Source organism: Eikenella sp. NML120348 (assembly GCF_001648435.1).
Taxonomy (GTDB): domain Bacteria; phylum Pseudomonadota; class Gammaproteobacteria; order Burkholderiales; family Neisseriaceae; genus Eikenella; species Eikenella exigua.
Map to the genome: position 1 here is coordinate 451857 of NZ_LXSP01000001.1, position 57134 is coordinate 508990.

Annotated in this window: 54 protein-coding genes, 1 tRNA gene and 2 pseudogenes (2 of these 57 cut by a window edge); 32 read left to right on the forward strand and 25 right to left on the reverse strand. The window is 54.8% G+C overall.

From position 1 onward, the window contains the following. The 3 genes from tldD to bfr (A7P99_RS02125) form a co-directional block, all read left to right on the forward strand. Positions 1-907, forward strand: partial view of a metalloprotease TldD gene (gene tldD / locus A7P99_RS02115; RefSeq protein WP_067527954.1) — the 3' portion only. The gene continues 545 nt to the left of window position 1, outside the view; the window shows 907 of its 1452 coding nt (coding positions 546-1452); its start codon lies beyond the left edge, outside the window; its stop codon occupies positions 905-907. Positions 908-1466: 559 nt separating this feature from the next. Beyond that, positions 1467-1931, forward strand: a complete 465-nt coding sequence (gene bfr / locus A7P99_RS02120; protein ID WP_067446978.1) for a bacterioferritin — start codon at positions 1467-1469, stop codon at positions 1929-1931. Positions 1932-1948: 17 nt separating this feature from the next. After that, complete coding sequence (gene bfr, locus A7P99_RS02125) at positions 1949-2413, forward strand: bacterioferritin (protein WP_067446980.1); 465 nt, start codon at positions 1949-1951, stop codon at positions 2411-2413. A 247-nt stretch (positions 2414-2660) separates the two neighbouring features. On the opposite strand, the gene A7P99_RS02130 is transcribed toward bfr (A7P99_RS02125), so the two are convergent. Next, positions 2661-4817 carry an AsmA family protein gene (locus tag A7P99_RS02130; RefSeq protein ID WP_067686351.1) on the reverse strand — a complete coding sequence of 719 codons (2157 nt, stop codon included), beginning with the start codon at positions 4815-4817 and terminating at the stop codon, positions 2661-2663. 239 nt (positions 4818-5056) lie between these two features. Here A7P99_RS02130 and queA point away from each other — a divergent pair, with 239 nt between their 5' ends. Next, positions 5057-6088 (forward strand): tRNA preQ1(34) S-adenosylmethionine ribosyltransferase-isomerase QueA, encoded by a 1032-nt coding sequence (gene queA / locus A7P99_RS02135; protein ID WP_067447369.1) that lies wholly within the window; start codon positions 5057-5059, stop codon positions 6086-6088. Between the two features lie 348 nt (positions 6089-6436). Here the strand turns inward: queA and rpiA are convergent, their stop codons facing one another. From rpiA to A7P99_RS02160, 5 genes are all read right to left on the reverse strand, one after another. Further along, entirely contained in the window at positions 6437-7105 is a 669-nt protein-coding gene (gene rpiA, locus A7P99_RS02140; protein ID WP_067446983.1) for a ribose-5-phosphate isomerase RpiA, read from the reverse strand. A gap of 119 nt (positions 7106-7224) precedes the next feature. Then, positions 7225-7863, reverse strand: a complete 639-nt coding sequence (locus A7P99_RS02145; protein WP_067446985.1) for a hypothetical protein — start codon at positions 7861-7863, stop codon at positions 7225-7227. Positions 7864-8030: 167 nt separating this feature from the next. After that, positions 8031-8516 (reverse strand): 2-C-methyl-D-erythritol 2,4-cyclodiphosphate synthase, encoded by a 486-nt coding sequence (gene ispF, locus A7P99_RS02150; protein WP_067446987.1) that lies wholly within the window; start codon positions 8514-8516, stop codon positions 8031-8033. A gap of 67 nt (positions 8517-8583) precedes the next feature. Further along, complete coding sequence (gene ribA / locus A7P99_RS02155; protein ID WP_067446989.1) at positions 8584-9174, reverse strand: GTP cyclohydrolase II; 591 nt, start codon at positions 9172-9174, stop codon at positions 8584-8586. Between the two features lie 51 nt (positions 9175-9225). Next, positions 9226-9879 (reverse strand): GAF domain-containing protein, encoded by a 654-nt coding sequence (locus tag A7P99_RS02160; protein WP_067686357.1) that lies wholly within the window; start codon positions 9877-9879, stop codon positions 9226-9228. A 155-nt stretch (positions 9880-10034) separates the two neighbouring features. Between A7P99_RS02160 and A7P99_RS02165 the strand changes: the two genes are divergently transcribed. Continuing rightward, a complete protein-coding gene (locus A7P99_RS02165) occupies positions 10035-10901 on the forward strand; it encodes an ATP-binding protein (RefSeq protein WP_067686359.1) in 867 nt (288 codons plus the stop codon). A 96-nt stretch (positions 10902-10997) separates the two neighbouring features. Here A7P99_RS02165 and A7P99_RS02170 read toward each other — a convergent pair whose 3' ends face one another. The 6 genes from A7P99_RS02170 to A7P99_RS02195 all read right to left on the reverse strand — a co-directional run bounded on the left by A7P99_RS02170 (position 10998) and on the right by A7P99_RS02195 (position 16196). Further along, on the reverse strand, positions 10998-11657 hold the full coding sequence (locus A7P99_RS02170) for an HAD family phosphatase (protein WP_067686360.1): 660 nt from the start codon (positions 11655-11657) through the stop codon (positions 10998-11000). 4 nt (positions 11658-11661) lie between these two features. Then, positions 11662-12321 (reverse strand): DnaA regulatory inactivator Hda, encoded by a 660-nt coding sequence (gene hda / locus A7P99_RS02175; protein ID WP_067686361.1) that lies wholly within the window; start codon positions 12319-12321, stop codon positions 11662-11664. Between the two features lie 57 nt (positions 12322-12378). Continuing rightward, positions 12379-13785 carry a glutamate--tRNA ligase gene (gene gltX / locus A7P99_RS02180; RefSeq protein WP_067686363.1) on the reverse strand — a complete coding sequence of 469 codons (1407 nt, stop codon included), beginning with the start codon at positions 13783-13785 and terminating at the stop codon, positions 12379-12381. Positions 13786-13999: 214 nt separating this feature from the next. Beyond that, positions 14000-15154, reverse strand: a complete 1155-nt coding sequence (locus A7P99_RS02185) for a PLP-dependent aspartate aminotransferase family protein (RefSeq protein ID WP_067447003.1) — start codon at positions 15152-15154, stop codon at positions 14000-14002. Between the two features lie 199 nt (positions 15155-15353). Beyond that, positions 15354-15444 (reverse strand) — tRNA-Ser (locus tag A7P99_RS02190). Positions 15445-15503: 59 nt separating this feature from the next. After that, positions 15504-16196 carry a class I SAM-dependent methyltransferase gene (locus A7P99_RS02195; protein WP_067447005.1) on the reverse strand — a complete coding sequence of 231 codons (693 nt, stop codon included), beginning with the start codon at positions 16194-16196 and terminating at the stop codon, positions 15504-15506. A gap of 239 nt (positions 16197-16435) precedes the next feature. Here A7P99_RS02195 and A7P99_RS02200 point away from each other — a divergent pair, with 239 nt between their 5' ends. Further along, on the forward strand, positions 16436-18679 hold the full coding sequence (locus A7P99_RS02200) for a LysM peptidoglycan-binding domain-containing protein (RefSeq protein WP_067686364.1): 2244 nt from the start codon (positions 16436-16438) through the stop codon (positions 18677-18679). Positions 18680-18779: 100 nt separating this feature from the next. Further along, positions 18780-19412 (forward strand): endonuclease III, encoded by a 633-nt coding sequence (nth, locus tag A7P99_RS02205; RefSeq protein ID WP_067438840.1) that lies wholly within the window; start codon positions 18780-18782, stop codon positions 19410-19412. Positions 19413-19561: 149 nt separating this feature from the next. On the opposite strand, the gene A7P99_RS02210 is transcribed toward nth, so the two are convergent. Beyond that, the gene (locus A7P99_RS02210; protein WP_067447009.1) at positions 19562-20449 is read right to left on the reverse strand and encodes a DUF535 family protein; all 888 of its coding nucleotides are present in this window, start codon (positions 20447-20449) and stop codon (positions 19562-19564) included. A 208-nt stretch (positions 20450-20657) separates the two neighbouring features. Between A7P99_RS02210 and tadA the strand changes: the two genes are divergently transcribed. After that, positions 20658-21422 (forward strand): tRNA adenosine(34) deaminase TadA, encoded by a 765-nt coding sequence (gene tadA / locus A7P99_RS02215; protein ID WP_082881517.1) that lies wholly within the window; start codon positions 20658-20660, stop codon positions 21420-21422. A gap of 316 nt (positions 21423-21738) precedes the next feature. Here tadA and A7P99_RS02220 read toward each other — a convergent pair. The 6 genes and pseudogenes from A7P99_RS02220 to clpX form a co-directional block, all read right to left on the reverse strand. Beyond that, a pseudogene (locus A7P99_RS02220) lies at positions 21739-22314 on the reverse strand (sulfite exporter TauE/SafE family protein). A 244-nt stretch (positions 22315-22558) separates the two neighbouring features. Beyond that, positions 22559-23194, reverse strand: a complete 636-nt coding sequence (gene upp, locus A7P99_RS02225; RefSeq protein ID WP_067438834.1) for a uracil phosphoribosyltransferase — start codon at positions 23192-23194, stop codon at positions 22559-22561. Between the two features lie 206 nt (positions 23195-23400). Then, positions 23401-24471: a zinc-dependent alcohol dehydrogenase family protein gene (locus A7P99_RS02230; protein WP_197476510.1), complete on the reverse strand. Its 1071-nt coding sequence runs from the start codon at positions 24469-24471 to the stop codon at positions 23401-23403. Between the two features lie 457 nt (positions 24472-24928). Beyond that, positions 24929-25783, reverse strand: a complete 855-nt coding sequence (gene tsf / locus A7P99_RS02235) for a translation elongation factor Ts (protein WP_067686367.1) — start codon at positions 25781-25783, stop codon at positions 24929-24931. Positions 25784-25913: 130 nt separating this feature from the next. Then, on the reverse strand, positions 25914-26657 hold the full coding sequence (gene rpsB / locus A7P99_RS02240; protein WP_067447015.1) for a 30S ribosomal protein S2: 744 nt from the start codon (positions 26655-26657) through the stop codon (positions 25914-25916). Positions 26658-27103: 446 nt separating this feature from the next. After that, a complete protein-coding gene (gene clpX, locus A7P99_RS02245) occupies positions 27104-28354 on the reverse strand; it encodes an ATP-dependent Clp protease ATP-binding subunit ClpX (protein WP_067447017.1) in 1251 nt (416 codons plus the stop codon). A 305-nt stretch (positions 28355-28659) separates the two neighbouring features. On the opposite strand from clpX, the gene A7P99_RS02250 reads away from it, so the two are divergent. After that, positions 28660-29604, forward strand: coding sequence for a serine hydrolase (locus A7P99_RS02250; RefSeq protein WP_067447019.1), 945 nt, complete (start codon positions 28660-28662; stop codon positions 29602-29604). A gap of 164 nt (positions 29605-29768) precedes the next feature. Here A7P99_RS02250 and bioH read toward each other — a convergent pair whose 3' ends face one another. Beyond that, positions 29769-30515 (reverse strand): pimeloyl-ACP methyl ester esterase BioH, encoded by a 747-nt coding sequence (gene bioH / locus A7P99_RS02255; RefSeq protein ID WP_067447022.1) that lies wholly within the window; start codon positions 30513-30515, stop codon positions 29769-29771. On the opposite strand from bioH, the gene A7P99_RS02260 reads away from it, so the two are divergent. The 15 genes from A7P99_RS02260 to A7P99_RS02330 all read left to right on the forward strand — a co-directional run bounded on the left by A7P99_RS02260 (position 30516) and on the right by A7P99_RS02330 (position 46630). Next, positions 30516-31271, forward strand: coding sequence for a ComF family protein (locus A7P99_RS02260; RefSeq protein WP_067447024.1), 756 nt, complete (start codon positions 30516-30518; stop codon positions 31269-31271). A gap of 110 nt (positions 31272-31381) precedes the next feature. Next, positions 31382-31846 (forward strand): tRNA (uridine(34)/cytosine(34)/5-carboxymethylaminomethyluridine(34)-2'-O)-methyltransferase TrmL, encoded by a 465-nt coding sequence (gene trmL / locus A7P99_RS02265; protein WP_067447373.1) that lies wholly within the window; start codon positions 31382-31384, stop codon positions 31844-31846. Between the two features lie 39 nt (positions 31847-31885). After that, positions 31886-32692: a septal ring lytic transglycosylase RlpA family protein gene (locus A7P99_RS02270; protein ID WP_082881518.1), complete on the forward strand. Its 807-nt coding sequence runs from the start codon at positions 31886-31888 to the stop codon at positions 32690-32692. 189 nt (positions 32693-32881) lie between these two features. Continuing rightward, on the forward strand, positions 32882-33154 hold the full coding sequence (locus A7P99_RS02275) for a type B 50S ribosomal protein L31 (protein ID WP_023886569.1): 273 nt from the start codon (positions 32882-32884) through the stop codon (positions 33152-33154). A 1-nt stretch (position 33155) separates the two neighbouring features. Beyond that, entirely contained in the window at positions 33156-33281 is a 126-nt protein-coding gene (gene ykgO / locus A7P99_RS02280; protein WP_067447026.1) for a type B 50S ribosomal protein L36, read from the forward strand. A 324-nt stretch (positions 33282-33605) separates the two neighbouring features. Further along, positions 33606-34298, forward strand: a complete 693-nt coding sequence (locus A7P99_RS02285) for a DUF502 domain-containing protein (RefSeq protein ID WP_067447028.1) — start codon at positions 33606-33608, stop codon at positions 34296-34298. 103 nt (positions 34299-34401) lie between these two features. After that, a complete protein-coding gene (aspS, locus tag A7P99_RS02290; protein ID WP_067527738.1) occupies positions 34402-36210 on the forward strand; it encodes an aspartate--tRNA ligase in 1809 nt (602 codons plus the stop codon). 221 nt (positions 36211-36431) lie between these two features. Further along, the gene (gene nrdR / locus A7P99_RS02295; RefSeq protein ID WP_035580086.1) at positions 36432-36893 is read left to right on the forward strand and encodes a transcriptional regulator NrdR; all 462 of its coding nucleotides are present in this window, start codon (positions 36432-36434) and stop codon (positions 36891-36893) included. 90 nt (positions 36894-36983) lie between these two features. Then, positions 36984-37580, forward strand: coding sequence for a hypothetical protein (locus A7P99_RS02300; RefSeq protein ID WP_067527740.1), 597 nt, complete (start codon positions 36984-36986; stop codon positions 37578-37580). 314 nt (positions 37581-37894) lie between these two features. Further along, a complete protein-coding gene (locus tag A7P99_RS02305) occupies positions 37895-38653 on the forward strand; it encodes a TatD family hydrolase (protein WP_067447034.1) in 759 nt (252 codons plus the stop codon). A gap of 419 nt (positions 38654-39072) precedes the next feature. Further along, positions 39073-40410, forward strand: coding sequence for an NADP-specific glutamate dehydrogenase (gene gdhA / locus A7P99_RS02310; protein ID WP_067447036.1), 1338 nt, complete (start codon positions 39073-39075; stop codon positions 40408-40410). A gap of 384 nt (positions 40411-40794) precedes the next feature. Next, on the forward strand, positions 40795-43074 hold the full coding sequence (nrdA, locus tag A7P99_RS02315) for a class 1a ribonucleoside-diphosphate reductase subunit alpha (RefSeq protein WP_067447038.1): 2280 nt from the start codon (positions 40795-40797) through the stop codon (positions 43072-43074). Between the two features lie 112 nt (positions 43075-43186). Continuing rightward, positions 43187-44398 carry a nuclease-related domain-containing protein gene (locus A7P99_RS02320; RefSeq protein WP_067447040.1) on the forward strand — a complete coding sequence of 404 codons (1212 nt, stop codon included), beginning with the start codon at positions 43187-43189 and terminating at the stop codon, positions 44396-44398. A gap of 92 nt (positions 44399-44490) precedes the next feature. Then, on the forward strand, positions 44491-45624 hold the full coding sequence (gene nrdB, locus A7P99_RS02325) for a class Ia ribonucleoside-diphosphate reductase subunit beta (protein ID WP_067447042.1): 1134 nt from the start codon (positions 44491-44493) through the stop codon (positions 45622-45624). A gap of 142 nt (positions 45625-45766) precedes the next feature. Further along, positions 45767-46630, forward strand: coding sequence for an RnfABCDGE type electron transport complex subunit B (locus A7P99_RS02330; protein ID WP_067447044.1), 864 nt, complete (start codon positions 45767-45769; stop codon positions 46628-46630). Between the two features lie 285 nt (positions 46631-46915). On the opposite strand, the gene A7P99_RS02335 is transcribed toward A7P99_RS02330, so the two are convergent. From A7P99_RS02335 to A7P99_RS02345, 3 genes are all read right to left on the reverse strand, one after another. Continuing rightward, a complete protein-coding gene (locus A7P99_RS02335; RefSeq protein WP_082880654.1) occupies positions 46916-47425 on the reverse strand; it encodes a cytochrome b in 510 nt (169 codons plus the stop codon). Positions 47426-47637: 212 nt separating this feature from the next. Next, complete coding sequence (locus A7P99_RS02340; protein ID WP_067527742.1) at positions 47638-47832, reverse strand: cyanate hydratase; 195 nt, start codon at positions 47830-47832, stop codon at positions 47638-47640. A gap of 76 nt (positions 47833-47908) precedes the next feature. Continuing rightward, positions 47909-48769, reverse strand: coding sequence for a phosphoribosylaminoimidazolesuccinocarboxamide synthase (locus A7P99_RS02345; protein WP_067447048.1), 861 nt, complete (start codon positions 48767-48769; stop codon positions 47909-47911). Positions 48770-49016: 247 nt separating this feature from the next. Between A7P99_RS02345 and A7P99_RS02350 the strand changes: the two genes are divergently transcribed. The 6 genes and pseudogenes from A7P99_RS02350 (at position 49017) to rnhA (ending at position 55489) form a co-directional block, all read left to right on the forward strand. Continuing rightward, positions 49017-49346 (forward strand): FKBP-type peptidyl-prolyl cis-trans isomerase, encoded by a 330-nt coding sequence (locus tag A7P99_RS02350; protein ID WP_023886583.1) that lies wholly within the window; start codon positions 49017-49019, stop codon positions 49344-49346. Between the two features lie 153 nt (positions 49347-49499). Then, a pseudogene (gene sdhB, locus A7P99_RS02355) lies at positions 49500-49665 on the forward strand (succinate dehydrogenase iron-sulfur subunit); the annotation flags it as partial. 142 nt (positions 49666-49807) lie between these two features. Continuing rightward, positions 49808-50035: a succinate dehydrogenase assembly factor 2 gene (locus A7P99_RS02360; RefSeq protein WP_067447053.1), complete on the forward strand. Its 228-nt coding sequence runs from the start codon at positions 49808-49810 to the stop codon at positions 50033-50035. Positions 50036-50800: 765 nt separating this feature from the next. After that, positions 50801-53614, forward strand: coding sequence for a 2-oxoglutarate dehydrogenase E1 component (locus tag A7P99_RS02365; protein WP_067447055.1), 2814 nt, complete (start codon positions 50801-50803; stop codon positions 53612-53614). 96 nt (positions 53615-53710) lie between these two features. Beyond that, a complete protein-coding gene (gene odhB, locus A7P99_RS02370) occupies positions 53711-54904 on the forward strand; it encodes a 2-oxoglutarate dehydrogenase complex dihydrolipoyllysine-residue succinyltransferase (protein WP_067686369.1) in 1194 nt (397 codons plus the stop codon). Positions 54905-55036: 132 nt separating this feature from the next. Continuing rightward, the gene (gene rnhA / locus A7P99_RS02375; protein ID WP_067447059.1) at positions 55037-55489 is read left to right on the forward strand and encodes a ribonuclease HI; all 453 of its coding nucleotides are present in this window, start codon (positions 55037-55039) and stop codon (positions 55487-55489) included. Between the two features lie 102 nt (positions 55490-55591). Here rnhA and A7P99_RS10545 read toward each other — a convergent pair whose 3' ends face one another. After that, on the reverse strand, positions 55592-55720 hold the full coding sequence (locus A7P99_RS10545) for a hypothetical protein (protein WP_255361742.1): 129 nt from the start codon (positions 55718-55720) through the stop codon (positions 55592-55594). On the opposite strand from A7P99_RS10545, the gene greA reads away from it, so the two are divergent. Together greA and A7P99_RS02385 are read left to right on the forward strand one after the other, a co-directional pair. Beyond that, positions 55719-56195, forward strand: coding sequence for a transcription elongation factor GreA (gene greA, locus A7P99_RS02380; protein ID WP_067447378.1), 477 nt, complete (start codon positions 55719-55721; stop codon positions 56193-56195). The genes A7P99_RS10545 and greA overlap by 2 nt on opposite strands. A gap of 11 nt (positions 56196-56206) precedes the next feature. Next, on the forward strand, positions 56207-56818 hold the full coding sequence (locus A7P99_RS02385; RefSeq protein WP_067686372.1) for a hypothetical protein: 612 nt from the start codon (positions 56207-56209) through the stop codon (positions 56816-56818). Positions 56819-56976: 158 nt separating this feature from the next. Here A7P99_RS02385 and radC read toward each other — a convergent pair whose 3' ends face one another. After that, a protein-coding gene (radC, locus tag A7P99_RS02390) for a DNA repair protein RadC (protein WP_067447380.1) crosses the window boundary here: on the reverse strand, positions 56977-57134 show its end. It continues 544 nt past the right edge of the window; only the last 158 of its 702 coding nucleotides appear in the window; its start codon lies beyond the right edge, outside the window; its stop codon occupies positions 56977-56979.

The following is a 57134-nucleotide window of genomic DNA, read 5'->3' on the forward strand; positions in this document are numbered from 1 at the left end:
TATCCGCCCGCTGGTGCGCTTAAGCATCACCGTGGTGGCCAAGCGGGGCGAGCGGCGCGAAGTGGGCAGCTTTGGCGGCGGCGGGCGGCACGGGCTGGATTATTTCAGCGAAGAGCGGCTGCGCAGTTATGTGGAGGCGGCGGTAAAACAGGCTTTGGTGAACCTGGAATCGCGCCCCGCGCCCGCCGGCAGCATGACCGTGGTGCTCGGCAGCGGTTGGCCGGGCGTGCTGCTGCACGAAGCCGTGGGGCACGGGCTGGAAGGCGATTTCAACCGCAAAGGCACCAGCGCGTTTGCCGGCCGTTTGGGAGAACGCGTGGCAGCCAAAGGCGTAACCGTGGTGGACCAAGGCAATATCGAGCAACGGCGCGGCTCACTCAATCTGGACGACGAAGGCAATGCTACCCGACAAACCGTGCTGATTGAAGACGGCATCCTGGCCGGCTACCTGCAAGACGAAACCAACGCCCGGCTGATGGGCATGGCGGTAACCGGCAACGGCCGCCGCGAAAGCTACGCCGCCGCACCGATGCCGCGCATGACCAACACTTTCATGCAAAACGGCAACCGCGAGCCGGAAGAAATCATCGCCTCAATCGAAAAAGGCCTGTATGCCGTGAACTTCGGCGGCGGGCAGGTGGACATTACCAGCGGCAAATTCGTGTTCAGCGCCTCCGAAGCGTGGTGGGTGGAAAACGGCAAGCTGCAATACCCTGTTAAAGGTGCCACCATCATCGGTAGCGGGCCGGAAGTGCTCAAACACGTGAGCATGATCGGCAACGACATGGCGCTCGACAGCGGCATCGGCGTGTGCGGTAAGGAAGGCCAGAGCGTGCCTGTGGGTGTGGGGCAGCCCACGCTGCGTATCGATGCCGGCTTAACTGTTGGTGGCAGCGAAACCGCTTGATAGACTTGTCGGCAAAGGCTACCTGAAAGGGGTTTCAGGTAGCCTTTGTTGTATCTTGCTTTTGTACTGTTAGTGCATCATCGCTTGGTATGAAGATGTATTTAATCCAAGTTTCAAAATCAAAAGGCTACCTGAAAACTGTTTTCCTCGCAGGAACCCATTTTCAGGTAGCCTTTACCAATACAGAAGGCAAGACCAGCAAATAGCCCGTTGTGCCTAATGAAATAGCAATAGTTATCATATATGTACAAGCCAATGTTTCTAATGAAATTCCTAAAAAACACACTATTAAGTGCAAAGAAAAGTAAATATTTTATCCATTGATAATCATTGGCAGATTCAGTTGGCTAAACTAAGCTGCCTAACCATTTTATTTTCCTGAAATTTTCTGCTGCATACTGAAAAGAAATCGCTTACTTTTCAGGATAATTATTCGCATTAATAAGCGCAATATGAGAATTTTTGCAACAAGCTGCGTATAATCCACCAGGTTGAAACGACAGCATATATTACCGCTGCCATTACACGCATCATTCCATTTATCCACAGGAGTAAAACAATGCAAGGCAACAAAGAAGTTATCGACTACATGAACCAACTCTTGGCCGGTGAGCTCGCCGCCCGCGACCAATATTTCATCCACTCCCGCATGTACGACGAATGGGGATACACCAAGCTCTTCGCCCGTATCGGCCATGAAATGGAAGACGAAACCGAGCACGCTGCCGATTTCATCCGCCGTATCCTCATGATCGGCGGCACTCCGCAGATGGTGCCTGCTCCCGTGCGCATCGGCCGCAACGTGCGCGAAATGCTGCAATTCGATTTGGATACCGAATACGAAGTACGCGAAAACCTCAAACGCGGCATCAAACTGTGCGAAGAAAAACAAGACTACGTAACCCGTGATTTGCTGATCAACCAGCTCAAAGACACCGAAGAAGATCACGCCCACTGGCTCGAACAGCAGCTGCGCCTCATCGACCTGCTCGGCGAGCAGAACTACCTGCAAAGCCAGCTGTAATACGGAAAGGAAAACGTATGAAAGGCGATCGCGAAGTTATCCGCCAGCTCAATAAAAACCTGGGCATCCTGCTTATCACCATCAATCAGTATTTCCTGCATGCCCGCATTCTGAAAAACTGGGGTTTGGAAAAGCTGGGCGGTTATTTCCACAAACAATCCATCACCGATATGAAAGCAGCCGATGCCCTGATTGAGCGTATCCTCCTGCTGGAAGGTCTGCCCAACCTGCAAGAGCTCGGCAAACTGCTGATTGGCGAAAACACCGAAGAAATCATCCAATGCGACCGGCAAAAAGAGCAAGACAAACACCAGGCACTGGTGGAAGCCATTGCCGTATGCGAAGAAAAGCAGGACTACGTTTCCCGTCAGCTTTTGGAAAAACAGAAAGACGAAAACGAAGAACGTCTCGACTGGCTGGAAACCCAGCTCGATCTGATGGAAAGTTTGGGTTTGCAAAACTACCTGCAACTCAGGGCGTAAGGGGATTAAAACACCAAGCCACTGCCAAACTAGGCAAGACCCTTTCCAAATAGCAACAGCCTGTGCGCTTCAGCAGCAGGCTGTTTTGTGCAATTCAATTCGCTTCCAGTAAAAGGCTACCTGAAAAATTGCGCCGCAGGTTTTAACTTCGTTAAAGCTTATGCTTTCAGGTAGCCTTTGTTTGGCTGGTTGAGGCCACCTGAAAATTGTTGCCAACAAGCAGGCGGCCTGGAGATACGCACGACAGCTATTGCTGTTGATTTTCAGGCAGTTTCTGTATCCACTGCCATTGCTGTTGCAGTACATTTTGCAGGGCACGTTGTTTTTGTTCGGGGCTTTGCAGGTTGCCAGTGATGCGTTGGTAGTCGAGGGCAAAGTTGGGGCGGCTGATGCTGCCGTTGATTTTTAACGGCAGCCAGAGATCTTGGCCGACACTGGCGAGCACGGCGTAGTTGAGTGTGGTGGCTCGAATGTCGAAGCTGCCTTGGCCGCTGAGGTTGAGGCTGTCGCTTTGCAGGCTGAGGCTGGGCGTGGTGCCCATACCGTTTTCTACACTGGCTTCGATGCTGAAATGGCGGAAGGGGGTATTGCTCTCGGCGTTATAGCGGATCAGGTTTTGGGCGGGTAGGTTGTCGGGCTTGTTGAGGATTTTGCCAAGGTTGATGCCTTGCCACGCACCATTGTCGAGCACGATTTTGCCTTGTCCGGCAAGGGTGGTGTGCCATTCGCTGCGTTTGAGGCCTTCTGCACCCAGGTGGAAGGATGCGTTACCGCGCCCGCTGAGGTGGTTGAAGCGAAAGGCATCTTGCAGCAGGGGTTTGATTTGGATGTTGTTGAACCGGATGGCGGCTTCCCATTTGGGGCGGCTGCCGTGGTGCAACACGGCACTGCCTTCGGCATTGCCATCGTACATCTGCATTTTGATGGTTTGGGCTTCAAGTTTTTCAGCGTCTAGGTGCAGGGTGCTGTGGAAATTTTGGATTTGCAGGCCGGAGCCTTCAAGCATGCCGATATCGAGGGTAAGCCGAATTTGGCGGTGGTGCAGGGCTCGCGGCCAGTATTGCAGCCACAAAGGGGCTGCGGTGTTTTCGGCGGCAGGGGCAGGGCGTTTGGTTTCGAGATAGCTGCTGAGTGAAAGTTTACTCAGATTGATAGCCGCTTCGATGTTGTGGCCTTGATCGCTGAAACTGCCGGAAATTTTCAGGTAGCCCTCATTGTTGTCGAGGCGGCCCTGCAGTTCAGCTTTCCAACTTTCGCTGTTACCGGCGGCTTGGCCATGCCATTGACCGGAGAGATAGGGCATGCTGCCGGGTGCGGCGTTGTGGCGGGTGCTGAGGTAGAGGTTGTCGATTTGAAAATGTCCGGGCTGTGCTTGGAGGCGGCCGTTGGCGCTGTAGCCGCTGCTGCCTTGCTCGTATTCCACTGCACCACTGAGTTGGAAACCAGCGATTGCTAAGGTGCGGTTTTGATAGGAAACTTTGTTGATGCTGCCGCTGCCGCTATGCCGCACGGTTTCAGCCGAGGATTGACCATTTTCTGAGTCGACGTTGAAGACAATGTGGGTTTCAGGCAAAACGACGCTGTCGGGGGAGAATTGCCAGTTGCGGGTATTGCCATCAATATTAAGCGACCAGGCAGGAACTTGGATACTGAGCCGGCCGTCTTTGGTATTGAGACGGCTTTGCTCGGCGGTATAGTCGGCATTGCCTTGCCAGGCGGCGGTGAAGGGCTGGCCGTTGGGCAGGAAGCCGGCAAGATTGGCTTGTAGTTGTTCAAAGTGGCTGCCGCTATAGGCGCCAGAGGCCTGTATCCTGTATTCCTGCGGGGCAAACAGGCTGGCAGAGAGGCTGAAGTTCTCATCGGCACGATCGATAAAGCCGGATACTTGACGCATGGTTTGTTTTTGTTCGCCGTATTGCAGGCGCAGGGAACAATCATCAAGTTCGATATGGCGGGGCAGGGTGCTGCTTGCTGCTTGGTTAGCAGTGAACCCAGCCACTTCCCATTGCCCGCTTTCCAGCCGACGCGCGCTGATGCTGGCGCGTTGCAGGTGCAGACTGTGGATAGACACATCGCCCCACAAAGCCGACCAATTAAATGAAAGCTGCACGGCCTCGGCATTCAGCGTTTGGCCGTTTTCCTGCGTGCGGCTCAATCCCACTTGGTGCAGCACCACATAAGGATAGGGGAACCAGCCGCGTTCGATTTGACGGCCATCAAAATTCAGCTGCTGGCCTTGTGCGGCAAGCATTTGGTTGGCAGTTTGGCGGATGCGGGCTTCACTGAGCAATCGGCTCAAACCGAATGATGCACCCAGCCACAATACCAACAAAACCAGGCCGAAAAGCAGCGCTTTCAGCCAGAGTTTGCTCCAAATTTTGCCGGAATACAGCTGTTTTCTCATCGAAATACCGTACGCAATAGGAAATCAAACAAAAGGTAGCTGCTTTATGCCCGTCTGGCAAGGGTTTTAGCCGATTTTTTCAGAGGTGGCGAAGGGTAATCTGAAAATATCGGTTTAAAACGCTTGCCGATTTTTTCAGGTAGCCTCTGCCGATATAAGGCTACCTGAAAATGCAACCCCCAAACACCCAAGCAAAATGGTTATATAATGCCCGCTTTTCTCCGCCTGCCTACCGCACCATGCAGCTTGCCGATTTCGATTTCCACCTACCTGAACACCTAATTGCCCAGCAGCCGCCCAAACAGCGTGGCAGCAGCCGACTGCTCGATGCCCGCCCCGGCCTCCCCCTATGCGACCGCCTGTTTGCCGAGCTGCCAAACCTGCTCGAAGCCGGCGATTTACTCGTGTTCAACAACACCAAAGTAATGAAAGCCCGCCTGTTCGGGCACAAAGCTAGCGGCGGTCGCATTGAAGCCCTAATTGAACGCGTATTGGACGAACACTGCGCCCTGGCGCACATCCGCTCCTCCAAGTCGCCCAAGCCCGGCAACCTGCTGGAACTTGACGGCGGCATTCGGGCGCAAATGGAAGAACGCGAAGGCGAGCTTTTTAAGCTACGGTTTTCAGGTAGCCTCAACGTATACCAAATCCTCGAACAAACCGGTCGCCTGCCGCTGCCACCCTATATTGAGCGCGCCGCCGATGCAGCCGACGACGAACACTACCAAACCGTTTACGCCAAACATCAAGGCGCCGTTGCCGCCCCCACCGCCGGCCTGCACTTCACCCCCGAATTGTTGGATCAACTGCAGGCAAACGGCATCCGTCGTGCCGAAATTACCCTACATGTGGGCGCCGGTACCTTCCAGCCTGTGCGCAGCGAAAATATTGCCGAACATAAAATGCATAAAGAGTGGTACAGCATCCCCGCTGAAACCGTTGAAGCCATTGCGGAAACCAAAGCAAACGGCAAGCGCGTATGGGCAGTCGGCACCACCTCCATGCGCAGCCTGGAAGCCGCCGCCCAAAGCGGCCGCCTGCAAGCAGGCGAGGGCGATACCGATATTTTCATCACCCCGGGCTACCGTTTTCAGGTAGCCGACGGCCTGATTACCAACTTCCATCTGCCCAAATCCACCCTGCTGATGCTGGTGAGCGCCTTTTCTGGCGTCGAGCACATCCGCGCCGCCTACCGCCATGCCATCGAGCAACAATACCGCTTTTTTAGCTACGGCGATGCCATGCTGCTCACCCGATCAGAAGCTTCCTAAAAACGCATTTATGGACAACCAAAGCAATAAACAAATACCGAAGCTATATACCAATATAATAATTTTACATAATATATATTATGTGAACTTTAATATTATTCATTTTAATAAAGTAGAACTTTTCATGTTTAAACAACGGATAAAACTGGCTACAAATACACAATCTCGCCACTTAAGTTTTATGTTTTCAGGTAGCCTGGTGAACGCTTAAGGCTACCTGAAATATGGAAATATCCAATGGAGTGCGGGCATTTATCTCGGCCAAGGAATAGGTTTGCGCTCCAAACTGAAGGCTGCCATGTTCAAGTAGCCTGTCCTGTGCCGCACGACCAGGCCAAACGGCTACAATCAGCCGCCGATTTTGATCACTTCTGCGCCTTCCTCCCGGCCGATAATCAGTACGTGGGCGGGATGGCGGGCGAACAGGCCGTTTTCGACAATGCCGGGGATGCGGTTGAGTTCGTCTTCCAGTTTGAGCGGCTCGTTGATGGGCATATTGTGCACATCGATGATTTTGTGGCCGCTGTCGGTGGTGAAATTCAAGCGCAACTGCGGGCTGCCGCCGTATTTGAGCAGCTGGCGCGATACCAGAGAGCGGGCGGCGGGGATGATTTCGATCGGCAGCGGGAATTTGCCCAGCCGGGAAACGTATTTGCTCTCGTCTACGATGCAGACGAATTTTTCGGCGGCGCTGGCCACGATTTTTTCGGCCAACAGCGCGCCGCCGCCGCCTTTAATCATTTGCAGGCTGTGGTTGACTTCGTCGGCGCCGTCGATATACACGGGCAGCTCGGTGGCTTCGGTGAGCGGCACTTCAGGAATGCCGTGTTGTTTTAAGAGTTCGCTGGTGGCTTTGGAGGTGGAAACGGCACCTTTGATGCGGATGCCGCTATTGGCCAGCTCTTCGATGAAAAAGTTTACGGTGCTGCCGGTGCCGATGCCGATGTAGGCATTTTCGGGCACGAATTCGAGGGCTTTTTGGGCGGCGGTGCGTTTGAGTTGGTCTTGGGCGGACATAGTGTTCTCCTGTTAGCGTGATTGGTGGGCTTGGCTTCGTTTCAGGTAGCCTTATTCTACTATGCGGGCGGGAGTTTGGGTATGCGGCCGCCCTGCCCTTTTGCTTTGGCGGACGGGGTTTAGAACTTTGCCCAGCCGGCAAAATCTTTTTTAATTTCCCAGCCTTTTTTCGTCAGCTCGGCGGCATGGGTGGGGAATAAATCCATGATGCAGTCTTGCCATACGTCGGAAAGGCTCTCCTTGTAGGGGTAGGCGTATTGCGTTTGTTTCCGCAGGCGCAAACCGGCTTGCAGCAGCGCGCTGAGGCGGTTGAGCAATTCGTGCACAATAGTTTCGCCCAGTTCGTCGAAATAATCTTGGCGAAAGCTGAGCAGCAGGCCGCTCTGCGGCAGGCCGCCGTAGCTGGCGTCATGCAGCATCAGGGTAAGCGCCGGTGTGGTGTCTTGCTTGGAACAGGTAACGGGGCTGGGGAAATTGGCAAAGAAGTAGGGAAATTCAAAGGCTTCCGGCTGGGTGCTGAGATAGTAGTTATCGGCAAGTTTCTGCAATTTTTCCGCGCGCCACGATAAGCGGCCGAGTTTGACTTCCCCGTTGCCTTCATACTGACTGGCACCGATGCGCGGTATTCCTTTGATTTTACCTGAGAAGGGGTTGATTTCGTTGATGAAGGCGGGCCAGAAGGCGCGGTTTTCAAGGTGTTGCTTGATGCCGAGCGGGGCGAGGAGGATGAAGTTTTGGTGGAGATTGGTGAATTTCATCGTGCGGCCTTTCCGGCTGGTGGCAGAGAGGCTACCTGAAAAAGGAAGGAGGGGAAAATCCGGTTTCAGGTAGCCTGATGGAGCTTGAGGCTACCTGAAAAACGGACGACTTGGCAAATCCGTGCCTCTGCCGCTCGTTTTTTGTTTTTATACGCGGGATTCGGGTTTTATCCGACGGCCTTTTCCAGCAGCACCACGGCTTGGGCTTCGATGCCTTCCATGCGGCCGAGGTAGCCGAGTTTTTCGTTGGTTTTGCCTTTGATATTGACGCAGTTTTCAGCTAATCCTAAGTCGGCGGCAATATTGGCGCGCATGGCGGCGATATGGGGGCGCAGTTTGGGCTGCTGGGCGATGATGGTGCTGTCCACGTTCACTACGCGCCAGCCTTGGGCTTGCACGGCGGCGTAGGCTTGGCGCAGCAGGGCGCGGCTGTCGGCGTCTTTATGTTCGGCGGCGGTGTCGGGGAAGTGGGTGCCGATATCGCCCAAGGCGGCGGCACCGAGCAGGGCATCGGTGATGGCGTGCAGCAGGGCGTCGGCGTCGGAGTGGCCGAGCAGGCCTTTTTCAAAGGGGATGGTTACGCCGCCGAGAATGAGCGGGCGGCCGGGCACGAGCTGGTGGACGTCGTAGCCTTGTCCGATGCGGAGGGTCATGGAAGTTGCCTTTGTTGGGTGGATTTTAGGTTTCAGGTAGCCTTGGAGCGGGAGGCTACCTGAAAAATCAGTTGTCGATCAAATGGCCGAGTTTGGCGGCTTTGGTTTGCAGGTAGCCTGTGTTCTCGCTGTTTTGTCCCACCAAAAGTGGCACACGTTCGGTGATTTTAATGCCGCTTTGCTCCATCTTGCTGATTTTATCGGGATTATTGGTAAGCAGGCGGATGGAGTGAACGCCGAGGTGCTGGTAGATGGCTTGGGCCAGGCTGAAATCGCGGGCGTCTACGGGCAGGCCGAGGGCGAGGTTGGCTTCTACGGTATCGAGGCCTTGGTCTTGCAACGCATAGGCGCGGATTTTATTGATGAGGCCGATGCCGCGCCCTTCTTGGCGCAGATACACAATCACGCCGCGTCCTTCGCGCTGCACGGCCTGCATGGCGGCTTGCAGCTGGGGGCCGCAGTCGCATTTTTGTGAAAACAGGGCGTCGCCGGTAAGGCATTCGGAATGGATGCGGGAGAGTACGGGCTCGCCGTTGGCGATATCGCCCATGCTCAGGGCGATGTGTTCTTGGCCGCTCGGCTCTTCGAAGCCGTGCATGGTGAAGATGCCGTATTCGGTGGGCAGGCGGCAGGAGGCGATGAATTTTAGCGGGGTCATGGTGCTTGTTTGGTGTGTGTGGAGTGCTTGTTTTTAACTTTCAGGTAGCCTTTATTCGACGGCGTCTTCCGGCTGCAACAAAGCGGCGAGCGGTTCGGTCAAGGCAAGAGCCAGGCCGACCCAGATGCTTTGGGCGGCTTCATCGAAGGCGGCGGTGTGGCCATGCTCAAGATACACCACGCCGAGCACACGGCCGTTTTCGGCGCATACCGGCACGGCCAGCTGGCTGCCGGGTCGGTGTCGGCTGCCGGCGAGGTCGCCGTTTTGCAGCCATTGGGCGACGTCGTCTATTTGGTTTAGCCAGCCGGTTTGTGCGCTGCGCGTGGCCAGGTGGGCGGTGTGCGCGGCTTCTAAGTCTTGCTCTACGGAGAGCAGCTTTTCCAACGGCTCGCCTTGTGCCACCAGGTGCAACAGGCTGCCCGGCGTGTGCAGCAGATACACGGCGGCACTGCGGCATGGACTGGCGGTATAGGCGGAATCGAGCGCCATAAAGATTTGGCGCAGCCGGGCGTGATGCACCTCGTTACGCGGCAGATGCTGCTCTAATGCGCCGTCGGCTCCGCGATACCACAGGATTTCCGGCTCAATCTCCGCCCTGCCCGCTGCCATCACGCTACTGGCAGTGAGCATGGCGATCTGCACCGCCTCTGCCGGCAGTTTCAGGCCTTGGGTGCGCAGGTAGTCTTGAATCAATGCGGTGCTCATGGCGGCTTTCCTGAAAAATGGGCAATGATACTGCCAGAGCGGGCAAATGACAATTTCCATTGCCATAGCAACCAGCTATCGCCGCCCTGTCTCTTGTGCCGTGCTGCCATTTTCAGGTAGCCTTCCCTCCTTTGATAACCCGCCGCCAACCCGCCATGAAACTCAAACCCTTCCTCACCCAGGCTGCCTCCGTACTGCGCCGCCTCGACCAAATCCTGCCGCCCGAACAGCGCGAACCCGATTGGCAAGCCATCGCCTTCCGCTGGCAGAAACACGGCAACGGCGGCTTGCTCACCGCCCTGCCCCGCCCGCACACCTTTCCCCTCGCCCGCCTGTGTGCCATCAGTCCGCAAACCCAGCGCCTGGTGCGCAACACCGAGCAATTCCTCGCCGGCCGCCCGGCCAACAACGCCCTGCTCACCGGCGCTCGCGGCACGGGCAAATCCTCGCTGATTAAAGCCCTGCTGCACGAATACGCCGAGCGCGGCCTGCGCCTGATTGAAGTGGACAAACACGACCTGGCCGGCCTGCCCGCCCTGCTCGACTTGCTCGCCCCACGCAGCGAAAAATTCATCGTTTTCTGCGACGATCTCTCCTTTGAAGACGGCGAAGACGGCTACAAAGCCCTCAAAACCGCGCTGGATGGTGGCCTCTCCCACCGCGCCGACAACGTGCTGGTGTATGCCACCTCCAACCGCCGCCACCTCATGCCCGAATACATGGCCGACAATCTCGCCCGCACCGGCGAGCGCGGCGAAGTGCACCCGCAAGAAGCCGTGGAAGAAAAAGTATCCCTTTCCGACCGTTTCGGCCTTTGGCTCAGCTTCTACCCCTTCAGCCAAGAAGATTACCTCGCCGCTGCCGAAAGCTGGCTGGCCGATTCCGGCCTGCCGCTGGACGACACCACCCGCCGCGCCGCCCTTCAATGGGCACAGATGCGCGGCAGCCGCTCCGGCCGCACCGCCTACCAGTTCGCCTGCGATTGGGCCGGTCGCCTGCCGCACGAGCGGGAAGTGGATTAGCTGTTGGCAATAGATAAAACCAAAGGCTACCTGAAAACCTTAGCCACAGGATTTTCAGGTAGCCTTTTCTATGTTGCGGTTAAGCCGTTGGCGCCATCATACCAAATCCAATATCGGCCAGCCGCGCTGTGCGGCGGTGAGGGTGAGCACAGGGTCGGGATTAACCGCTACGGGTTGGTTTACCTGTTCCAAGAGCGGCAGGTCGTTACGGGAATCGCTGTAGAAATAAACTTTTTCGTAGTCGGCTTGGCTTTGGCCGCGTTCGGCCAGCCATTGGTGCAGGCGGGTTACTTTGCCCTCTTGGAAGCTGGGCGTACCGATCGGGCGGCCGGTGTAGTTGCCTTGAGCATCGGTTTCGAGGCTGATGCCGATGATGTTTTCAATGCCGAATTCGCGGGCGATGGGGGTGATGATGAATTCGTTGGTGGCGGAAATCAACAGCAGGGTATCGCCGGCATCGCGGTGGCTGTCGACCAGCATTCTGGCCATTTGGGTGATGCTTGGGCGGATGCGCTGCATGAACTCGCGGTGTATTTCGTCCAGCTCGGCACGGCTGTATTCGACCAACGGGCGAAGGACGAAGGTAAGATAGGCATCGAGATCGAGGCAGCCTTTGCGGTAGTCTTGGTCGAACGCTTGATGGCGCTGCATATCGGCATCGCTGAAGATGTCTTTTTCGTGCAGGAAATTGCTCCATTCGCTACTTGAGTCGCAGTTGATGAGGGTGTGATCGAGGTCGAAGATGGCAAGGTTCATTGGTTTAAATATCCTGTTGCAACAGTTGTTTGAGCAGGGGCAGCGTGATGGGGCGGTGGCTGGCGAGGGCGTGACGGTCGAGCGCGTCGAGCATGGCCATCAGGCTGCCGATGTCGCGTCGCCAATGGTGCAGCAGGTAGCGGAAAATATCGGACGAAATGCGGATTTGGCGGCGGCGGGCGGCTTCGACCAAGGCGGCGATTTTTTCTTCGTCGCTGAGCGGTTTGATTTCATACACCAGGCAGTAACCCATGCGGGTACGCAGGTCTTCGCGCACGGCTAAGCGCGGTGGCGGCACGCTGGCGCCAATCAGGAGCGCGCCCTGCCGGCTTTGGCGGATATGGTTGCAGAAATTAAACAATTCGGCTTGGCCGTCGGTATCGAGGCTGTCGATTTGGTCGAGGGCGAGATAGCAGCCTGCCGGCAGCATCTCGTGCAGCGGTTCGGCAACGGCATTCAGGTAGCGTGCGGGTAATCCGGCCGCTTCAGCCTGCGCCGCCCAGGCTTTGAGTAAATGGCTTTTGCCGGCGCCGGCCGGCCCCCACACATACACAAAAGGCTCGCGCTGCTCACGCAACACTTGCAACAGCTCGCGGTTGCCCTGGCCGAGGAAGGTATTGAAACTCGGCGGTGCAGCGGGAAAATCGAGGATGAGTTGATTCATGATGTGATGGAGGCTACCTGAAACAGGGTAGCTGCTTTCAGGTAGCCTTTTGCAGGCTTAAGCCGATTCGCAAATACGGCGCAACACTTCTTCTTTGCCGATCAAGGCCAGCACGGCATCCACGCTGGGCGTTTTGGCGGTGCCGCACACGGCCAGGCGCAACGGCATACCGAGTTTGCCCATTTTGATGCCTTCAGCTTCGCAGAACGGAGGGAACAAAGCGTGGATGTTTTCTGCCGTCCAATCCTGTTCGGGCAGTTCGGCCAGTTTGGCGGCGAAACGCTGCATTCGGGCGGGAGCTTCGCCATCCCAATGTTTGGCCACATCGGCTTCCAACGGCACGGCTTTGCGGTAGAAATAGGCGCATTCGGCGGCCAGTGCGTTTAAATCGTGGGCGCGGTCTTTCACCAATGCCAGCACGTCTTCCAGCTTGGGGTTACCTGAAACCACAACACCTTGTTTTTCCAAGCGTGGCAACACCAGTTTGGCCAGTTCGGCGTTACTTGTGGCTTTGATGTGTTCGGCGTTGATCCAATATAGTTTTTTTGCATCCATGCGGCTGGCGGAGGAAGAAACGTGTTCCAGCTCAAACCATTGCACGAACTGCTCCATATTGAAAAACTCGTCGTCGCCGTGCGCCCAGCCCAAACGGGCGAGGTAGTTGAGCAGGGCTTCGGGCAGGATGCCCATGTCTTCGTATTCGGTAATGGCCACGGTGTCGCCGCTGCGTTTGGAGATTTTCTTGCCCTGCTCGTTTAGGATCATGGGCAGGTGGGCGTATTCGGGCGGGGTGGCACCGAGGGCTTTGAAAATGTTGATTTGTTTCGGCGTGTTGTTCACATGGTCGTCGCCACGGATAACGTGGGTGATGCCCATGTCCATATCGTCGGCCACCACGCAGAAGTTGTAGGTGGGCGTGCCATCGGCGCGGGCGATGATGAGGTCGTCGAGCGCAGCATTGGGGATGCTGATTTCGCCTTTTACCAAATCATTCCAGCGGGTTACGCCGTCGGTCGGCATTTTGAAGCGGACAACTGGCTCTACCCCTGCGGGAATTTCCGGCAGTGTTTTGCCGGCTTCCGGCCGCCAGCGGCGGTCGTAAGTGGCCGTGCCTTCGCGCTCGGCTTTTTCGCGCATCTGCTCCAATTCTTCTTTGCTGCAATAGCAATGGTAGGCATGGCCTGAATTAAGCAGTTGTTGGATTAACTCTTTATAGCGCGGGAAGTTTTGGGTTTGGTAAACGATATTGTCGGCATTGTCGGCGTGCAGGCCTACCCATTGCATGCCGTTGAGAATGATTTGCACGGATTCGGCGGTGGAGCGTTCCAAATCGGTGTCTTCGATGCGCAGCAGGAATTCGCCGCCGTGATGTCTGGCAAATGCCCATGAATACAGCGCGGTGCGCACGCCGCCGATATGCAGGTAGCCGGTGGGGCTGGGGGCGAAACGGGTTTTGATGGTCATGATATTGGCTTTCGAAATGAGATAGATAGAGGATTAACAAGCTTTCGATACCAAGCGAACCAACGCCGTGGCAAAACTTTAAGTGAATCCGCTATTGAGAAAGGGCGTATTGTAGCGGATTGGGCTGGCTTCGGGGAATGTGGCGGCAGATAAAAGGCTACCTGAAATGCCATGCAAGTTTTCAGGTAGCCTGTTTGCCATTCTGGCAGGCGCGTTACAGCGTGGTGTTCAATGCAGTATCGATGTCGCGCCAAATGTCTTCAATATCCTCAATGCCCACGGAGAAGCGCAGCAGGCCTTCGCGGATGCCGAGTTTTTCTTTCACCGCCGGGCTCATGCCGCTGTGCGATTGGCTGAAGGAATGGTTCACCAGGCTTTCCACGCCGCCAAGGCTGGCGGCCATGTGCAGTAGTTTGAGGTTGCGGATAACAGAATCGGCAGCGGCTTGGCCGTCTTTCTTCAAATATACCGACACCACGCCGCCGAAGCCGCGCATTTGGCGTTTGGCCAATTCGTGATGCTCATGGCTGGGCAGGCCGGGATAGAACACTTTATCCACGGCGGGATGCTGTTCCAAGCGGCGGGCGAGCTCGGCGGCGTTGGCCAGATGCTGCTTCATGCGCACGGAGAGGGTTTTGATGCCGCGCAACACAAGGGCGCAATCCATTGGCCCGGCAATGCCGCCGGTGTTTATCAAGGTGCTTTGCAGGCGTTTGGCCAGGGCTTCTTCCTTAGCCACCACAATACCCATCAGCACGTCGGAATGGCCGCAGAGGTATTTGGTGGCGGAGTGGAACACGATGTCGCAGCCCATATCGAGCGGGTTTTGCAGATAGGGAGTGGCGAAGGTGTTGTCGATGCCCACCACCGCGCCGGCAGCTTTGGCTTTTTGTGCCAATAAAGAGATGTCTACCAGTCGCAGCAGCGGGTTGCTGGGGCTTTCCAGCCACACGAGTTTCACTTTGTGTTCGGCCAAAAGCTTATCTAGGTTTTCAGGTAGCGTAAGGTCGGCGAAAATCACGTTTATGCCCCATTGGGCATACACTTCAGTGAGCAGGTCGTAGGCACCGCCGTAGATATCGGCCACGGCTACGATAGTGTCGCCGGGGCGCAATACGGTACGGAACACGGCATCAATGCCGGCCATACCGCTACCGAAGGCAAAGCCGGCACAACCATGTTCTAACTCAGCCACGGTGTCTTCCAAAATTTTGCGCGTGGGATTACCCATACGCGAATAGCGGTATGGAATATCTTCGCCAATGGTGTGTACAGCGAACATGCTATTTTGGTAGATAGGTGGCATCACGGCACGGTTGTGCTCGTCCGGATTGTAGCTACTGTGGATAACTTCAGTATCAAAATGCATAGGATTCTCCTTTCAGATTGCCTTTACGGCCGCTGGTGGACAGTACAGCTATAGCAAAATTCCCATAACTGCTACACAGCAAAACAGATTGACAACGTAGGCAGCGAAGGACTTTAGCTACAGATACAAAAACAGCCGAGCAGTGTGAGCTGGCTGTTTTTTCTTGGATTTGCAAAGCGCGTACTCTACAAAAATGTTCTGGCGGAAAGGAAGGGATTCGAACCCTCGATACGCTATTCACGTATACACGCTTTCCAGGCGTGCGACTTCAACCACTCATCCACCTTTCCAAGGTAATTCACGTAATTATACTAAAATGCCCACAGCAACGCAACCATTTTCTCCCCCCCTATCCCTGCCGACAATTTCCCGGCAGCAGCGAAAACCCTTCGCTCCGCAGTTGGCCGGCCTTTTCGCGCAGCGGGGTAAGCGGATACACTGTTTTCACTGCCACCAAACCATAAGCCGCGGCGGCTGCCGGCCACCAGCGGTTACCCGCCAACTCCATAAACCGCCACCGCTGCAACGCCCGACTGCTTTTCCACGGCGGCACATACGCCATAAACCGCCCTGTATCCGGCCTGAAGCCGGCCTCAGCCAGCATCCGCCGCACTTTCGGCAGCGGCAGCGCATGGGCGCGCAGGCCGAGTTGTTTTTCAGGTAGCCCGAAGCGCCACAGCGAATACGGATTAAACCCGCTGAGCACCAAACTGCCGTTGGGCACCAATATGCGGAAGCACTCCCGCAGCAATTCTTCCGGCTGCGCACACAATTCCAAACCATGCGGCAACAGTAAGGTTTGCACGCTACCCGACAACAGCGGCAGTTGCGGCAGTGCACACACCACGTCTGCCTGCGCCCTACCCCGCCCCAACCGCAACACCTGATGCGGCCAGCAATCCCAGTTGCAGAGCGAGGTGGTCACGGTAACACCATATAAATTATCCGTATGTACGGCAAAAAACGCCTGCTCCGCCATTTTCAGGTAGCCCCCTGTAGCAGTGTTATCCAGCCATTCGGCCAACCTGTTTTCTTCTATCATGCCGCCTCCTCATTCTTCTGGCCATCATACCTATCAAACAAAATTTTGCAAAACACAGCGCAAAGAAACCTGCCGAAAATGAGAGTTCGGGTGCACTCTCGTGTTATTATTTTATCTCTACGCATGCCGTGCCGGCAAAACGTTCAGCTGCGGCTTGACACGGCTTCCACCCAACCCTTAATATCCAAAAAATTTTTAGCTAATCATAACGTTAAACCAAACGGACTCATTCCTCTGCCATGAGTAAATTCAAATTTCTTTCCCTAGCCATTTTAAGCCTGGGAATTCCAGCTTCTGCCCTCGCCCAAAACTATACACCGGAGCAGATTGCCGCCTCCATCACCAACCTCAACGCTGCCATTCTGCGTAATCCCAGCCAAGCCCGCCACAATAATCTGTGGAGCCGTATGCGGCAAGACTTCCGCATGAGCGAAGTCAATCCCGAAATCGTGCGCCGCCACGAAACCTACTTCAGCACCCGCAGTGCCTATTTCAACCGCACCGTGGAGCGCAGCCGCCCCTATCTCTACCACATTCTCTCCGAAGTGGAAAAGCGCAACATGCCCTCCGAAATCGCTCTGTTGCCGTTTATTGAGAGCGCATTCGTTACCAAAGCCCGTTCTCACGTGGGAGCCTCCGGCCTGTGGCAGTTTATGCCCGCTACCGGCCGCCACTACGGCTTGACGCAAAACAATATTTACGACGGCCGCCACGACATCTACGCTTCCACCAACGCAGCACTGAACTATCTGCAATATCTGCATAATATGTTTGGCGACTGGTCGCTCGCGCTGGCTGCCTACAACTGGGGCGAAGGCAACGTGAGCCGCGCCGTAAACCGCGCCCGCAGCCAGGGGCTCGAGCCGGTGTATGAAAACCTCAATATGCCCAACGAAACGCGCAATTACGTGCCCAAGCTTCTAGCCGTGCGCAACCTCGTGAGCAACCCGCAAGTATTCGGCTTAAATCTTTCCAACATCGAAAACAAGCCCTATTTCGAAGCCATCAGCATCGATAGCCCGATAGATATCAACGCCATCACCCGTCTGGCCAACATCAGCCAAGCCGAATTCGAAGCGCTCAACCCCAGCTTCAAAGTGCCCGTGTTCCTGCCCGAAAACGGTCAGCGCAAACTGCTCTTGCCCGTAGGCGCAGTCAATGCTTTTGAGCGCAACCTGCGCAGTGCCTCCAAAGAATCCCTGCTCTCCTACGACATCCTGCACTCTGACGGTGCCACCACCCTCAGCGACATCGCCGACCGCAACGGCGTGAGCGTGGCCGACCTGCGCCGCACCAACGGCCTCAGCAGCAACACTATCCGTGCCGGTTTGCCTATTCTCGTGGCCAAAAACAGCCTGAACAACAGCCAGCTTGGCCGCGGCGTGCAGATGCTTGCCGACAACAAACCCGCCGGCGGCGACCCGCTGGGCAACCTCATCCGCCGCAACAGCCAGAGCGTATCCGAACGCAACAGCATCGTGGCCGCTGCCAAACCGGCTGCCCAGCCTGTAACACCGCCCGTCCCTGTTCAGGTAGCCTCAGTCCAACCGGCCAACCCGCCCGAAACCGTCCATGCCCCCGTGCAGCAGGCGCAAAACCCAACTGCCCCTGCTACTTTTACCGCATTGGCTTCCAACGGCACCCGTTCCACCGAACCCGCACCCCGCGTGAACAGCTCGCCCGATATTCAGGTAGCCCCAGCTCAAACGGTTGTCCAAACAGCTGCCCAATCCGTAGACCAACCCGCCACGCCCAACAACATCCACAGCCCAAACGACAGGCCACCTGAAACCGTTGAACTTGCCGACAACAGCAATCCCCAGCCCGACCCGTTGATGTCCTTGGCTGGCAACAGCAGCGCAGATAATACCAAGCCTGCCGACGAACCCGGCAGCAGCAGTGCCGCAGCCGCCGTGCGTGCTTCCTTAGCACAAACCGAAGCCCAGGAAACTCGCCGCCAAGCCCAAGCTGAGGTTCGCCGCGCCAACAATGCCAGCTTCGGCCAGCTAGCCGCCAACACCGGCAACAACCAACGCCGCGCTGCCCGACAAGAGCAGCAGGCCAACCGCCGTGGCGCACAAACCGTAACCCACAAAGTGCGGGCCGGCGAATCACTGTATTCCATTGCCCGCCGCTACAACGTGAACGTGGCCGACCTCAGCCGCGTCAACAACCTGCACGGCAACAATATCCGCCCCGGCCAAGTATTGCATGTGAGCGCCAGCAGTAATCATCAGGCCGCCAACCGCTATGCCGACAACAAATCCAGCAGCCGCAACGACCGTAACAGCCGCACCGGCAACGATCGCAATGGCAGAAACAGCCGCCAGCAAACCATGTCCCACACCGTGCGCAGCGGCGATACCCTGCAATCCATCGCCCGCCGCTACAACACCTCCGTGGCTGACATCAAACGTAGCAACAACCTGAGCAACAGCGTGTTGCGCCCCGGCCAAAAACTACGCGTGAGCAGCGGCACTTAACTTCTACGAAGAGCGCAACATTTTTCAGGTAGCCTCGATTAAGGCTACCTGAAAATATTTATATAGATTATCTAATAGTTACCAACATCATCCATCAAACATGAATCTGCAAAAACGCCGCGAAATTTTTCAACGCCTGCACGACGCCAACCCCAATCCCACCACCGAGCTGGTGTTTCACAGCCCATTCGAGCTGCTCATCGCCGTGCTGCTCTCCGCCCAAGCCACCGACAAAGGCGTCAATAAAGCTACCGCCAAACTCTTTCCTGTGGCCAACACTCCGCAAGCCATTCTCGATTTAGGCCTAGAAAAGCTGATGGAATACACCCGTACCATCGGCCTCTACCAAACCAAATCCAAACACATTATGCAAACCTGCCGGCTGCTCCTGGAAAAACATGGCGGTGAAGTGCCGGATACCCGCGAAGCGCTCGAAGCGCTGCCCGGCGTCGGCCGCAAAACCGCCAATGTCGTGCTCAACACCGCCTTCGGCCAACCGACCATGGCCGTGGACACCCATATTTTCCGCGTAGCCAACCGCATGAATCTCGCGCCAGGCAAAAACGTGCGCGAAGTGGAAGACAAACTCATGCGCTTCGTGCCCAAAGAATTCCTGCTCAATGCCCACCATTGGCTTATCCTACACGGCCGCTACACCTGCAAAGCGCAAAAGCCCCTGTGCCACGAATGTATCGTGTATGATTTGTGCGAATACAAAGGCAAAACGGTTTAAACCAATAAAACTCAGCCCTGTATGTTCATGGCCATGAGAGGCTACCTGAACATACAGGGCTTGGTTTTAAAGCGGATAGGTTCCAGGTAGCCTCCACTCGGTTGGAAGGCTACCTGAAACACAATGGGCACGCTGTTGCCGCCTAGCAATCAACTTTCCGAACGAAAGAGGCGACGGATATCCTGCTCCAGCGTATCCAGCATTTCATAGCGTTTGCGGTACATAGAGCGTTTTTTGCTTTGCACTTCTTCCAGCGGCGTGCGCTCAATTTGAGTGGGCAGCCGCCAATAGCCGTTGGCATCGAGGCTGCCTTGGTTTTCCTGCCAGAAGGCATCGTAGTTGAACAGCAGGCGGCTGGAGTCATTCCAGCGGAATTTGGCCTGGCTTTTGTGTGGAATGCCGTAGAGCTCGCAGCCGAGTTCGGCAGCCATCAGCTTGAATACGTTCACCATCATAAACATCGGCCGCACGCCGTGCAGTTGCTTGGTGGTGTGGCGGATGAGCTCGGGGGCATCGCTGCTGTGCGGCCCTTGGATGGAGGTAATCAGCAGGCCGTTGGGCGCGATAAAGCTGAACACGGCATCGTAAATGCGGCTGCGCTCGGTGCTTTGCAGGCTCACTAAAAAGAAACCTTCCAACGGGTCTTTATGGTTGATATTCAAACTGATGGAGAGTTCGGGCGCAGGATGGTTGAGCAATGCCGTGCTCTGTGCCACCAGCTCTTGCCACTTGGCAGCGGAAGGTTTGCTTTGCGCCAAAGTGAAGTTGTTAATTACGGCCTGCAATCGCGCATCTTTGCCGAATCGGTTGTCGGCATAAGTATCCAGCACGGCGCGGGCGGCATAGGGATTGTGTTGGAAAATCGGTGCCCACATCGGATGCTGGTTGATGAAGGCGGTAAACTCTTCGCATTGCCGCCGCGCCAGCAGGCGTTGGATGTGGTCGCGCAGATACACCACCGCATATTTGCGGATGCCCCGTTCGCGCAAATTAGGATACTGTTCGTCGAAAGTGGGAAAGTGAAATAAATCAGACATAAGCACCCATATTGTGCCAAACGGCGCCGAGCCGTTTGCGTGAAAAACAAAGCGATGCCGGGCAAAAACCGACCATCGAAAAGCGGTCAATCCTACCCGATTTGCCAACAGCCTTGCAAGGCTTGCCGCTGGGAATGAAGGCTACCTGAAACCCTACTCTACCCTTTCAGGTAGCCTCACGTCTTGCTTCAAGCACAGCCACGCAATTATGATGCTGCCCATTCAGCCATTATTACCGTCCATTATGCACACCACCCCGCTCACCACACCCCCGCTTGCCCCAAAAACCCGACAAGCGCTGCTTGAATTGGGCATAGCCGACACCGCCGATCTGCAACGCATTACGCCTGCCACCGCTTTCCTGCTGCTCAAAGCCAGCGGCCTCACCGTTACTGAATCCACGCTGTGGCAATTGGTATTGCTAGCCGAAGGGCGAGAAGGCTACCTGAACGAAACCGAACAAGCCGAATGGCGCGCCAAACTGCGTGCCCACTGCCCGGTTGCCCTGTTTCCGCCGCGAGAAGAAAGCGAACACTGGATGCGGCAGGCTTTGCAATTGGCCGGGCAGGCCTTGGCCGCAGGCGAAGTGCCGGTGGGCGCGGTGGTGGTGCACCAGGGAGAAATCATCGGGCGCGGCGCCAATGCCTGCGTGGCCGAACACAGCGTGTGCTGCCATGCCGAAATCGCCGCGCTCACTGAAGCCGGCCGCCGGTTGGGCAACTACCGGCTGGACGGCTGCGATTTATACGTTACCCTCGAACCGTGCAGCATGTGCGCCGGCGCCATCATGCAATCGCGTATCCGCCGCCTGATTTACGCTGCTGCCGAGCCGAAAACCGGCGCTGCCGGCAGCATGCTCGACCTGTTTGCCAACAAACAGCTCAACCCACACACCGCCGTGCAAGGCGGCGTGTTAGCAGAGGAAAGTACGAGGCTGCTGCAACGTTTTTTTCAGGAGCGGCGGCAAGGATAGCGTGGATTAAAATAAGGCAGCTAGCCGCAGGCGGCTAAGCAAGCTACCGTAGTAGTATTCTTATTTTGGTTCACTATAAATGCCGAGAGATAAGCCCCCTAGCCCATCCGGCTACCTGAAAAACAGTAGCAGATAGTTTTCAGGTAGCCTTTAATTATGTGCCAACCGCTACTAGAAACTGGCCGAATACAAAACAGCCGGATAACCGTTCCCCGATATTGGAGAAATGCAGTTATCCGGCTGTTGTTTCACCATAGCTGTTTTCAAACTGAAATCAAACCCGGCGCAGTACATTGCATATGGAGCAGCTATATTTTCAGCCAGCCTGCAGCCAAATCACTACTCCATGCCACAGCTGCCATGCCGCCCACAGGCTGACACTCAGCCCGGCCACCAGCCGGAAACGCGAATGTTGCAACAGGCTTTTGAGCTGGTTGGCAAACAGCCTCATCACCAGCGGGTTCGGCCACGTCCAAGCCTAAGGCCAGCATCATCAGTGCGCCATCCTCCGCATTGCCGCTGCCCAGCACATACAGCGAAGCGCTGTATACCATGCCGCACGGCAGCCAACCCACAGCAGGCCAACACCGAAGCAGGCAAGGGGTATTTTGGATGGGCAAGAGGCGGTTTAGAGCGGATTGAGCCGCCACACCAGCTGCCCGAGCTTTTCCACCTGCGCGACATAGGCGTTGAACCCGGCCAGGTACAGGCCGATAAAGGTGTAGCTGCCGATACGGCCGAGGTTCATCAGCATAATCAGTTTCACGCACCCCACCTGCGGCGGCAGCTGCAAAGCAAAGACAGTGCTCAAACCGCCACACATACCGGCGCAACGGCCGCCACCGAGAAAGCCGGTGGCGACGAAGGAGAGGAGTGTGAGGGTAGAGACCATGGCATTGTTTTCAGGTATAGCTCAAGCGCTGATTCCTGCCTACAGCTCGTTGCCTGCTGAAGGGGAATAATTGCTTTGACTATAGCCGTTCGGTGAAAGCTGCCAAACGGCAATTCAGGCTACCTGAAAACAGGTTGCCCACTTTTTCAGGTAGCCTTGGCGGGAAATATGATGATTGGTTTATAGGCTACCTGAAAATGATTTCACAACTTTCAGGTAGCCTGTTGGCGAATGCATCGGGCAATCAAGCTGATTGCTTGGTACCGAAAATCTTGTCGCCGGCATCGCCCAAGCCAGGGATGATGTAGCCGTTTTCGTTGAGGTGGCTGTCGAGCGCGGCAGTGTAGATTTTCACGTCGGGGTGCTTGTCATTCACCAGCTTCACGCCTTCCGGTGCGGCCACCAGTACCAAGGCAGTAATGTTGCGGCAGCCTTTTTTCTTCAGCAAATCAATGGTGGCCACCATCGAGCCGCCGGTGGCGAGCATCGGGTCGAGAATCATGGCCGGGCGTTTGTCCATTTTGCTCACCAATTTCTCGAAATAGGAAACCGGTTGCAGAGTCTCTTCGTCGCGCTGCAGGCCAACCACGCTGATTTTAGCAGTGGGCAACAAATCGAGCACGCCATCGAGCATGCCCAAACCAGCACGCAAAATCGGCACCACGGTTACGGTTTTGCCTTTAATCTGCTGGCCTTCGATGCGGCCACACCAACCTTCGATGGCCAGCGGCTCGATTTCCAGATGGCGGCTGGCTTCGTAGGCCATCAGGCGGGCCAGCTCTTTTACCAAAGTACGGAATTGGTAGGTGTTGCAGTTGGCTTTACGCATCAGGGTGATTTTGTGCTTGATCAGCGGATGATCGATAACGGTTAAGTTCATGGCTATGGTTTCCTTCATTTGATTTGGCGGGACGTATTTTAGCTTAACAGGCGGGCGGGAAAAAGCGGGGAGTATAATTTCTTCCTACAGCATTGGCTCGCCTGGTATTACATGCTGCTGACAGGGTGCATCCCCGCTTGAGCACAACAAAAGGCTACCTGAAAACTTTCAGGTAGCCTCTTTATCATTTCAGCAAGCGAACCAGCTTACACTTCAATGATGACTTTCATGGCTTTGGTGCCGGCAGCGTGTGTGAACACGTCGTAGGCCTTTCCCATTTCGCTGAATTTGAAGCGGTGGGTGGCCAGTTTTTCCATCGGCAGCTTGCTGGATTCACAAGCTTTCAGCAGCATGCCGGTGGTATTGGCATTTACCAGGCCGGTGGTAACGGTGATGTTCTTAATCCATAATTTAGCCAAATCAAATTCCACGGATTTACCGTGTACGCCCACGTTGGCCACATGGCCGCCTTCTTTCACCACTTTTTGGCAGATATCCCAAGTGGCAGGATAGCCAACGGCTTCCATGGCGCAATCCACGCCGCGACCGCCGGTGATCTCCAAAATTTTGGCCACAGCGTCTTCCTTGTTAGGATTGATGGTGTGGGTGGCGCCCATTTCTTTGGCCATGGCCAGGCGGTTTTCGTCCATATCCACCACGATAATGGTGGCCGGAGAGTAGAACTGGGCAGTCAGCAGGCAGCCCATGCCCACGGGGCCGGCGCCAACGATGGCAATGGCATCACCAGGTTTCACTTGGCCGTACTGCACACCGATTTCATGGCCGGTAGGCAGTGCGTCGGAGAGGAATACGGCCACATCGGTATTGAGGGTTTCGGGCAGATGGTAGAGCGAATTGTCGGCAAACGGAGTGCGCACGTATTCGGCTTGGGTGCCGTCGATCATGTATCCCATAATCCAGCCGCCTTCTTTGCGGCAGTGGGCGTAGAGCTGTTTCTGGCAATTGTCACAAGTGCCGCAGCGGCTCACGCAGGATACGATGACTTTATCGCCTTTTTTGAAGTCTTTAACGGCAGAGCCCACTTCTTCCACCACGCCGATGGCTTCATGGCCGAGGATACGGCCTTCCCATTTGCCGGTTTTTTCGCGGGCAACTGCTTCGATTTCCGGGTTTTTGCCCTTCATGATACCCAAATCTGTACCGCAAATGGTGGTTTTGGTAACGCGAATGATAGCATCAGTAGGATCAATGATAGTGGGAACCGGGCGATCTTCGAAGCGGACATCGTTTTCGCCGTAATAGGTCATGGCCTTCATGGTCTTGCTCATTAGACTCTCCTAATGTGTTTACCGATAAATAATCAGTTGTTGGGAAAGAATCCAGGGAATTCCGGATGGTCCATTATAATCTTTAATTCTTCCCTAATGGTCAAATTTTCCATTTAAAAAATTAGAGCTATATTATAACAATAGCAGTTTGTGGAAATATTGTGTAAATAATAAGATAAGTTTCTATTTTAGAAGCGTTTGCCGACAGCACAGATTAATCGAACTCTCGCTATGGCGGTAGCCTATATTACCGTATTATCTTTTATTGTTATGGCTCATATTGTTATGGCTCACTGTTTGTATGGCTGCAGCCATAGCTCCGTAGGCAGTGAATTGCTTTAGCTATAACATTAAAAGACTACCTGAAAACCCAATACTTGCCTCTCACAAAATACAAAACAGCCTCTATTCCAACTGAACGGAGGCTGTTTCTATACAAACAAAATTACACTTTAGCAGCCGCAGCCACTTCAGCAGCGTAATCTACTTCTTTTTTCTCGATGCCGTCTCCCACTTTGAAACGGACGAAGTTCACGATCTCAGTACCCTGTTGTTTCAGGAACTGCTCAACAGTCTGATCAGGGTTCATCACGAAGGGTTGACCCAGCAGCGTTACTTCGGCCAAGAATTTCTTCACGCGGCCTTCCACCATTTTGGCGGCGATTTCGGCGGGCTTGCCAGAAGCAATAGCCTGCTCGGTATAGATGTGGCGCTCTTTAGCCACCACTTCGGGATCAACCTGCTCGGCAGAGATGCATTGCGGCTTAGAAGCCACGATGTGCATGCCAACGTAGCGGGCAGTAGTCTCATCGCCTTTGTATTCCACCAGTACGCCTTCAGTGGCGGCAGCACCGTGGATGTAGGTGGTGAGGCTGTTGGCAGCTTCGATGATTTCAAAGCGGCGTACAGAAATGTTTTCGCCCAATTTGGCAATCACAGCTTTGCGCTCACCTTCCACCAACTCGGCCAGAGCTTCAACCGTGGCCGGTTTTTTCTCAGCAGCAGTTTTGGCTACGGATTGAGCAAAGGCGATGAAGCCGGTGTCTTTGGCCACGAAGTCGGTTTCGCAGTTCACTTCCACCAAAGCGCCAACTTTGCCTTCAATAGCATAAGCCAACACGCCTTCGGCAGCGGTACGGCCGGCCAGCTTGCTGGCTTTGGCGCCGGATTTAATACGCAGGATTTCTTCAGCTTTGGCCATGTCGCCATCGGCTTCCACCAGGGCTTTTTTGCATTCCATCATGCCCAAGCCAGTGGCGGCACGCAGATCAGCAACCATTTTTGCGGTAATTGTAGACATTATTTACTCCTGTTTTATTGAGAAACGCGGCCGGATGCCGCGCTTGGATAAATTGAAGGCTACCTGAAAGGCTGGATTTGGCGTCCGCTTGTTGAAACGGTGTCTTCAGGTAGCCTCACGCTGTATCGGCTTAGGCAGATTCGGCTTCGTCGGCAGCAGCCTGCCGTGCGGCGGCTACGGTTTCGGCCAAGGCCTGGTTTTTGCCTTCCAATACAGCATCGGCGATACCGCGGCAGTACAGGCGGATGGCTTTGGCGGAGTCGTCGTTACCGGGGATAACGTGTTTCACACCTTCTGGATCGTTATTGGTATCCACCACGCCGATTACCGGAATGCCCAGTTTGCCGGCTTCGGTCAGCGTACCTTTTTGGTAGCCGGTGTCAATCACGAAAATGGCGTCGGGCAGGCCTTTCATGTTTTTGATGCCGCCTAGTGAGCGTTCCAGCTTTTCCACTTCGCGTTGAATGGTGAGCAGTTCTTTTTTGTTGTATCCGCTGGCTTCAGCATTTTCCAAAATGGCTGCTTTTTCTTCCAAGCGTTTGATAGACTGCTTAACGGTTTTGTAGTTGGTCAGCATACCGCCCAACCAGCGGTGATCCACATAGGGCATACCGGCACGGGTGGCTTCTTCACGCACGATGTCACGGGCTTGGCGCTTGGTGCCGACAAACAGGATGGTGCCTTTGTTGGCAGCCAAACGGCGAACGGCGTCTTGCGCTTCCTGGAACAGGGGCAGGGTTTTTTCCAAGTTTACGATATGGATTTTGTTGCGGGCGCCGAAAATGTATTGTTCCATTTTCGGGTTCCAGTAACGGGTCTGATGACCGAAGTGAACACCTGCTTCCAACATCTGGCGCATAGTAATTTGAGACATTTATTTTCCTTACAAAGGGTTATAGCAAACATCAATGCACACAGAATCTCAAAACTTCAAAACTGAGACACCCTTTGGTGCAAGATGCGAGCGTTAAGTTAAGATAAAAAAGAAACAGCTTTCAAAACGAAAGCTGCGGGATTATAGGAGAAAAGTGTTATTTTGGCAAGATTTCCCTACCCTGTTTTTCTTCCTGCTTGAGGCGTTTGTTGCGCAAACGGATAGTAAGTCACCCCAAATGCAAACAGCGTGTGCAAGATTATCTACACCACCAAATAAATCAGCATTCGTGCCAACGATGGCTGAGCGAGGGCAAACACCAGGATAACAAAAAATATAGCCGATAAAAACAATGCGCCACATGGTGTCTTTCTGATAGGACTACCTGAAAAATCAAGGCTACCTGAAAACAGGATTGATATTTTCAGGTAGCCTCATGCCTACTGCTACGGTAGCTGATATTCCTGCCCGTCTGCAGTAAGAAGTTTGGGCTGGCAGTTATCGTTAATCACCGTTTCGTCAATCACTACTGTTTTCACCTGTTCTTTGATATCTGGCAGGCGGAACATGGTTTCCAACAGAGCGTGCTCCACAATCGAACGCAGGCCGCGCGCGCCAGTTTTGCGCCGCATAGCAAGTTTGGCGATACTGCACAGAGCAGACGGCTGCACCTTCAGCTCCACCCCTTCCATTTCAAACAGCGTTTGATATTGTTTCACCAAAGCATTTTTCGGCTCGGTCAGGATATTGATGAGTGCTTCCTCATCCAATTCGGCCAGCGTGGCAATCACCGGCAAACGACCGATCAGCTCGGGAATCAGGCCGAATTTAATCAAATCTTCCGGCTCGACAATTTCAAACAGCTCAGTAACATCGGCATCTTCGTCTTTGCTGTGCACCGAAGCGCCAAAGCCGATACCGCCCTTTTCCGTACGCTGGCGGATAACCTTTTCCAAGCCGGCAAACGCGCCGCCGCAAATGAACAGGATATTGGTGGTATCCACCTGAATAAAATCCTGATTCGGGTGTTTGCGCCCACCCTGCGGCGGCACGGACGCCACCGTGCCTTCAATCAGTTTCAACAAAGCCTGTTGCACACCCTCGCCGGATACATCGCGGGTAATCGATGGATTGTCGCTCTTGCGCGATATTTTGTCGATTTCGTCAATATAGACAATACCTTTCTGCGCCTTCTCTACATTAAAATCGCAATTACCCAAGAGCTTGGTAATAATCTGCTCCACGTCCTCGCCCACATAACCGGCTTCGGTAAGCGTGGTGGCATCGGCCATGACAAACGGCACGTCCAAACGCCGTGCCAAGCTTTGCGCCAGCAAAGTTTTACCTGAGCCGGTGGGGCCGATGAGCAAAATGTTGGATTTGGCCAACTCTACAGTATCGCCCTCTTTCGGATGCCGCAGGCGTTTATAGTGGTTGTACACCGCTACCGCCAGCACCTTTTTGGCCTGTTCCTGGCCGATAACGTGCTGGTTCAAATTGCTGACAATTTCAGCCGGCGTGGGCAACCTGTCTTCGCCGGTGTGCGTTTCGCCATCCGCTGTACCCTCGCTGTGGATCATGTGGCTGCAGGTGTCGATACACTCGTTGCAAATCAATGCATTATCGCCTTCAATCAGGTTTTTTATTTCGTTTTCCGATTTGCCGCAGAAAGAACAGTATCGGGTTTCGTTGCTCATTTTGGTGTGATTCCGCAATGTAATATGTTGTGCCGTAAGAAGATGGCGAAATGTGAAAGTATATAGGGGAATCCTGCGCACATCAACGCAGACACTGCCGCCATCAGTGCTATATCCCAATTATTATCTTCATAGCAAAACCTGCCCTTTACAAAGATTCTTTTACACTATCTAGGGTTTACAAACTTGTATTTTTTATCCACAATAAGCAAGTTTTTATTTTTACCGTTAAAACAGATATTTGCCTGCTGCAACAGTAAACCGCCTGATGGCATTGGAACACAACAGACTGATAGGTAACAAAATTGTTTGCAATTAAAAAGACTTGGCTGATTTTGGCCACCGGATTAAGCCTGGCCTTGGCCAGCCTGCCCGCCGCCGCGCAAGACGACATCGATGTGCTTGGCCAGTTCCTTGAACAAAACCTGCCCGTGCAAGACGACCCGCTTGGCACTTTCCTCAGCAGCCGTCCGGCTGAACGGGTGGAAGCCCAGGCTGCCGTGGCCGGGCCGATGCTCACTTCGCAATCCGCACTGATTATGAATGGCCGCAGCGGCGAGATCCTGTATCAAAAAGGTATCGACCAAGTTCGTCCCATTGCCTCCATTTCCAAACTGATGGCTGCCATGGTGGTGCTGGATGCCCGCCAAAATATGAATGAAACCCTGGAAATCACCGAAGCCGAAATCGACCGCCTCAAAGGCACCGGCAGCCGTCTTTCCGTGGGTACCACCCTCACCCGTCGCGAAATGCTGCATTTAGGCCTGATGAGCAGCGAAAACCGTGCCATCCACGCCCTTGCCCGCAACTATCCTGGCGGCCTGCCTGCTTTCATGAGCGCCATGAACCGCAAAGCGCAGAGCCTCGGCATGCAGCAGACCCGCTTCTACGATCCCACTGGCCTCGATTTCCGCAATGTATCTACCGCGCGTGATTTGAGCCTGATGGTGCGTGCCGCCCACGAATACCCGCTTATCCGCCAATTTTCCACTTCCAATTCCGGCTCTGCCCAAACCAGCAACGGCCGCGTACAGCAATACCGCAACTCCAACGCCTTGGTGCGCGAAGGTACTTGGAATATCTCTTTGCAGAAAACCGGCTACATCCGCGAAAGCGGCCGCTCCATGGTGCTGTATGCCAACGTGCAGCGCCAGCCGCTGATTATCGTACTGCTCAATTCCCCCTCGCCCACCACTCGCGTAAACGATGCACGCGCGATTCAAAACTGGGTGAACAGCCGCGAAATTTAAGCCTAATCAGCTTTTTGCATACGCAATATAAAGGCTACTTGAAAATAGATACTTTCTTTTTCAGGTAGCCTGTGGTGTATGATGGAGTTCAGGCAGCCTGATTTGAGGCTGCCTGAAAACGTACGCTTTAACGAAATTAAAATAGTTTATTATTTTTCAGCCAGCTATGCTTTTTCAGGCAGCCCGATGAACGCGCGGTAGGCGGCAGAAAATCCATCAGCATGGCTCAAAAACGGGATGTGCGCGGCCTTATCAATCAGCAGCAGGCGGCTGTTGGGCAGTTGGCGGTGCAGGTATTCGCCCATGCGCGGCGGAGTGATGCCGTCTTTGCCGCCAAACACGAGCAACACGGGGCACTGCACCTGCGGCAGCAACACGCGGGCATCGGTGCGCACCACGGCATCCAGCGCGGCTTGCAGGCTGGGCGGCACGCCGTGGCGGATAATCTCCGGCAGCACTTCGTCGGCCAGGTGGGCGCGTTCAGGGATGTGCAGAAATTGCAGCTGCAAAAACTGGCGCATATATTTGGCAAAATCTTGGGCAAACAGCGGTATCATCTTGCCCAGCGCGGGTTTGGCCAAACCTTCGGGATAATCCGGCGCGGCGGTGAGGCGGGCAAAGCTGGCGGTCAGGCACAGGCTGCGCACCTTTTCGGGATGACGAGCAGCCATATGCAGCGCCACCAGCCCGCCGAGCGACCAGCCGAGCAGGTGTGTAGGCTCGTTTAACTGTGCCGCCAGCGAGTCGGCCACCGCGGCCACATCGAACGTGCCGTCAAATCCAGCCGTACCGTGGCCGGGCAAATCGGGCGCGGCAACGCGGCATTCGGGCAGACCGACAGCCAGCAGGTCGAAAATATGGTGGTTGGCCGCCCAACCGTGCAACAGCATAATATTTACGGAATCAGACATATGGCACTTTCAACTTGGTTAGTTGGGCAGTGGCAGCGTTTTAGCTCCGCAGAAACTCGCTTCGCTCGTTTTAAGGCAGCCTCCAGCCGGGGCAAACGCTGCGTATTATGCCATGAATTATCCGGCAGCCAGGCATTGTGCGGCGGCTGCACGGCGGATTTGCACTGCCTGCGGTTGGATGCGCGCCGCCGCTGCCCGTTGTGCGCCGGTGTTTCCGCTTCCGGCCTGCCGTGCGGCCGCTGCCAACGCAAACCGCCGCCGCAAACCTTGCTGCACGCTGCCTTAGCCTACCGGCCGCCGCTGAGCAACCTGCTGTATGCCTATAAATTCCTCGGCCGCAACGATTTATATGCCGCCTTAGCCGAGCTGATGCTGGCCAAGCCGCCCGCGTGGCCGGCTGAACCTGATTTGGTAATGGCCATGCCTTTGAGCGTGCGGCGGCTGCATAAACGTGGTTTCAACCAGAGTTTGTTGCTGGCCGAATCGGTAGCTAAACACTTGAATCTTCCGCTATTACCGCCGTTTGTGGCAACCCGCTCTCACCGCCCCGCGCAAAGCACTCTGCCCCGTCAATTACGCACCAAAAACGTGCGTGGCATTTTTCAGGTAGCCCCGGCGGCGGATGTAAAGAACCGTCATGTGCTGTTAATCGACGATGTTGTTACCAGCGGTGCAACAATCGGCGAACTTGCCCGAACTTTGCAGCGGGCGGGGGCTGCAGCGGTTTATGGCTGGGTGCTCGCCCGTGCCGAATGAAAAGATAATTGACGTAGTTACCCCGCTGCGGCATCATGCCGCGCATCTTCCCAACGGCTGGTTTGTTGCAAATCAGCCTTATTTGTTTGAATTTCGCTGCATATCGCTTCATGTTCAGCATTGTTTTATACCAACCCGAAATCCCGCCCAACACCGGCAACATCATCCGCCTGTGTGCCAACAGCGGCGCCGATTTGCACTTGGTGAAACCGCTGGGTTTTCCCTTGGATTCGGCCAAAATGAAGCGTGCCGGGCTCGATTATCACGAATTTGCCCGCATCAGCTTGCACGAAACCTTTGAAGGCTGCCTTGCCGCCTTGGAGGGTCAACGCATTTTCGCACTCACCACCAAAGGCTGCACCCGGCCCGACCAAGCCGAATTCCAGCCAGGCGATGTTTTCCTGTTCGGCCCCGAAACCCGCGGTTTGCCGGCGGCAATCCTCGAAAGGCTACTTGAAAACCAAAAATTGCGCCTGCCCATGCTGCCCGGTAGCCGTAGCATGAACCTTTCCAATACAGTGGCTGTGATGCTGTATGAAGCATGGCGGCAAAACGGCTACCAAGGCGGCGTCTAACCGCCAACAACCCCATCCACTCAAGAAACGGAGTCTGTTTTGGCTAAATTGAAAAATGCCTTCTTTATCGGCATCACTGCCGCTATCGGTCTGTGTACCGCCCTGATTAACACCGCCGCTGCCGAACCCAAAGCCGCAACGGCCAAGCCCGCCGCCCGGCAGCAATACCACAGCCGCGGTAGCATTCATTTAAACGCCGTCGCCAAACCCGAACGGCTTCACCAATCCGCCAACCGCAGCTACCAAGTACGCGGTGTGCGCTACACCCCGATGACTAATGTGCGCCAGTTCACTCAAACCGGCCGCGCATCTTGGTATGGTCGCCAATTCCACGGCCGCCTCACCGCTTCCGGCGAGCGCTACGACATGAACCTCATGACCGCCGCCCACAAAACCCTGCCCATCCCCAGCTATGCCCGCGTAACCAACCTTTCCAACGGCAAAAGCGTGGTGGTGCGCATTAACGACCGCGGCCCCTTCCACAGCAGCCGCGTCATCGACGTATCCCAATCCGCCGCCCGCCAGCTTGGCTTCATCAATGCCGGCACCGCCAACGTGCGCATCGAACAAATTCTGCCCAGCCAGGCACGCGCCGAGGCCGAAACCCAACAGCCCGCTGCCAAACCAGCCGGCAATATTTATGTGGATTTGCGCCGCTTCAACCAGCGCAAAGCCGCCCACGACTACGTAGTGCAAACCACCACCCGCCTGCGCCACGCCAACAATACCAGCCAACAGGTATTCATGGTGCCGCAGCGCAACGGCGGCTTCCTCGTCCGCATGGGCCCGTTCACCCACCAAGACAAGGCCGAACAAACCAAGGCTGTGGTTACTACCGAACTGTAAAAACGCCAACTATCGGCAAACAGGCTACCTGAAAATGCAGCGCAGCGAAGTTTCTGCGAAGCTAAACTTTCAGGTAGCCTGTTTCTTATCCGCCACTACTCAAAATAACCTAATCAAGAACAATTCTTGTCTTGCCAAACCATCCAGCTTATGATTAAATGTTATGGTATAACATTTGAAAGGCTGTTTATGAAACCAAATATCCACCCCGAAAACTACCGCACCGTCCTGTTCTTTGACAGCAGTGCCAACGAAGGCTGGCTCATCCGCTCCTGTGCCCCCACCAACAACACCATGCAATGGAAAGACGGCAAAGAATATCCCGTATTTATGCTCGACACCTCTGCCGCCTCCCACCCCGTTTATACCGGCCAGCAACGCGAGCACAGCAAACAAGGTCGCGCCAGCGCATTCAACCAACGCTACGGCAGCATGATGTCTGCCCTAAAAAAGGATAACTAAAATGCAAGTCCTCTCCTCTCTCAAAGCCGCCAAAACCCGCCATCGCGACTGCCAAGTGGTACGCCGTCGGGGCAAAGTGTACGTGATTTGCAAAAGCAATCCCCGCTTTAAGGCTCGGCAGCGTTAAGCTGGATTTCAACTAAACAATAGGCTACCTGAAAACCATTTCCGCGAAGCCAATACCTCTTTCGACAACGCCCATTTTCCGATTCCGATTCAACACGCATAGACCGTTGCCGAATCTAAGGTTTCTTGCAAACCCGGCGTTGGCTTCGCGGAAATGGTTTTCAGGTAGCCTTTCTGTTCCCACTGTAAAACTCAATCATGCCATGGCATCAAACCAGCCCCTATCCCGTCAATAAATTCAACCCCTTCCCGCAAAGCCCTCGTTTATTCCACCGCAAACGCGTATAATGCGCCACTTTTACTAAGTCATTCCTACGGGATAGACATGAGCGAGCAAACACCGTCAGAAAGCAGCGGCATCGGCAAAGCCATCAAGCGCTACCTGATTACCGGCCTCCTAGTCTGGCTACCCATCACCATCACCCTGTGGGTGGTAACCTACATCGTTTCCACCACCGACCACCTCTTCAACCTGCTGCCCACCCAATGGCAGCCGGAGAGCTACCTCGGCTTCAACATCCCCGGCCTCGGCTTCATCCTGGCCATCGTTGTGCTGTTCGTAACCGGCGTGCTCGGCGCCAACGTGCTCGGACGCAAAGTGATTGAAGGCTGGGATTCGCTCTTGGGGCGTATCCCTGTGGTGAAATCCATCTATTCCAGCGTGAAAAAAGTGTCCGAGAGCCTGCTCTCCGACAACAGCCGCTCGTTCAAAACCCCCGTGCTCGTGCCATTCCCACAGCCCGATATTTGGACGATTGCTTTTGTGTCCGGCAGCCTTTCCGAATCATTGCAGCAAGGGCTACCTGAAAACGAAGAATACCTCTCCGTATACGTGCCCACCACGCCCAACCCCACCAGCGGCTACTATATCTTCGTACGCAAACAAGATATCCGCCCCTTAGCCATGAGCGTGGATGAAGCGTTGAAATACGTGATTTCGCTGGGTATGGTGGCGCCAGATGAGCACAAAAACGGCAAATTAGCTGCTCCAACCAAGTTGCCAGAGCCTACCGAATGATTTTTCAGATAGCCCCTCCAATTCCAAAGGCTACCTGAACCCCCCGCAAACCTTTACAATTAACCCTTATCGTTTAACAAAACACTTTTCAGGAAACACCGAAATGCGTACCAACTACTGCGGCCTAATCAGCGAGCAATACTTAGACCAAACCGTAACCGTCAAAGGCTGGGTGCACCGCCGGCGCGACCACGGCGGCGTAATCTTTATCGACCTGCGCGACCGCGAAGGCATCGTCCAAGTCGTCATCGACCCCGATACGCCCGAAGCGTTCAAATTGGCCGATTCCGCCCGCAACGAATATGTTTTGAGTATTACCGGCCGCGTGCGCAACCGCCCCGAAGGCACCACCAACGACAAAATGGTGTCCGGCAAAATCGAGATTTTGGCCAAAGAAATCGAAATCCTGAACCCCGCCGCCACGCCGCCGTTCATGATTGACGACGAAAACATCAGCGAAACCGTGCGCCTGCAAAACCGCGTCATCGACCTGCGCCGCCCCGTGATGCAGCGCAACCTGCGCCTGCGTTATCAGGTAGCCATGGGCGTGCGCCGTTATTTGGACGCACAAGGCTTCATCGACATCGAAACGCCGATGCTGACCCGCTCCACCCCCGAAGGCGCGCGCGACTACCTCGTGCCCAGCCGCGTGCATCCGGGCGAATTTTTCGCCCTGCCACAATCGCCGCAGTTGTTCAAACAACTGCTGATGGTGGCCGGTTTCGACCGCTACTACCAAATCACCAAATGCTTCCGCGACGAAGATTTGCGTGCCGACCGCCAGCCAGAATTCACCCAAATCGACTTGGAAACCTCGTTTTTGAACGAGGACGAAATCATGGACATCACCGAAGGCATGGCCAAACAGGTGTTCAAAGACGCGCTGGGCGTGGAACTGGGCAGCTTCCCGCGTATGCCCTATTCCGAAGCCATGTTCTACTACGGCTCCGACAAGCCTGATATGCGCATCAGCCTGAAATTCACCGAGCTGACCAATTTGATGAAAACGGAAGAGTTCAAAGTGTTCCGTGGCGCTGCCGACATGAAAGGCGGCCGCGTAGTGGCCCTGCGCGTGCCGAACGGTGCGAAACTCAGCCGCAAGGAGATCGACGAATACACCCAATTTGTCGGCATCTACGGCGCGAAAGGCTTGGCCTACATCAAAGTGAATGATGTAACCAATTTGAGCAACGGCGAAAACAGCGGTTTGCAGTCGCCCATCGTCAAATTCCTGTCCGAAAGCAGCCTGCAGGAAATCATTAAACGCACCAGTGCGCAAAACGGCGACATCATCTTCTTCGGTGCAGACAAAGCCAAAGTGGTGAACGAAGCCATCGGCGCATTGCGGATTAAAATCGGCAAAGAACACGGCGCGGAAAACGGTTACTTCGTGGACGAATGGAAACCGCTGTGGGTGGTGGATTTCCCCATGTTCGAATACGATGAAGAAAACGACCGCTGGGCCGCCATGCACCATCCGTTCACCTCGCCCAAACCCGGCCACGAAGACCTGATGGAATCCGATCCTGAAAACTGCTTGGCCCGCGCCTACGACATGGTGCTCAACGGCTGGGAAATTGGTGGCGGTTCCATCCGTATCCACCGTGCAGACATTCAGGAAAAAGTGTTCGCCGCGCTGAAAATCACGCCCGAAGAGCAGCAAAACAAATTCGGCTTCCTGCTGGACAACCTGAAATTCGGCGCACCCCCGCACGGCGGTTTGGCATTCGGCCTCGACCGTTTGGTGGCCTTAATGGCTCAAGCCGAATCCATCCGCGACGTGATTGCCTTCCCGAAAACGCAACGCGCGCAAGACCTGCTGGTGGACGCCCCCAACCATGTGGACGAGCTCCAACTGCGCGAACTGCACCTGCGCCTGCGCCAGAAGCAAACCGAGCAGAAAGAAGCATAAACTGCCAAACACACAGCCTGAAAACACCGCAGTTTTCAGGCTGTGTTTTATTCTGAACCATAGTGCTTGCCGCTGTATTTCAGGATGGACAAAGTAATGATGGCTGCATACGAAATGAACCAACACTGCAGGAAAAAAATAGTACTTTGGTTATGCTCTTCGGTTAGAGTACAATACCAACAGCAAACTACTGTTATATAAAATATTAAACTACCCCACTTATGAAATGCCCCTTCTGCCACCATAACAACACCCAAGTAATCGACTCCCGCCTGCTGGAAGAACAAAACAGCATTCGCCGCCGCCGCCGCTGCGCTGCCTGCGACCGCCGCTTCAGCACCTACGAAACCGTAGAGCTGCGGATGCCGCAGATTATCAAGAACAACGGCGAGCGCGTTATGTTCGATCCGCTCAAACTGCAGACCAGTCTGCAACGCGCCCTACACAAACGCCCTATTTCCGCCGAAGCCATCGAACACACCGTGCACGAAATCGAAGAGTGCCTGTATAAAACCGGCAGCAAAGAAGTGCCCTCCCGCCTGATCGGCGAATTGGTGATGGAGCGGCTTGCCAAGCTCGACCAAGTGGCCTATGTGCGCTTCGCCTCCGTGTATAAAAGCTTTAAAGACGTGGCCGAATTTACCCGTACCGTAGCTGGGCTGGAACGCACCGACCATTCCTAGGCTGCGCAAAATCCTGCAAACCCGCTGCGCCACACAGCCCGTTTTGCTATACTGCGCTCCGTTTACGTTTACTGACTCCAAGGAAAACCCATGAACCGCCCCCACACATCCCTCCTCCTGCTTGCCCTTTCAGGTAGCCTCTTGTTAGCCGGCTGCAACCAACAGGCAGAAACCTCCGTGGTTGCCCCCAGCGCCAGCGAAGTAGCCGCCGCGTCTGCAACCGCCGCCGCATCTGCCGCCGCACAAAACCCCAGCCAAACCCTGGCTACCGAAGATGGCATCATCAGCCTCACCGTAAACGGCCACTTTGAAGACAAATTGGCTGAAGCCGCCCAATATGTCGACGGCGCTGACAGCAATAAAATCAGCTTGCTGCAATACGATGCCGACCAAGACATCGCCATCACCATCAGCAACTTCGGTGCCCCCAAACAGCCAGCCGAAGCCTACTTCACCAAACTGAGCGAAAGCCTGAAGGCCGACCAAAGCCTGAAAGACACCGCCGTGGACACCCCGGCCGACCAGCGCATGGGTTACCGCTTCAGCCACGGCCAAGACGATAATGCGCTCAACGAAAGCTGCGTGGCCGTGTATGCCAAAAACCTCTACACCGTCTGCGCCACCAGCAGCACCGCCACACTTCCCGAGCTGGATGCTTTGCTGAAAAACCTCACGGTAAAACAATAAGCCATACCAAATTCGCCAAGCTGCTCAAGTTTGGCGAATTTTGCTTACCCGGCACGGCAAGTTTTCAGGTAGCCCTTTCAAACACGATGGCTACCTGAAAATTCATCTCCGACGAATTTAAAACGAGCTCATGCAGCTTGCTACGCAGCCAACACCCAGCCTGCCATTTTCAGCATGGCATAGTTGATAATACCTGCTCAGCCTATGTGCTTGAGGCTACCTGAAAGCCTCAACCGATTTTCAGGTAGCCTCTGCATCCCACAAACTGCGCTATACCGCGCTATACTGCCCCATCAGCTCCTCATTCCTCCACCATGCTTACCGACACCCACTGCCACTTCGCCGACTCCGCGCTTGCCTGCCGGCTACCTGAAATCACTACTGCAGCCCATGCCGCAGGAGTGCAGCGTTTTATTGTGCCGTCGGTTACCGAAGCGAATTTCGATGCCGTCTGTCGGCTGCATGCCCCACCCAAATATTATGGCGCGCTTGGCCTGCACCCGTGGTTTGCCGAAAGCTTCCAGCCTGGTTTAATTAGCCGCATCGCCGAGCGCTTGCAAGCGCAGCCAGGGCTGCTGGTGGGCGAAATCGGGCTGGATTACTACGGTGATCGCAAACATACCCGCATCGAGCAAACCACCGCCCTGCTCGCCCAGCTCGACTTAGCACAGCAATTTGGCCGCCCTGTGCTGCTGCACCATGTGCGCGCCGCAGCCGATGTGGTTACTGCACTCAAGCACAGTGGTTTCCGCAGCGGCGGCATTGCCCATGCGTTTTCAGGTAGCCTCGAAGAAGCCCGCGCCTTCATCCGTTGCGGCCTGTTTATCGGCATCGGCACACTGGTGCTCAACCCGAATGCCCGCAAAGTGCGTACTGCTGCCGCGGAGCTGCCGCTGGAACACTTGGTGTTGGAAACAGACAGCCCGTTTATGCCGATAGCCGGTGCAGGAGAAAACACGCCCGCCAATGTGTGGCAGGTGGCAGAAGCTGTAGCAGCCTTGCGCGTCATCAGCACCCAAGAGGTAGCTGCAGCCACCGAGCAAAATGTGAACCGCCTGCTGTCTTTCTCTTAATTCAGATGACCGAAATCTCAAGCATCCAAACTTAGAAAATTGATTTGAATAATTGGCCAGAAACCATAAAGCTTGTCCATTTATTACTTTCTGCCAGTTTCGGTGGATAAGACCTCCTGTTTCACACATTCAATCTGTTGATTTAGATACATTCAAAATCAAATCAATCAGGTACATTTTCATTTTTTACCACCATCAGCCAGGCCACAGCGCTTTTCAAATTTTTCAAAAAATCAAGACAATTCATTCATTTAAATCATCCTATCGAAAACAGGGCAAATAGAGTAGAATTCCATACGCGATGGTGGTTTTTCAGAATTATTTTCTACTATCTGTATTGTATTGCGGCAACCACTAAAAGGCTATTTTGCCAAACCAAATCTATATCTCGTTTTTAATCAAACAATTAGGAGTACTTTATGAGTGATTTGAATACCCTGTTTCAACAAATCAAACAGCGTGATCCCGAACAGGCCACCTTCCACCAAGCCGTAGAAGAAGTTTTCGGCAGCCTTGCTCCTTTCCTCTCTAAAAACCCTCAATACACCAAATACAACCTGCTCGCCCGTATCGTGGAGCCAGAGCGCGTGATTATGTTCCGCGTTTCCTGGGTAGACGATAAAGGCCAAGTGCAGGTAAACCGCGGCTACCGCGTGCAAATGAACTCCGCCATTGGCCCCTATAAAGGTGGCTTGCGCTTCCACCCCACCGTAAACCTTGGTGTACTCAAATTCCTGGCCTTCGAACAAGTGTTTAAAAACGGCCTAACTACCCTGCCCATGGGCGGCGGTAAAGGCGGCTCTGATTTCGACCCCAAGGGCAAAAGTGAGGGTGAAGTGATGCGCTTTTGCCAAGCCTTCATGACTGAGCTTGCCCGCCACATCGGCGCCGATCTAGATATACCCGCCGGCGACATCGGCGTGGGCGCACGCGAAATCGGCTACCTCTACGGCCAATACAAACGTGTGCGCAACGAATTCACCTCCACGCTCACCGGCAAAGGCCTCAGCTACGGTGGCAGCTTAATCCGTCCCGAAGCCACCGGCTACGGCACCGTGTATTTCACTGAAAACATGCTGAACACCCGCAAAGACAATATCAAGGGCAAACGCGTGGTAATCTCCGGATCTGGCAATGTGGCTCAATTCGCTGCCCAGAAAGCTCTGCAACTAGGCGCCAAAGTACTCACCGTATCTGATTCCGGCGGCTTCGTTAAGTTTGCCGACAACGGCATGACTGAGGCCCAATGGCAGGCCTTGAGCGAGCTGAAAAACGTGCGCCGCGAACGCCTTTCCGTGTACGCCAAAGAGCAAGGTTTGGAATACCACGAAGGCAAACGCCCGTGGCACGTGCCCTGCGACGTGGCCCTGCCCTGCGCCACCCAGAACGAGCTCAACGGCAAAGAAGCCCAAGCCCTGCTGAAAAACGGCTGTATCTGCGTAGCCGAAGGCGCCAATATGCCTTCCACTTTGGATGCAGTTAAAGCCTTCACCGATGCGAAAATCCTCTACTCCCCAGGCAAAGCTAGCAACGCCGGCGGTGTGGCCACTTCCGGCCTAGAAATGAGCCAGAACGCCATCCGACTCTCTTGGAGCAGCGAGGAAGTGGACAAACGCCTGTTTGAGATCATGAGCAACATCCACGAAAACTGTGTGTCTAACGGAACAGAAAACGGCTACACTAACTACGTGAACGGCGCCAACATCGCCGGCTTCAAGAAAGTGGCCGATGCCATGCTGGCTCAAGGCGTGGTGTAAAATAATCTGTGGTAAGTGCCGCCAGCAAACAACACTGTTTCCTATTATTGGAAACAACGTTGTTTTATTGACTGTATTAAAGATACCCCAAAAGAGACTACCTGAAATTTATACCGTGCTTATCAAGAAGCAAAATTTTTCAGGTAGTCTTCCCACTCCGTTGCATCTTCCACTCAAGCAATCATTCTACTGACTTCAATAGAAATTATTTTTGCTTGGTATAAGTGATTGGTTTAGAAATCCATACACCAGTCCATACACCGCCTTGCCACAAAGCCTTACATTTTACCACCTTTTTTTTGCCATCGAAATACATTATATTGTGCGAGTTTAACTTACCAAACACATTATCTTGTGCTGCCTACTCAAAATCAGGATGGGAAAATGAACGATACCGTTAATCTCAAAGTCACCAAGCGCGACGGCCGTTTGGAGCCGATCAACCTCGATAAAATCCACCGCGTCGTTACTTGGGCGGCGCAAGGCCTCGACAACGTATCCGTGTCGCAAGTCGAGCTTAAATCCCATATCCAGTTTTACAACGGCATCCGTACCGACGATATCCACGAAACCATCATCAAAGCCGCTGCCGACCTGATTTCCGAAGACACACCCGACTACCAATACCTGGCCGCCCGCCTCGCTATTTTCCACCTGCGCAAAATCGCCTACGGCCAATACGAGCCGCCGCACCTGTTCGACCACGTCAGCAAGCTGACCGCCGAAGGCAAATACGACCACCACATCCTCGAAGACTACAGCCGCGAAGAGTTTGACGAAATCGACGGCTACATCGACCACACCCGCGATATGACCTTCTCCTATGCCGCCGTTAAGCAGCTGGAAGGCAAATACCTGGTGCAAAACCGCGTTACCCGCCAAATCTACGAAACCCCGCAGTTCCTATACATCTTGGTGGCCATGTGCCTGTTTGCCAAATATCCAAAAGCCACCCGCTTGGATTACGTCAAACGCTTCTACGACGCGGTTTCCCTGTTCAAGATTTCGCTGCCCACCCCCATCATGAGCGGCGTGCGCACCCCCACGCGCCAATTCTCCAGCTGCGTGCTGATTGAATGCGACGACAGCCTGGATTCCATCAATGCCACCACCAGCGCGATTGTGAAATACGTTTCCCAACGCGCCGGCATCGGCATCAATGCCGGCCGCATTCGCGGCTTGGGCAGCGAAATCCGTGGCGGCGAAGCCCAGCACACCGGCTGCATTCCGTTTTTCAAAATGTTCCAAGCCGCCGTTAAATCCTGCTCCCAAGGCGGCGTGCGCGGCGGTGCGGCCACCCTGTTCTATCCGCTGTGGCACATCGAAGTGGAAAGCCTGTTGGTGTTGAAAAACAACCGCGGCGTGGAAGACAACCGCGTGCGCCAGCTCGACTACGGCGTACAAATCAACCGCCTGCTCTACACCCGCCTGATTAAAGGCGGCAACATCACCCTGTTCTCACCCAACGAAGTGCCCGGCCTGTACGACGCCTTCTTCGCAGACCAAGACGAATTCGAGCGCCTGTATGTGCAATACGAGCAAGACCCGGCCATCCGCAAACGCGTGGTACCCGCCACCGAGCTGTTCTCCACCCTGATGCAGGAACGCGCCGGCACCGGCCGCATCTACATCCACAACGTAGACCACAGCAATACCCACAGCCCATTCGACCCCGCCGTAGCTCCCGTGCGCCAGTCCAACCTATGCCTGGAAATCGCCCTGCCCACCAAACCGTTAAACGACATCAACGACGAAAACGGCGAAATCGCCCTCTGTACCCTGTCCGCCTTCAACCTCGGCGCATTGGAAAACCTGGACGAGCTGGAAAACCTTTCCGACCTAGCCGTGCGCGCGCTCGATGCCCTGCTCGACTACCAAGACTACCCCATCCCCGCCGCCCGCAAAGCCACCATGAACCGCCGCACCCTGGGCATCGGCGTGATCAACTACGCCTATTATCTGGCCAAACACGGCGTACGCTACAGCAACGATTCCGCCCTCGCCCTCACCCACCGCACCTTCGAAGCCATGCAATACTACCTGCTCAAAGCTTCCGTGCAGCTGGCCAAAGAATACGGCGCCTGCCCCTTGTTCGGCCAAACCATGTACGCCAAAGGCGTGCTGCCCATCGACACCTACAAAAAAGACCTCGACAGCATCTGCAGCGAGCCCCTGCACTACGATTGGGAAGAGCTGCGCGCCGAAATCGTCCAGCACGGCCTGCGCAACTCCACCCTCACCGCACTCATGCCCAGCGAAACCAGCTCGCAAATCGCCAACGCCACCAACGGCATCGAGCCCCCGCGCGGCCTCGTCAGCGTGAAAGCCTCCAAAGACGGCATCCTCAAACAAGTCGTGCCCGAATTCGAGCGCCTGAAAAACCAATACGAAACCCTGTGGCAGATGGGCGGCAACGACGGCTACCTGAAATTGGTCGGCATCATGCAGAAATTCGTCGATCAGGCCATTTCTGCCAACACTAGCTACGACCCCAAACGCTTCGACGGCGGCCGCGTACCCATGAAGCAGATGCTCAAAGACCTGCTCACCGCCTACAAATTCGGCCTGAAAACCCTCTACTACCACCACACCCGCGACGGTGCGGACGATACGCAGAGCGATATTCAGGATGACGGCTGCGCCGGCGGAGCTTGCAAGATTTAGCCTGTGATAGCGAGGCTACCTGAAAAAGGAGTTTATTTTTCAGGTAGCCTATTCCTCCTTGTTGGTTTCAGCCCAACAGGCTACCTGAAAACCCTTTTTCCACATCCACATCATGCTGATTAAATCTGCCGACAATAAAAGCAGCAAGCTGAAACTGCTCGAGGCCATAGATAAACTGCCGCTCAACAAGCAACAGCGCGAACAGTTAACCGATAAATTATGGAAGCTGCGTACTGGTATCAATGGCGAGAAAGATGCTGCCTTTTACATCGACAACTACCTAAAAGACAGCGAATACTATATAGTCATCCATGACTTGCGGATAGAAATCGACGGAGAAGTTGCGCAAATCGATCATCTATTGATCAACCGCGTTTTTGCCATTTTGTTGGAAACCAAAAACTTCAATGGCAACCTCACTATCAACAAATTCGGCGAATTCACGGTTCAATATCCCAGCGGTAAGAAAAAGGGGATCCCATCCCCCATCGAACAAAGCAAACGGCACGAACGAATCCTATTGAAACTGTTCGATCGTATCGGCGTGAAAATGAAAACCGGTCGGCCGTTGGAAGTACACCATGCCGTTCTTGTATCGCCGCAGTCCATTATCCGCCGGCCAGATAGCAAAGATTTTGATACTTCCTGTGTCATCAAAGCCGATGCTATCCGACAATGGCACGAACAATTCGGCGAAAACAGAGTAGGCGTCGGCTTCGTTCTCAACCATATGTTTGACGCCCTGTTAATCAACAACGAAACCATTCACGAATGGGGGCGGCGCATTGCGGCAGAACACAAGCCGGAAGGGCTACTAGAATATCTGCCCAACTCCATCAAGCCCTTATTGACAAACTGCCACACCTGCGGGCAGGCCATCAGCGAAAATGAAGCATTGCTATGTCTGCATAACCATGAACGCTTCAACGGCAAAATATACTGTCGCGAGCACCAGCAGGCAGCCTTACAACAAAAAGCACCCCCTGCCAGCCACAAATCCGAAACCGAAACCGTACATGATGAATACTGCGAACACTCAGGCTGTCATGAAAAACTCAGCCAGGCAGTCATTCAATATTGCCAAAAACACAGCAGCCGTTTTGGCGGCAAGCTGTATTGCCGCGAACATCAGCAGAGCAACACTGCCGACAAAACAAGCAATACCCCGGCCGAGCAGAAAGAAACAGAACAAAACCATTGCGACCACCCTGGCTGCGATAAAAAGCTTACCCCGGCAGTTATCCAATATTGCCAAAAATATTCCAAACGCTTCCACGGTAAACTGTATTGCATGGAACACCAACGTGCCAAAAACCGTGCCTAACCCGCCATATTATTTTCAGATAGCCTGAAACCCTATTCCTTTACCAATCACATTGCAAAAGAGATCCCGCCATGTCCTGTGAACACCTCGTCATGTCCTACAGCACCTTCAGCAAGGAAAAAAACGACGCCCTCAAAGAACCGATGTTTTTCGGCCAGCCCGTAAACGTCGCCCGCTACGACCAGCAGAAATACGAAGTATTTGAAAAACTGATTGAAAAACAGCTTTCCTTCTTCTGGCGGCCGGAAGAGATCGACGTATCGCGCGACCGCATCGACTACGCCAACTTGCCCGACCACGAAAAACACATCTTCATCAGCAACCTCAAATACCAAACCCTGCTCGATTCCATTCAAGGCCGCAGCCCCAACGTTGCCCTGCTGCCCTTGGTATCCATTCCCGAGCTCGAAACCTGGATTGAAACATGGAGCTTCAGTGAAACCATCCATTCGCGCAGCTACACCCACATCATCCGCAACATCGTCAACGATCCCTCCATCGTGTTCGACGACATCGTGCAAAACGAATACATCATCGCCCGCGCCGAAGACATCGCCTGCTACTACGACGACCTCATCGAATACACCCAATATTACAACCTGTTGGGCGAAGGTGAGCACCGCGTAAACGGCAAAACCATTGTGGTAAGCTTGCGCGATTTGAAGAAAAAACTCTACCTCTGCCTGATGTGCGTCAACGTGCTCGAAGCCATCCGCTTCTACGTTTCCTTCGCCTGCTCCTTCGCCTTTGCCGAGCGTGAGCTGATGGAAGGCAATGCCAAAATCATCAAGCTCATCGCCCGCGACGAAGCCCTCCATCTCACCAGCACCCAGCACATGCTCAACCTCATGCGCAGCGGCACCGACGACCCCGAAATGGCCGAAATCGCCGCCGAGCTGGAAAACGACTGCTTCGAGCTCTTCAAAAAAGCCGCTGAACAGGAAAAAGAGTGGGCGGAATACCTCTTCAAAGACGGCAGCATGATCGGCCTGAACAAAGACATCCTGTGCCAATATGTGGAATACATCACCAACCACCGCATGATGGCCGTCGGCCTGAACGCCGCCTTCCCTGCCGCCACGCAAAACCCTATCCCCTGGATCAATGCCTGGCTCTCCTCCGACAACGTTCAGGTAGCCCCGCAAGAAGTGGAAATCTCCTCCTACCTCATCGGCCAAATCGACGCCGAAGTCAGCGCCGACGACTTGGGCGACTTCGAACTGTAAGCCCGCCAGAAACCGAGCCAAAAGGCTACCTGAAAATCGCCAAACTGATTTTCAGGTAGCCTTTGAGCTTGAAACCGCGTGTTAAAATAAAACGGATTAACGTTCGATACAACCCATAACCAAACCCAACTGCCACACCACCATGCCCACTGCCAGCCAAATCGAAGCCCTCCTGCCGCAAACCCAATGCCGCCAATGCGGCTACGACGGCTGTGCCCCCTATGCCCAAGCCATCGCCCAAGGCCAAGCCCCCATCAACCTCTGCCCGCCCGGCGGCGACATCGTGTTGCACGAGCTTGCCGAGCTGCTGCACACCCAGCCGCTGCCCCTGGTCCAGCCCGAAAAAGCCGCCATCAAAGCTCTGGCCTACATCGACGAAGCCGCCTGCATCGGCTGCACCGCCTGCATCAAAGCTTGCCCCGTCGATGCCATCCTCGGCGCATCCAAACTCATGCACACTGTGCTGGCCGACGAATGCACCGGCTGCGGCCTCTGCCTGCCACCCTGCCCCGTGGACTGCATCGAAATGCAGCCTGTGCCCGATGCCGTATTGCCCCGCGCCGGTGCTAAAGCCTGGCCCGAACAAGCCCGCCGCGCCGCTGCCGCACATGCCAAACAGCGTTTTCAACACCGCGAGCAGCGCCAACAGCGTGCCGCTGCCGAACGCCAAGCCCACCTTGCCCAACGAGCCGCCGCCGTGCAAGCAGCTGCCCAAACGCCCCCATCTGCCCAGCTGGCAGCCACACCCGCCAAACCAAATAATCTCGCCGCGCCCGCCTTCAACCCGGCCGACCTTATCGCCCGCGCCATGGCCGGCGCACAGGCACGGCAAAACCAGCGCACCGTACCCAGCAATCACAACAGCTTCCGCCAACAACAAATCGCCGCCGCCCAGCAACAAGCCGCCCACCGCCGCGCCCTGAAAAACATCCGCTACGGTAACGAAGCCGAGCAAGCTGCCGCCAAAGACTACCTCCGCCAACACAAAGCCGAAGAAGAAGCCTAATCCAAAAACTGATCCGTCGTGGCCAGTAAACAAAAACTCGCCGAAAACGATTTGAACCAGCAGTACAGCAAAAAACTGCGCGCCACCCTGAGGCAGAAAGAAAACGAATGCCTAAACTGCCTCAACAGCTGAATACTTGATACCGGGCGGGCATGAGCCGCCCGCGGAAACCCAATCCGCCGCCTTATCCCAAACAAAAAGGATACCTGAAAATCCTACACAGCAATTTTCAAGTAGCCTATTTTGCTTCTTCGGTGCCGGCTTAAGCCGGCCAATTCAACCATATTATTTGCCGGACATCCGATTGATGATCTTCTCGCCACGCAGCTGATGCAGTACCACCATGGCAATGTGCCCGAAGGCCAGCAAAAACAGCAGGTACGCCAGTTTACCGTGTGCCGCGTTGCCCAGTTGCGTCATCCACTCGATAGGCTGCTCGATTTTATGCATCACCGTGATGCCGAACACTTCCAAATCGCCGCGCGCAGAGCCGTATTGGCGAATCATCGCCACAATCGGCACAGCCGCCATCAACACATACAGCGCGGCATGCCCCAGCTTCATAGCCAAGCTGCCGTGCGGGCGGTTGCGCCAATTTGCCAGCGCCCAAACCAGGCGCAAGGCCACCAAAACCAGCAGAAGGAAGCCCACCGATTTGTGGTAGCTTATCAAGCTGTAGTATTTTTCGTTAATATTCCACATGACCGCCGTGCACAGCATAAAGGCAAACATGGCCGTCATCAGCCAATGGAAAAAACGGCTGAGGGTACCGTAGTATTGTGGTGTGTCTTTCATTCTTATTTCCTTTTTTAAATTTTTAAAAACCGAAAAGTAGTGGATTATAACGGATTAAATGAACTTTTGATACCAAGCAGCAAGCCGTAGACAATACACGGCTATTTAACGCACGCTAAATTCTGTTTGATGCACCAATAAAGGCTACCTGAAACGTAACGCAGCAAAGTTTCTGCGAAGCTAAATTTTCAGGTAGCCCTTTGATTGCTGGCTTACTTGCCAAACAACGCCGCCACCATCTCGGCCTGCTCTTCGGTGAACGCGGGTTCGCCGAGGCGGGCGGCCACTGTGTATTCGTTGGCAAACTGCCGCTGGGCAGATACCGCCTGCCATTCTTTCAGGCGGGCGGTTTTGCCCTGTTTTAGTTTGGCGGCGGTTTGCAGAGCGGTTTGTTTGCGGGTAGGCATGGCGGAAAATACGGTTTGAATGGCGGAATGGGTTTTCAGGTAGCCCGGATTGTGTTTGAGGCTACCTGGAAACGGATTACTTGGTAAGCAGTGCCAAAGCCTCGCGGTATTTGGCCAAGGTTTTTTCGATAACCTCGGCGGGCACGGTGGGAGCGGGAGGCTGTTTGTCCCAGCCGCTTTGTTCGAGCCAGTCGCGGATGAATTGTTTGTCGAACGAGGGCGGGTTGCTGCCGGGCTGGTATTGGTCGGCGGGCCAGAAGCGGCTGGAATCGGGAGTAAGCACTTCGTCCATCAGGGTGAGCGTGCCGTTTTCGTCCAGGCCGAATTCGAATTTGGTGTCGCAGATGATGATGCCGCGGGTGCGGGCATAGTCGGCGGCTTCGCTATAGAGGGCGATGGCTTTGTGGCGCACTTCTTCGGCCAGCTCTTGGCCGATGATGCGGGCGCATTCGTCAAAACCGATGTTTTCATCGTGGTTGCCCACTGCGGCTTTGGTGGACGGAGTAAAGATGATTTCGGGCAGCTGCTCGGCTTCGCGCAGGTTTTCAGGTAGCCTGATGCCGCACACGGCGCCGGTTTGGCGGTATTCTTTCCAGCCGCTGCCGGCCAAATAACCGCGCACGATGGCTTCGATTTTTAAGGGCTCGAGCCGTTTGGCCACCACGGCGCGTTTTTCCAGAGCGGCGGCTACGTTGTGAGGCAAAACGTCGTATACGGTTTGGCCGGTGAAGTGGTTGAGCATGATGTGCGAGAGCTTGCCGAACCAGAAATTGGAAATCTGAGTGAGGATTTCGCCTTTGCCGGGAATGGGTTCGTTCAAGATCACATCGAAGGCAGAGAGACGGTCGGAGGCAACGATGAGCATGCTGCGGCTGTCGATTTCATACAAATCGCGCACTTTGCCGGAATAGATTTTTTTCAGCGGGATGGTGGTCATGATGAATTATTGGGCGGGTGGTCGGAAAGTTGATATTCTAGTCCAATTGCCGCACGGAAAAAACGGCAGCGTGGAAATATCATGCCCGAAGGCGGCAAAACAGTTGTCGAACTGCATTTTATGCTTGAGAATGCTGCCCGCATCAGCAGGCTACCTGAAAGCGCAAACCTCAACGCGGTTTAGAATGAAATCGAAACGCTTATTTTTCAGGTAGCCTCCCTTTCCATCCCTCACTTAAGGAAACATCATGAGCAATCTGATTATTGAAGACATCGAAACCGGCAGCGGCAAAACTGCTGAAAAAGGCAAGCGGATTTCCGTGCACTACAGCGGCTACCTAACTGACGGCAGCAAATTCGACTCCAGCCTCGACCGCGGCCAACCGCTCACCATCATCCTGGGCGTGGGCCAAGTCATCCGCGGTTGGGACGAAGGCTTCGGCGGTATGCGCGAAGGCGGCAAACGCAAACTCACCATCCCGCCGGAAATGGGCTACGGCGCACGCGGTGCCGGCGGTGTGATTCCACCGAACGCCACTTTGATTTTTGAAGTGGAATTGCTGAAGGTACACGATTAAGCGGTTCACCTACTCAAAAGAGAAAAAGGTTACCTGAAACCCAGAAATAAGTTTTTAGGTGACCTTTTTATTTACCAACATATTGCTGTTACAACCGCCAGAAGACGATTGAGGTACTATATGCAGTTACTATTAAGCGGTAGTTCAACACACGCCCGCGACACGATCACCAACGAATGTTTGAACCACCCCAACGACCCCTACCACCTGTTCCGCTGCCACACCATTGTGAACTGCGTGAACATTCGATCCAAACACCTCAACACCACCCGCGCCATCGGCAAAATCAAAGAAAATCATGCTCAAACGCGTGGTATAGCGGATTACCTTGAACCAGTACAGCCTTGGCCAGCCTAGCCGTACTGGCTGTACCGCCCGAGGCCATGCTTTGCTTTCTCCTGATTTAACTAATCCCCTACTAATAAAACCATACCACCTTTGACGACACCGCCAAACGCCACCTGCGCTTCCAAACCCAACGCGGCCTTTTGGAGCTCGGCATCCTGCTTAAGCAGTTCATGGCCGCCAAGTTCAGCCGCCCGAGTGGTACCAAGCTGGCCGTATTCACCAAGCTGCTCACCCTGCCCGACCCCGAACTGTTCGCCCAAGTCAACGGCCAAAACCTTGCTGCCGATGCCAAGAGCGAAGCCTTATTAGGCAAAATCCGTAGCAGCCGACGAACTGCTTGAGCCACTTTCCGTTAAGGCTACCTGAAAGCGTAGCTTCAATGAAGTTCGGACATATTAAAGTTCAGACACATAAGGCTACCTGAAAACACCGCAGAGTTTCTGTGAAGCCAAAGTTTCAGGTAGCCTTTTTCTTTATCGACCACAGCCGGCACTCAAACACGCCGCAAGCAACTTTAACATTCCGGTTTTCAGGTAGCCTCTTTCCTCCATCTTTTCTGTTTAATCAACAGCTCACTATCCCTCCAGCACCCACCTTCTGCTGCCAGCCCACACCCACCCCGCCGTGCCTGCTGCAAAAGGGATTTTTCTTATTGACGTTCCCCATATCGGGTCGTATTATTCAGCCGTTATACCGGCGTTTGGCAAACTTCCAGCAACATTTCTGCCGCTGCCTGGTAACCCCCTGAAACTCAACGAAAGGCCGGGCTGATTCCAGAATCTTAGCGACAAACAAAACAACCTTTTCAGGTAGCCGGCTTCGAGTTTTTATCATATTCCCCTCCCCGGCCATTCCACCGCGCCAGATTCTCCATTCTCCCCCTTTCCAAACAAACAATTTCCTGCGCCAAGCGCAATCAGGCGGCCGGCAAAAGGCTACCTGAAAATGCTTATTCCGAATCGCCATACTCATTTTTAGCCGCCCGCCGTGTGGCGATTCGGAATCGGCATTCGCTGCAGATAGGATAAAGGCTACCCGCTTAGACAGGCAGCCTGATAAGCAAGCGTGCTGCTCTTCAAACCTTCACCTTAAATAAGGATCTTGCCATGATGAAAGAACAAAGTAGTTTGTCCTACCTATACGGTACCAACGTCCCGTATATTGAAGATTTGTACGAAGCCTATCTGAGCTCCCCTGACTCCGTGGACAGCCAATGGCGGCAGTATTTTGACCAAGTGGCTGCTCTGCCCGGCAACACCCCGAAAGATGTGGCGCACCGCCCGATTCAGGAAGCTTTTGCCAACTTGGCACAGCAGCGCGGCGCAGCCGCAGGCGGTGTGGATTTCGCCGCCATGCAGAAGCAAGTGGCCGTGTTGAGCCTGATTTCCGCCTACCGCTCTTTGGGCAACCGCGCCGCCGACCTCAACCCGCTCGACCGCACCCATATCAGACAACTGCCCGAGCTCGATCCTAAAACCTACGGCCTCAGTGATGCCGACATGAACACTCCTTTCCATGTCGGCACCGATCTTTCAGGTAGCCCCAAGCTGCCCTTGGCCGAAATCATCCGCCATCTGAAACAAATCTACTGCGGCCCCTTGGCGCTGGAATACATGCACATTCCCGACACCGCCGAGCGCGAATGGCTGCAGGCACGTTTGGAAGCCAACGGCGCACGCCCGCAATTTGACGCCGACACCAAACGCCTCATCCTCAAAGAAATCACCGCCGCCGAAACCATGGAGCGCTATCTGCACACCCGTTATGTGGGCCAGAAACGCTTCTCGCTCGAAGGCGGCGAAAGCACCGTGCCCGCGCTGAACCACCTGATCCGCGCCTCCACCGAAAAAGGTGTGCAGGAAATCGTAATCGGCATGGCACACCGCGGCCGCTTGAACGTGTTGGTAAACACCATGGGCAAAGCCCCGCAAGCCATTTTCGACGAATTCGAAGGCAAAGTGGACGCTAAATTCCCCAGCGGCGACGTGAAATACCACATGGGCTTCAGCTCCGACGTGCCCACCCTGCACGGCCCGGTGCACCTCTCTTTGGCCTACAACCCCTCACACTTGGAAATCACCAACCCCGTGATTGAAGGCTCCGTACGCGCCCGCCAAGACCACCGCGGTGCTGAAGGCCGTAAACAAGTGCTGCCCATCCTTACCCACGGCGATTCCGCCTTCATCGGCTTGGGCGTGAACCAATCCACCTTCAATATGTCGCAAACCCGCGGCTACAGCACCGGCGGCACCATCCACTTCGTGATCAACAACCAAGTGGGCTTCACCACTTCCGATCCGCGCGACACTCGCTCCACCCTGTATTGCACCGACATCGCCAAGATGGTGAGCGCACCGATTCTGCACGTGAACGGCGACGACCCGGAAGCCGTGTGCCACGCCGCCCAAATCGCGCTGGACTACCGCACTACCTTCCAGAAAGACATCGTGATCGATTTGGTGTGCTACCGCAAACTCGGCCACAACGAAGGCGACGATCCTACCCTGACCCAGCCCTTGATGTACAAACAAGTGGCCGCACACCCCGGCTCCCGTGCCGTGTATGCCGAGCAGCTGATTAAAGAAGGCGTGGTAACTAAGGAAGAAGCCGAAAAACTCATCAGCGACTACCGCGCCGCGATGGACAAAGGCGACCGCATCCAGGAAATCCTGCCCGAACAGAAACGCGAACACGCTGTGGATTGGAGCAAATACCAGCCCATCAGCTGGCGCACTCCGGTGAAAACTGCTCTGCCTGCTGCCGAAATCAAACGCCTGGCCGACCGCTTCACCACCATCCCGGCCGATGTGAAGCTGCACAACACCGTGAGCAAAATTATCGACAACCGCAAAGCCATGGCTGTTGGCGAGCAAGCTATTGACTGGGGTATGGCCGAAACCATCGCCTATGCCAGCCTGCTCGAAGCCGGCCACGATATCCGCATTTCCGGCGAAGACTCCGGCCGCGGCACCTTCTCGCACCGCCACGCCGTACTGCACGACCAAAACCGTGCCGAACGCACCGGCGGCGTGTATATCCCACTGCAACACATTGGCGAAAAACAAGGCCGCTTCAACGTAATTGATTCCATCCTGAACGAAGAAGCCGTGATGGCCTACGAATACGGCTATGCCTCCTCCGCGCCGGAAGACCTGGTGATTTGGGAGGCCCAGTTCGGCGACTTCGCCAACGGTGCGCAAATCGCCATCGACCAGTTCATCACCTCCGGCGAAACCAAATGGGGACGCTGGTGCGGCCTCACCGTTATCCTGCCGCACGGCTACGACGGCCAAGGCCCGGAGCACTCTTCTGCCCGCGTAGAACGCTGGCTGCAACTGTGTGCCGAAGAAAACATCCAAGTGCTGATGATGTCTGAAGCATCACAGATGTTCCACGCCCTGCGCCGCCAAATTCTGCGCCCCTACCGCAAACCGCTGGTGATTTTCATGTCCAAACGCCTACTGCGCCTCAAAGATGCCTGCAGCCCGCTGGCCAACTTTACCGACGGCGAATTCCGCCTCGTTATCGGCGACACCGTACAGGGCCGCGACCAAGATGTGAAACGCGTGATTCTGTGTGCCGGCCAGGTGTACTACGATTTGGCCAAAGCCCGCGCCGACAAAGGCTTGGAAAAAGACATTGCCATCGTTCGCGTCGAGCAGCTCTACCCCTTCCCCTACGAAGAAGTGGCCGCCGAGCTCAAACGCTTCCCGAACGCCACCGAAATCATGTGGGCGCAGGAAGAGCCGAAAAACCAAGGCGCTTGGTATCAAATCCGCCACCGTCTGGAAAAAGTGCTCGGCGCCAACCAGCGCCTCACCACCGCCAGCCGCCCGGCCAGTGCCTCGCCCGCCGTCGGCTATGCTGTGAAACACAAAGCCGGTTTGGACGGCCTGCTTGAAGACGCGATGAAGTTCTAAAGCACTAAAAGGCTACCTGAAACATGCCAAACCGTTTTCAGGTAGCCTCCTCAGAACACGATTTACCTATTTTTCAATTTATTAAAGGATAAAACCATGATTATCGAAATCACCGTACCCCCGCTACCGGAAAGCGTTACCGAAGCCACCCTGATGAGCTGGCACAAGAAGGTGGGCGACTATGTGAACCGCGACGAAAACCTGATCGACCTCGAAACCGACAAGGTTGTGCTCGAGCTGCCCGCTCAGCAGGCCGGCGTGATTGTGGAAATCATTGAACAAGACGGCGCCACCGTTACCGCCGGCCAGCTGTTGGCTAAAATCGACACCGAAGCCAAAGCAGCAGAAGCAGCCCCGGCTGCCGCCCAAGCCCCCGCTGCCGAGCCAGTAGGTCATGTGGCTGCCGCTGGTGCGCGCGCCGGCGTGGCTATGCCCGCTGCCGCCAAACTGGCTGCCGAAAAAGGCGTGGACGTATCCGGCGTACCAGGTTCTGGCCGCGATGGCCGTGTGCTGAAAGAAGACGTGGCTGCCATGCCTGCCGCCGCGCCCAAAGCTGCTGCTGCCCCGGCCGTGGCCGTGCCGCTGGGCGACCGTGTGGAACAGCGCGTGCCGATGAGCCGACTGCGCCAGCGCGTGGCCGAACGCCTGCTGCAATCTCAGTCGCAAAACGCCATCCTCACCACGTTCAACGAGGTGAACATGAAGCCGATTATGGATTTGCGCGCCAAATACAAAGATAAGTTCGAGAAACAATATGGCGTGAAACTGGGCTTCATGTCCTTCTTCGTGAAAGCCGCCGTGGCCGCGCTGAAGAAATTCCCCGCCGTGAACGCTTCGATTGACGGCAACGACATCGTTTACCACGGCTACTTCGACATCGGTATTGCCGTGGGCAGCCCGCGCGGCCTGGTGGTGCCGATCCTGCGCAGCGTGGATCAGATGAGCATTGCCGACATCGAATTGGCCATCGTGGACTACGCCAACAAAGCTAAGAGCGGCAAAATCGCCATCGAAGACCTCACCGGCGGCACGTTCTCCATCACCAACGGCGGCACCTTCGGCTCGATGATGTCCACTCCCATCATCAACCCGCCGCAATCCGCCATCTTGGGCATGCACGCCACCAAAGAACGCGCCGTGGTGGAGAACGGCCAAGTTGTGGTACGCCCGATGATGTATCTGGCCCTCTCCTACGACCACCGCATCATCGACGGCCGCGAAGCCGTGCTCACTTTAGTTACTATCAAAGAAGCCCTCGAAGACCCGGCCCGCCTGATTTTGGAAATCTAACGGTTTCTAAAATCTAAACCCTTAGCAACATCAGGCTACCTGAAAAGCTTTTTTTCAGGTAGCCTTACTCTTTTGCCACATCAAACACAGCAAAGGCTACCTGAAACTTTCAGGTAGCCCCAACCAAACACCATGACCAACACCACCGTTCACCTCTACACCGACGGCGCCTGCAAAGGCAATCCCGGCCCCGGCGGCTGGGGCGTGCTGCTGCGCTACGGCCGTCATGAAAAAGAACTCTGCGGCGGCGAAGCCGACACCACCAACAACCGCATGGAGCTCACCGCCGTGATCCGAGGCCTCGAAGCCCTCAACCGCCCCTGCCAAGTAACCATCCACACCGACTCCCAATACGTGAAAAACGGCATGGAAAGCTGGATACACGGCTGGAAGAAAAACGGCTGGAAAACTTCCGCCAAACAACCCGTGAAAAACGCCGAACTGTGGCAGCAGCTCGACCAACAAGTCGCCCGCCACCAAGTATCCTGGCAGTGGGTGAAAGGCCATGCCGGCCACCCCGAAAACGAACGCGCCGACCAACTGGCCAACCAAGGTGCCGCCAACATAGCCGGAAAGCAACAATAAACACCAATAATCAAATTATTGGCACAAAATTACCCATCGCCAACTGTCCCTTCCGGCAGTTGGCGTTCCGCCCGCCATCTGATAGAATGGCAACCCATACAGTCAATCAAAACGCAGCTTCCAATTCTGCGTTTGATTGGCTAAAAATTTGAGTTCACAAGCCGCCGGCACCGGGCGGCTTGCATTTTTATGCAAAAACGGCTGCCCCGCAGCCCTTGTGGAGAAAATCATGCAAAAGATTCCATTAACCGTACGCGGCGCCGAAATGCTCAAGCAAGAATTGCAGCATCTTAAAAGCGTTGAACGCCCCGCCATTATCGAAGCCATCGCCGAAGCCCGCACCCACGGCGATTTGTCTGAAAATGCCGAATACGAAGCCGCCAAAGAAAAACAAGGCTTCATCGAAGGCCGCATTTCCGAGCTGGAAAACAAGCTCTCCGTAGCCCACATCATCGACCCCACCGAAATCCATGCCGAAGGCAAAATCGTATTCGGCTGTACCGTCGTGCTGGAAGACTTGGAAAACGAAACCCAAGTGCGCTACCAAATCGTTGGCGACGACGAGGCCGACATTAAAGACAACAAAATCTCCATCAGCTCGCCCATTTCCCGCGCCCTTATCGGCAAAGAAGAAGGCGACGTGGCCGAAGTGCAGGCGCCCGGCGGCATCAGAGAATACGAAGTTATCGAAGTGCTGTATATCTAGTAGGCGGCGAAATGAACCAAGATTTCAATCCCTATCAGACTCCGCAAAGCCAAGAATCCCTGCCGCAACACGCAGATAGCTGCTGGCGCGAAGGCAAACGCGTCTTTCTGCCCGAAGGCGCAGACCTGCCCCACCGCTGCATCCGCTGCGGTGAAGCAGCTGAACCGCAGCAGCAGCAGCGAAAACTGTATTGGTATCATCCCGCTTGGAATCTGTTGCTTATCCCGATTTTATTCGTTTCCTGGCCAATTGCACTGATTATTGCCCTGATTGTCCGCAAAGTCATCCCTGTCCACCCCGCCTTTTGCCCACAGCACCAAAAACAGATGCACTGGCTGTTTCGGGGCGTGCCCGCCATTATATTTGTGCTGTTATCGTTGCCGCTGATAACACTGGTCGTTCCGGCTTTAAATGATACCCTTTCCCAAGACTTCACGATTATGTGGTACTTCAGTATCATCGTTTTCTGCCTTATCTTCGCCATCGCCACTTCGCCCCTGCGCCCACGTCTGGTAAAAATTACCGAAGAATACAGCATCCTCAAAGGCTTCGGCCGAGGCTTTCTCGGCACCCTGTCGGAAAAATACGAACCCAACAGCCGCCGCCAGGGCATAATATGCTAAAATACAATGATTATCCTCTTAAAATACAGTAAACTATTTTCAGCTAGCCTCTTCAAAGCTGAAGGCTACCTGAAAAGTAAAAGGCTATCTGAATAATCAGGTAGCCCTTTCCAATACTGCTTCATCGCTATACATCGATTCAAAACAAAATACCTAGTTCAGGCAGCCCCACCCCCTGCCAATTCCGGCAACCATCCGTTTGCGGCAAAAGACACTGCCCGATTGCCCGCCACAATAAAGTGATCCAGCAATCGTACCTCCAGCAGCGCTAACGCCTGTTGAAGTTGGCGGGTGAAGGCCAAATCTGCCGCCGAAG

Excerpts from the sequence above, each read along its gene's own strand:
- bfr (WP_067446978.1), top strand. The coding sequence starts at position 1,467 with ATGCAAGGCAACAAAGAAGTTATCGACTACATGAACCAACTCTTGGCC.
- bfr (WP_067446980.1), top strand. The coding sequence starts at position 1,949 with ATGAAAGGCGATCGCGAAGTTATCCGCCAGCTCAATAAAAACCTGGGC.
- A7P99_RS02130 (WP_067686351.1), bottom strand. The coding sequence starts at position 4,817 with ATGAGAAAACAGCTGTATTCCGGCAAAATTTGGAGCAAACTCTGGCTG.
- queA (WP_067447369.1), top strand. The coding sequence starts at position 5,057 with ATGCAGCTTGCCGATTTCGATTTCCACCTACCTGAACACCTAATTGCC.
- rpiA (WP_067446983.1), bottom strand. The coding sequence starts at position 7,105 with ATGTCCGCCCAAGACCAACTCAAACGCACCGCCGCCCAAAAAGCCCTC.
- A7P99_RS02145 (WP_067446985.1), bottom strand. The coding sequence starts at position 7,863 with ATGAAATTCACCAATCTCCACCAAAACTTCATCCTCCTCGCCCCGCTC.
- ispF (WP_067446987.1), bottom strand. The coding sequence starts at position 8,516 with ATGACCCTCCGCATCGGACAAGGCTACGACGTCCACCAGCTCGTGCCC.
- ribA (WP_067446989.1), bottom strand. The coding sequence starts at position 9,174 with ATGACCCCGCTAAAATTCATCGCCTCCTGCCGCCTGCCCACCGAATAC.
- A7P99_RS02160 (WP_067686357.1), bottom strand. The coding sequence starts at position 9,879 with ATGAGCACCGCATTGATTCAAGACTACCTGCGCACCCAAGGCCTGAAA.
- A7P99_RS02165 (WP_067686359.1), top strand. The coding sequence starts at position 10,035 with ATGAAACTCAAACCCTTCCTCACCCAGGCTGCCTCCGTACTGCGCCGC.
- A7P99_RS02170 (WP_067686360.1), bottom strand. The coding sequence starts at position 11,657 with ATGAACCTTGCCATCTTCGACCTCGATCACACCCTCATCAACTGCGAC.
- hda (WP_067686361.1), bottom strand. The coding sequence starts at position 12,321 with ATGAATCAACTCATCCTCGATTTTCCCGCTGCACCGCCGAGTTTCAAT.
- gltX (WP_067686363.1), bottom strand. The coding sequence starts at position 13,785 with ATGACCATCAAAACCCGTTTCGCCCCCAGCCCCACCGGCTACCTGCAT.
- A7P99_RS02185 (WP_067447003.1), bottom strand. The coding sequence starts at position 15,154 with ATGCATTTTGATACTGAAGTTATCCACAGTAGCTACAATCCGGACGAG.
- A7P99_RS02195 (WP_067447005.1), bottom strand. The coding sequence starts at position 16,196 with ATGATAGAAGAAAACAGGTTGGCCGAATGGCTGGATAACACTGCTACA.
- A7P99_RS02200 (WP_067686364.1), top strand. The coding sequence starts at position 16,436 with ATGAGTAAATTCAAATTTCTTTCCCTAGCCATTTTAAGCCTGGGAATT.
- nth (WP_067438840.1), top strand. The coding sequence starts at position 18,780 with ATGAATCTGCAAAAACGCCGCGAAATTTTTCAACGCCTGCACGACGCC.
- A7P99_RS02210 (WP_067447009.1), bottom strand. The coding sequence starts at position 20,449 with ATGTCTGATTTATTTCACTTTCCCACTTTCGACGAACAGTATCCTAAT.
- tadA (WP_082881517.1), top strand. The coding sequence starts at position 20,658 with ATGATGCTGCCCATTCAGCCATTATTACCGTCCATTATGCACACCACC.
- upp (WP_067438834.1), bottom strand. The coding sequence starts at position 23,194 with ATGAACTTAACCGTTATCGATCATCCGCTGATCAAGCACAAAATCACC.
- A7P99_RS02230 (WP_197476510.1), bottom strand. The coding sequence starts at position 24,471 with ATGAAGGCCATGACCTATTACGGCGAAAACGATGTCCGCTTCGAAGAT.
- tsf (WP_067686367.1), bottom strand. The coding sequence starts at position 25,783 with ATGTCTACAATTACCGCAAAAATGGTTGCTGATCTGCGTGCCGCCACT.
- rpsB (WP_067447015.1), bottom strand. The coding sequence starts at position 26,657 with ATGTCTCAAATTACTATGCGCCAGATGTTGGAAGCAGGTGTTCACTTC.
- clpX (WP_067447017.1), bottom strand. The coding sequence starts at position 28,354 with ATGAGCAACGAAACCCGATACTGTTCTTTCTGCGGCAAATCGGAAAAC.
- bioH (WP_067447022.1), bottom strand. The coding sequence starts at position 30,515 with ATGTCTGATTCCGTAAATATTATGCTGTTGCACGGTTGGGCGGCCAAC.
- A7P99_RS02260 (WP_067447024.1), top strand. The coding sequence starts at position 30,516 with ATGGCACTTTCAACTTGGTTAGTTGGGCAGTGGCAGCGTTTTAGCTCC.
- trmL (WP_067447373.1), top strand. The coding sequence starts at position 31,382 with ATGTTCAGCATTGTTTTATACCAACCCGAAATCCCGCCCAACACCGGC.
- A7P99_RS02275 (WP_023886569.1), top strand. The coding sequence starts at position 32,882 with ATGAAACCAAATATCCACCCCGAAAACTACCGCACCGTCCTGTTCTTT.
- ykgO (WP_067447026.1), top strand. The coding sequence starts at position 33,156 with ATGCAAGTCCTCTCCTCTCTCAAAGCCGCCAAAACCCGCCATCGCGAC.
- A7P99_RS02285 (WP_067447028.1), top strand. The coding sequence starts at position 33,606 with ATGAGCGAGCAAACACCGTCAGAAAGCAGCGGCATCGGCAAAGCCATC.
- aspS (WP_067527738.1), top strand. The coding sequence starts at position 34,402 with ATGCGTACCAACTACTGCGGCCTAATCAGCGAGCAATACTTAGACCAA.
- nrdR (WP_035580086.1), top strand. The coding sequence starts at position 36,432 with ATGAAATGCCCCTTCTGCCACCATAACAACACCCAAGTAATCGACTCC.
- A7P99_RS02300 (WP_067527740.1), top strand. The coding sequence starts at position 36,984 with ATGAACCGCCCCCACACATCCCTCCTCCTGCTTGCCCTTTCAGGTAGC.
- A7P99_RS02305 (WP_067447034.1), top strand. The coding sequence starts at position 37,895 with ATGCTTACCGACACCCACTGCCACTTCGCCGACTCCGCGCTTGCCTGC.
- gdhA (WP_067447036.1), top strand. The coding sequence starts at position 39,073 with ATGAGTGATTTGAATACCCTGTTTCAACAAATCAAACAGCGTGATCCC.
- nrdA (WP_067447038.1), top strand. The coding sequence starts at position 40,795 with ATGAACGATACCGTTAATCTCAAAGTCACCAAGCGCGACGGCCGTTTG.
- A7P99_RS02320 (WP_067447040.1), top strand. The coding sequence starts at position 43,187 with ATGCTGATTAAATCTGCCGACAATAAAAGCAGCAAGCTGAAACTGCTC.
- nrdB (WP_067447042.1), top strand. The coding sequence starts at position 44,491 with ATGTCCTACAGCACCTTCAGCAAGGAAAAAAACGACGCCCTCAAAGAA.
- A7P99_RS02330 (WP_067447044.1), top strand. The coding sequence starts at position 45,767 with ATGCCCACTGCCAGCCAAATCGAAGCCCTCCTGCCGCAAACCCAATGC.
- A7P99_RS02335 (WP_082880654.1), bottom strand. The coding sequence starts at position 47,425 with ATGAAAGACACACCACAATACTACGGTACCCTCAGCCGTTTTTTCCAT.
- A7P99_RS02340 (WP_067527742.1), bottom strand. The coding sequence starts at position 47,832 with ATGCCTACCCGCAAACAAACCGCTCTGCAAACCGCCGCCAAACTAAAA.
- A7P99_RS02345 (WP_067447048.1), bottom strand. The coding sequence starts at position 48,769 with ATGACCACCATCCCGCTGAAAAAAATCTATTCCGGCAAAGTGCGCGAT.
- A7P99_RS02350 (WP_023886583.1), top strand. The coding sequence starts at position 49,017 with ATGAGCAATCTGATTATTGAAGACATCGAAACCGGCAGCGGCAAAACT.
- A7P99_RS02365 (WP_067447055.1), top strand. The coding sequence starts at position 50,801 with ATGATGAAAGAACAAAGTAGTTTGTCCTACCTATACGGTACCAACGTC.
- odhB (WP_067686369.1), top strand. The coding sequence starts at position 53,711 with ATGATTATCGAAATCACCGTACCCCCGCTACCGGAAAGCGTTACCGAA.
- rnhA (WP_067447059.1), top strand. The coding sequence starts at position 55,037 with ATGACCAACACCACCGTTCACCTCTACACCGACGGCGCCTGCAAAGGC.
- greA (WP_067447378.1), top strand. The coding sequence starts at position 55,719 with ATGCAAAAGATTCCATTAACCGTACGCGGCGCCGAAATGCTCAAGCAA.
- A7P99_RS10545 (WP_255361742.1), bottom strand. The coding sequence starts at position 55,720 with ATGATTTTCTCCACAAGGGCTGCGGGGCAGCCGTTTTTGCATAAAAAT.
- A7P99_RS02385 (WP_067686372.1), top strand. The coding sequence starts at position 56,207 with ATGAACCAAGATTTCAATCCCTATCAGACTCCGCAAAGCCAAGAATCC.